General features: G+C 63.1%; 36 protein-coding genes. 17 read left to right on the top strand and 19 right to left on the bottom strand.

The genetic code is table 11. From position 1 onward, the window contains the following. Nucleotides 1-109: 109 nt before the first annotated feature. Nucleotides 110-2,479 carry a TonB-dependent receptor domain-containing protein gene (locus RT424_RS11190; protein WP_313437779.1) on the bottom strand — a complete coding sequence of 790 codons (2,370 nt, stop codon included), beginning with the start codon at nucleotides 2,477-2,479 and terminating at the stop codon, nucleotides 110-112. Between the two features lie 241 nt (nucleotides 2,480-2,720). Between RT424_RS11190 and RT424_RS11195 the strand changes: the two genes are divergently transcribed. Both RT424_RS11195 and RT424_RS11200 read left to right on the top strand, forming a co-directional pair. Then, nucleotides 2,721-3,176, top strand: a complete 456-nt coding sequence (locus tag RT424_RS11195; RefSeq protein WP_313437782.1) for a sigma-70 family RNA polymerase sigma factor — start codon at nucleotides 2,721-2,723, stop codon at nucleotides 3,174-3,176. Continuing rightward, a complete protein-coding gene (locus RT424_RS11200; protein WP_313437785.1) occupies nucleotides 3,173-4,207 on the top strand; it encodes a FecR domain-containing protein in 1,035 nt (344 codons plus the stop codon). The genes RT424_RS11195 and RT424_RS11200 overlap by 4 nt, the downstream gene beginning before the upstream one ends. Nucleotides 4,208-4,217: 10 nt before the next feature. Here RT424_RS11200 and RT424_RS11205 read toward each other — a convergent pair whose 3' ends face one another. Next, entirely contained in the window at nucleotides 4,218-6,686 is a 2,469-nt protein-coding gene (locus tag RT424_RS11205) for a TonB-dependent receptor (RefSeq protein WP_313437788.1), read from the bottom strand. A 549-nt stretch (nucleotides 6,687-7,235) separates the two neighbouring features. Further along, complete coding sequence (locus tag RT424_RS11210; RefSeq protein WP_313437791.1) at nucleotides 7,236-7,616, bottom strand: helix-turn-helix domain-containing protein; 381 nt, start codon at nucleotides 7,614-7,616, stop codon at nucleotides 7,236-7,238. A gap of 91 nt (nucleotides 7,617-7,707) precedes the next feature. Between RT424_RS11210 and RT424_RS11215 the strand changes: the two genes are divergently transcribed. The 3 genes from RT424_RS11215 (at nucleotide 7,708) to RT424_RS11225 (ending at nucleotide 10,269) form a co-directional block, all read left to right on the top strand. Continuing rightward, complete coding sequence (locus RT424_RS11215) at nucleotides 7,708-8,769, top strand: SDR family oxidoreductase (protein WP_313437793.1); 1,062 nt, start codon at nucleotides 7,708-7,710, stop codon at nucleotides 8,767-8,769. 276 nt (nucleotides 8,770-9,045) lie between these two features. Beyond that, nucleotides 9,046-9,714 (top strand): hypothetical protein, encoded by a 669-nt coding sequence (locus tag RT424_RS11220; protein WP_313437795.1) that lies wholly within the window; start codon nucleotides 9,046-9,048, stop codon nucleotides 9,712-9,714. Nucleotides 9,715-9,777: 63 nt separating this feature from the next. Continuing rightward, entirely contained in the window at nucleotides 9,778-10,269 is a 492-nt protein-coding gene (locus RT424_RS11225) for a hypothetical protein (RefSeq protein ID WP_313437797.1), read from the top strand. Nucleotides 10,270-10,388: 119 nt separating this feature from the next. Here RT424_RS11225 and RT424_RS11230 read toward each other — a convergent pair whose 3' ends face one another. Then, on the bottom strand, nucleotides 10,389-11,300 hold the full coding sequence (locus tag RT424_RS11230) for a glycoside hydrolase (RefSeq protein WP_313437800.1): 912 nt from the start codon (nucleotides 11,298-11,300) through the stop codon (nucleotides 10,389-10,391). Nucleotides 11,301-11,361: 61 nt separating this feature from the next. Next, a complete protein-coding gene (locus RT424_RS11235) occupies nucleotides 11,362-14,295 on the bottom strand; it encodes a TonB-dependent receptor domain-containing protein (protein ID WP_313437802.1) in 2,934 nt (977 codons plus the stop codon). A 375-nt stretch (nucleotides 14,296-14,670) separates the two neighbouring features. Between RT424_RS11235 and RT424_RS11240 the strand changes: the two genes are divergently transcribed. Continuing rightward, a complete protein-coding gene (locus RT424_RS11240; protein ID WP_313437805.1) occupies nucleotides 14,671-14,898 on the top strand; it encodes a hypothetical protein in 228 nt (75 codons plus the stop codon). A gap of 695 nt (nucleotides 14,899-15,593) precedes the next feature. Here RT424_RS11240 and RT424_RS11245 read toward each other — a convergent pair. The 4 genes from RT424_RS11245 to RT424_RS11260 form a co-directional block, all read right to left on the bottom strand. After that, nucleotides 15,594-17,927: a xanthine dehydrogenase family protein molybdopterin-binding subunit gene (locus RT424_RS11245; RefSeq protein WP_313437808.1), complete on the bottom strand. Its 2,334-nt coding sequence runs from the start codon at nucleotides 17,925-17,927 to the stop codon at nucleotides 15,594-15,596. Then, complete coding sequence (locus RT424_RS11250) at nucleotides 17,924-18,910, bottom strand: xanthine dehydrogenase family protein subunit M (protein WP_313437811.1); 987 nt, start codon at nucleotides 18,908-18,910, stop codon at nucleotides 17,924-17,926. Before RT424_RS11250 ends, RT424_RS11245 begins: the two co-directional genes overlap by 4 nt. After that, entirely contained in the window at nucleotides 18,907-19,428 is a 522-nt protein-coding gene (locus tag RT424_RS11255) for a 2Fe-2S iron-sulfur cluster-binding protein (protein WP_313437870.1), read from the bottom strand. The genes RT424_RS11250 and RT424_RS11255 overlap by 4 nt, the downstream gene beginning before the upstream one ends. 189 nt (nucleotides 19,429-19,617) lie before the next feature. Further along, a complete protein-coding gene (locus tag RT424_RS11260) occupies nucleotides 19,618-19,869 on the bottom strand; it encodes a hypothetical protein (protein WP_313437814.1) in 252 nt (83 codons plus the stop codon). Between the two features lie 396 nt (nucleotides 19,870-20,265). Between RT424_RS11260 and RT424_RS11265 the strand changes: the two genes are divergently transcribed. The 3 genes from RT424_RS11265 (at nucleotide 20,266) to RT424_RS11275 (ending at nucleotide 22,410) form a co-directional block, all read left to right on the top strand. Beyond that, nucleotides 20,266-20,691 (top strand): SRPBCC family protein, encoded by a 426-nt coding sequence (locus RT424_RS11265; RefSeq protein ID WP_313437817.1) that lies wholly within the window; start codon nucleotides 20,266-20,268, stop codon nucleotides 20,689-20,691. Then, entirely contained in the window at nucleotides 20,688-20,810 is a 123-nt protein-coding gene (locus tag RT424_RS11270; RefSeq protein ID WP_313437820.1) for a hypothetical protein, read from the top strand. The genes RT424_RS11265 and RT424_RS11270 overlap by 4 nt, the downstream gene beginning before the upstream one ends. Nucleotides 20,811-21,315: 505 nt before the next feature. Next, the gene (locus RT424_RS11275; RefSeq protein ID WP_313437823.1) at nucleotides 21,316-22,410 is read left to right on the top strand and encodes a TauD/TfdA family dioxygenase; all 1,095 of its coding nucleotides are present in this window, start codon (nucleotides 21,316-21,318) and stop codon (nucleotides 22,408-22,410) included. Between the two features lie 408 nt (nucleotides 22,411-22,818). Here RT424_RS11275 and RT424_RS11280 read toward each other — a convergent pair whose 3' ends face one another. Beyond that, nucleotides 22,819-23,649, bottom strand: coding sequence for an oxidoreductase (locus tag RT424_RS11280; protein ID WP_313437826.1), 831 nt, complete (start codon nucleotides 23,647-23,649; stop codon nucleotides 22,819-22,821). 214 nt (nucleotides 23,650-23,863) lie between these two features. On the opposite strand from RT424_RS11280, the gene RT424_RS11285 reads away from it, so the two are divergent. The 6 genes from RT424_RS11285 to RT424_RS11310 all read left to right on the top strand — a co-directional run bounded on the left by RT424_RS11285 (nucleotide 23,864) and on the right by RT424_RS11310 (nucleotide 31,829). Beyond that, nucleotides 23,864-24,835 (top strand): ribokinase, encoded by a 972-nt coding sequence (locus RT424_RS11285; protein ID WP_313437829.1) that lies wholly within the window; start codon nucleotides 23,864-23,866, stop codon nucleotides 24,833-24,835. A 47-nt stretch (nucleotides 24,836-24,882) separates the two neighbouring features. After that, on the top strand, nucleotides 24,883-26,007 hold the full coding sequence (locus tag RT424_RS11290) for an LLM class flavin-dependent oxidoreductase (protein ID WP_313437832.1): 1,125 nt from the start codon (nucleotides 24,883-24,885) through the stop codon (nucleotides 26,005-26,007). Next, a complete protein-coding gene (locus RT424_RS11295) occupies nucleotides 26,007-26,687 on the top strand; it encodes an isochorismatase family cysteine hydrolase (RefSeq protein ID WP_313437835.1) in 681 nt (226 codons plus the stop codon). The genes RT424_RS11290 and RT424_RS11295 overlap by 1 nt, the downstream gene beginning before the upstream one ends. A 22-nt stretch (nucleotides 26,688-26,709) precedes the next feature. After that, nucleotides 26,710-27,948 (top strand): MFS transporter, encoded by a 1,239-nt coding sequence (locus RT424_RS11300; protein ID WP_313437838.1) that lies wholly within the window; start codon nucleotides 26,710-26,712, stop codon nucleotides 27,946-27,948. 29 nt (nucleotides 27,949-27,977) lie between these two features. Next, entirely contained in the window at nucleotides 27,978-29,363 is a 1,386-nt protein-coding gene (locus tag RT424_RS11305) for a peptidase M20 (protein WP_313437873.1), read from the top strand. A gap of 123 nt (nucleotides 29,364-29,486) precedes the next feature. Beyond that, nucleotides 29,487-31,829 carry an acetamidase/formamidase family protein gene (locus RT424_RS11310; protein WP_313437841.1) on the top strand — a complete coding sequence of 781 codons (2,343 nt, stop codon included), beginning with the start codon at nucleotides 29,487-29,489 and terminating at the stop codon, nucleotides 31,827-31,829. Between the two features lie 58 nt (nucleotides 31,830-31,887). Here RT424_RS11310 and RT424_RS11315 read toward each other — a convergent pair whose 3' ends face one another. The 8 genes from RT424_RS11315 to RT424_RS11350 form a co-directional block, all read right to left on the bottom strand. After that, nucleotides 31,888-33,159, bottom strand: coding sequence for a serine hydrolase domain-containing protein (locus RT424_RS11315; protein ID WP_313437843.1), 1,272 nt, complete (start codon nucleotides 33,157-33,159; stop codon nucleotides 31,888-31,890). A gap of 16 nt (nucleotides 33,160-33,175) precedes the next feature. Next, complete coding sequence (locus RT424_RS11320) at nucleotides 33,176-33,988, bottom strand: TauD/TfdA family dioxygenase (RefSeq protein WP_313437846.1); 813 nt, start codon at nucleotides 33,986-33,988, stop codon at nucleotides 33,176-33,178. Between the two features lie 73 nt (nucleotides 33,989-34,061). Continuing rightward, nucleotides 34,062-35,174 (bottom strand): acetamidase/formamidase family protein, encoded by a 1,113-nt coding sequence (locus tag RT424_RS11325; RefSeq protein ID WP_313437849.1) that lies wholly within the window; start codon nucleotides 35,172-35,174, stop codon nucleotides 34,062-34,064. Nucleotides 35,175-35,216: 42 nt separating this feature from the next. Continuing rightward, nucleotides 35,217-35,999 carry a 4,5-DOPA dioxygenase extradiol gene (ygiD, locus tag RT424_RS11330; protein WP_313437851.1) on the bottom strand — a complete coding sequence of 261 codons (783 nt, stop codon included), beginning with the start codon at nucleotides 35,997-35,999 and terminating at the stop codon, nucleotides 35,217-35,219. A gap of 133 nt (nucleotides 36,000-36,132) precedes the next feature. Continuing rightward, a complete protein-coding gene (locus RT424_RS11335) occupies nucleotides 36,133-36,618 on the bottom strand; it encodes a VOC family protein (RefSeq protein ID WP_313437854.1) in 486 nt (161 codons plus the stop codon). Nucleotides 36,619-36,838: 220 nt separating this feature from the next. After that, on the bottom strand, nucleotides 36,839-38,041 hold the full coding sequence (locus RT424_RS11340; RefSeq protein ID WP_313437857.1) for an aromatic ring-hydroxylating dioxygenase subunit alpha: 1,203 nt from the start codon (nucleotides 38,039-38,041) through the stop codon (nucleotides 36,839-36,841). Between the two features lie 143 nt (nucleotides 38,042-38,184). Continuing rightward, entirely contained in the window at nucleotides 38,185-39,486 is a 1,302-nt protein-coding gene (locus RT424_RS11345) for a CynX/NimT family MFS transporter (protein ID WP_313437859.1), read from the bottom strand. A 217-nt stretch (nucleotides 39,487-39,703) separates the two neighbouring features. Further along, on the bottom strand, nucleotides 39,704-42,115 hold the full coding sequence (locus RT424_RS11350) for a TonB-dependent receptor (protein ID WP_313437862.1): 2,412 nt from the start codon (nucleotides 42,113-42,115) through the stop codon (nucleotides 39,704-39,706). Nucleotides 42,116-42,805: 690 nt separating this feature from the next. Between RT424_RS11350 and RT424_RS11355 the strand changes: the two genes are divergently transcribed. Next, nucleotides 42,806-43,813 (top strand): bile acid:sodium symporter family protein, encoded by a 1,008-nt coding sequence (locus RT424_RS11355; RefSeq protein WP_313437864.1) that lies wholly within the window; start codon nucleotides 42,806-42,808, stop codon nucleotides 43,811-43,813. 413 nt (nucleotides 43,814-44,226) lie between these two features. Here the strand turns inward: RT424_RS11355 and RT424_RS24530 are convergent, their stop codons facing one another. Continuing rightward, on the bottom strand, nucleotides 44,227-44,430 hold the full coding sequence (locus RT424_RS24530; protein ID WP_409521478.1) for a YsaB family lipoprotein: 204 nt from the start codon (nucleotides 44,428-44,430) through the stop codon (nucleotides 44,227-44,229). Nucleotides 44,431-44,761: 331 nt separating this feature from the next. Here RT424_RS24530 and RT424_RS11360 point away from each other — a divergent pair. After that, nucleotides 44,762-46,140 (top strand): histidine kinase (locus RT424_RS11360; RefSeq protein ID WP_313437867.1); only part of this gene is annotated, 1,379 nt, incomplete at its 3' end.

Consider the following 46,140-nt stretch of genomic DNA (forward strand, 5'->3'; position numbering starts at 1 on the left):
AGGGAAAGCAGGGCGGTACGAAGGTGGGTCTTCATCAGGCTATCCTCGTAGAAAGGGCACATCGAAAGAGTGCCTGCGCGGATCCAAGGCGATCCGCGCAGGCAAGGCATCAGCGCTTGCCGAACGACACGCGCAGTTGGGCACCGAACACGCGCGGCTCGTTGTAGACGAGAGTGGTAGAGGTGACCGAAGGCGTGACGACGCCACCGGCTGCAGCGTAAGTGACGTCGAACAGGTTGCGCACGAAGAACCCAAGGTCGATGCCGCGATTTTCGATGTTGTTGAAGTCCAGCTTCAGGTTGACGGTGTCATAGGGCTTCTGGATGCCGTTGGTGTCAAGCGGACGCTCCACGTACCAGACCTTGGTGCTGTGGAACCAGTTGGCGTTGAACACCATTTCCGCGAAGTCGCCGAGATAGGTCGCGTAACGTGCGCCGCCGCCGATCGTCCACTTGGGCGTGTACGAGAACTTGTTGTTCACCGGGTTGGTGCCCAGCAACGGGATGAAAGCGGCCGGTGCGTCGTACTCGTCGTACTTGGCGTCGGTGTAGGCGCCGAAGCCGGACAGCGTGAAACCGCTCGTCGGCGTGATCGAGAAGTCGAACTCGGTGCCCTTGATCGTCGCCTTGGCGGCATTGATGATCAGGCTGCTGGGGTCGTTGGCGGGATTGCCGTCTCCGTCGAAGTCGGCGCCGGGGAAGATCGAGCGCTGGATGTTGTTGTACTTGCTGGTGTAGGCCGCGATGTTGAACCGGCCCTTCACGCCGCCCAGTTCCCAGCTGCTCTTGATGCCGGCTTCGTAGTCGGTGACCTTTTCCGGCTGGAACGTCTCGAAACCGTCGAAGTAGGGCGACATGCCGCTCTGGTTGAAGCCAGCCGAACGGTAGCCGCGACGGTTGGTGATGTAGAGGAACAGGTCGTCGTTGACCTTGTAGTCGAAGCCCAGGGTCCAGGTCGGTGCCTTGGAGCTTTCGGAACCGGTCTTGCCGCCGCGCGTGGAGCAGGCGTCAGGGCCGATGCGATCCGCCGTGTCCAATGCCGCGACCGAGCAGCCGCTGGACTTGTCCCAGGTGTAGCGGAAGCCGCCGTTGAAGCGCAGACCTTCTGCGAAACCGCCGAAGGCATAGCCGATCTGGCCGAACAGCGCCTTGCTGGTCGATGTGTTGTAGTTCTCGTTATAAGTAAAGGTCCTGCCCGGGATCACGGCCGAATAGGTCGCGCTGCCGTTCACCCCGGTCGGGTCGCTCTTGAGGTAGAAGGCGCCGACGATCCAGTCCAGGCGATCGTTCAGCAAGGAGCCGAGGATCTGGAACTCGTCGGAAATCTGCTCGACATCGGTATTCGACACGCCATCGTAGAGGCGCAGGTACGTGCCGTCCATGTCGCGAGCCGCCGCAATCTTGCTGCGGCGATAGCCGAAGATGTTCTTGAACGTGACTTCGCCCACTTCCAGTTCGGTGGTGTTGGCGACGCCCCAGAAGGTGCGGTGCGAATAGGGATCGATGCTGGTGCTGACGTCGCGAACGCCTGCCGCCTGTTGCTCGGCTAAGGCGATGTCGATGTCGCAACCGGCAACGCCGCAGTCGAAGTAGGGACGGTTCGCAGCCGTGCGGGCAGTGCCGCCGCCACTGACGGCGGGGTTCGGGTAGACGCCGTTGAGCACGGTACCGGTGCCGTTTTCACGCGCACGATACCAGTCGAACACGGTGGTGTTCTTAAGGCCATCGATCGGCTCCAGCAGCAGCGAAGCGCGGAAGGCGTCGTTGTGGCGATCGTCGAGGTCGCCGCCCGTGCCATGGTTCTTGGTGTAGCCGTCACGGCGGGCGATCTGACCCGCGACGCGCAGTGCCACGTGGTCGGCGACGATCGGCAGGTTCACCGCTCCCTCGAACGTCGTCTCGTTGTAGGACCCGAGCGTGACCTGGCCGTAGCCTTCCAGATCGTGACTGGGCGCGACGGGGTAGAGCAGCAGCGCGCCGCCGGTGGTGTTGCGGCCGAACAGAGTGCCCTGCGGCCCCTTCAGGACCTGGATCGAGCTGATGTCGAAGGTCGGCACGATGCTGCCTTCGTTGGGCAGCGGCACATCGGCGAAGTAGGTCACGACCGACGGCGCGGAGGCGCCTGCGGTTGCGCGGCGCTGACCGCGAATGACGATGGACGGCGTATCGCGAGACGTCTGCGGCGCGACGTTGAGGCCCGGCGTAGTGTACGTCAGGTCCTGCGTGCTGACGACGGCCTTTTCGCGCAGCATCTCGGCATTGAACGCAGTGACCGAGACGGGAACGGTCTGGGCGCTTTCCTCGCGGCGGCGCGCGGTGACCACGATATCGCCGCCGGGCTGATCGAGCGATTGTGCCTGAACTGCCGACTGGGCCTGACCTTCTGACTGGGCCTGTGCTTCCGACTGGGCAGCGGCGGGAGTGGCGGTGGCGAGAACGGTGGACGCGAGAAACAGAGCCGAAAGGCTGCGACAGGTCATTTTTTGTTACCCCATGTTATGTCGACCTGTCCCTGATCGCAGGCCGATATGTGCAAGACGCAGCCGATCGTGGATCATTCGCTTCGCCGTAAAAAATATTCTGGGTGACGGCGATGGGGCGCGGCCGCTAAAGAAAGCCGGACATTCGACAAGGAAGGCCGGACTCATTTTTTCCCTGCGCAGGACATCGCCGAACAGGCAGGAGCAGGCCGGGTCACATGCTCCGGACCTGTCTTTGCATGTGCCAGCCTTGCGTCGGTACATCGCCAAGCGGACGCAGCCGGCGGACGTGGAGGATCTGGTACAGGACGTGCTGATGCGCATGCACGTACGCGGGCAGACCGATCCGATCGCCAATGTGGAAGGCTATCTGTTCCAGGTCGCCGCCAGCGTCCTGACCGACCGTGCGCGCCGCGATGCCGTGCGCCATCGCGGGGCGCATCATGAACTGATAGAAGCGTTCCACCCCATCGACGAACTGACGCCCGAGCGGGTGCTGCGCGGGCGCCAGGACGTGGACCGGCTGGCGAATGCGCTCGAGGAAATGCCCGAGATGACGCGCGATGCCTTCGTGCTCCATCGCTTCGAGGAAATGTCCTACGACGCGATCGGGGTGTATCTGGGCATCTCGACCAGCGCGGTGGGGCGTCACATCATGAAGGCGCTGCGCTTCCTGGCGGCGAGGGATCTACCATGACCAGGGCGGTGGATCCCAGGCCGTTCGACGCGCATGCGCTGGAAAGGATCGATTCCCCCGAAGCGACGGCGGCGGCCTATTTCAGCATTTTCCGATCGCCCCGCGCGACGGAGCGAGATTACGAGGACTTCGAAAGCTGGCACGCGCGCGATGAGGCGAACCGTATCGCCTGGGCCAGCGTGGAGCGGGCGTGGGAAGGCTCTGCTGCCATGCGTACCGAAGCGCGGATCCTGGAGATCCGCGAGCGCGCTTTGGCTAATCGCAAAGGCCGCAAGCCGTGGGTGCGTCCCGCGATGGCGGCCTGCATGGCGATAGCGGTGGTTGGAGGGGCGGTGGCTGTCCAGCGGCACCGCCAGGCCTCGGCTCCGGCAGCGCCGGCGATTGCCGACAGCCGCGTGATCTCTACCGGCGTGGGTCAGCAGAGCACGTTCCGCATGACGGACGGCTCGGTAATCACCGCCAATACCGCCACCGCGCTGACCGTGGCGGAAAGCGACACCCGTCGCGCCACCACACTCCGCGAAGGCGAGGCATTTTTCGAAGTCGCCCGGAATCCTCGCAAGCCTTTTACAGTGGCGGCGAGCGGTGTGACGGTGACCGCCTTGGGCACCCAGTTCGCTGTGCGTACGACCGACGGCCGCGTGAACGTGACGCTGGGCGAGGGTCACGTTCGCGTCGACATGCCCGCAGCCGATGGCCGCGCCCCGCAGTCTACAGTGCTGCAACCCGGACAGGAACTGGTCTGGAACGGGCGCAGCTATCGCACCGCCGCCGTAGAGGTGGAGCGGCGGCTTGCCTGGCGCAGCGGCGTCATCGATTTCGACCGCGTGCCGTTGGAGCAGGCCGTGGCTGAGATCAACCGCTACAGCCAGCAGGAGATCATCGTCGCCAGCCCGGCGATTGCTGGCCACCCGATCAGCGGCACGTTCCGCATCGGCGTGACGCGCGGCTTTCTGCAAAGTCTGGAACTGGCCGGGATCGCCCGCGTGGAAAACGAAAGCTCCACCCGGGCGGAGCTTGTAGCGCCCTGAAGCGCATAATTCAGTCGAACTTGTAGCGAATACGCAGTCCGATCGTACGCGGCGATCCCGGAATGATGGTCGCGGCGGTATAGGCAGGGTTCAGCGTTCCGCCGCCGCTGGCATAGAACTTGTCCGCCAGATTGCGCCCCCAAAGCTCCAGATCGATCGGAATGCCGCCGGGTCCGCGCCACAACAGGCTGGCACCGAGCAGCCCATAAGCGGACTGGCGGGCGAAGGCTTCAGTTGGCCGTTCGGTCAGTCGGACGCCGCTGACGTAGGCATAGTCTGCGTTTAACCCGAGGCTGCCGAGCGTTCCCGGCAGTACGAATTCATGCGAGAGGGCCAGCGATCCACTGAAGGTGGGCGTGTAGGTAAACCGATTATGCAGCGGGTCGCTCCCCAACAAGGCGGTCAGAGCAGCAGGCGCATCGATGCGGGTGTAACGCGCGTCTATCCAGGAGCCGGTCAGCGTCAGATGTGTCCGCGCGCCAAGATCTAGCGAAACGTCCCCATCCAACCCCATGATCCGGGCCTTGGCGCTGTTGACGTAGAATGTCAGCGGATCAGTCGTCGGATTGGCATCACCGTCGAAATCGACATCAGGGAATAGCGCACGCTGAACGTCGTCGTACAAGCCCAGATAGCCCGCCACTGCGTAGGAGCCGTTCATGCCCGCGATATCGAAGCGTCCCTTGGAACCCAGTTCGATGTCAGTCAGCGTTTCCGGCCTGAAGGTCTGGAAAGCGGCCAGAGTTCCGCCCAGCGCAGGCGTGTTGTAGCCGCCGGACCGGAAAGCGCGGCGGCTGGTCAGGTAGACGCTGTGATCGCCCAGCCTCCGCGTCAGGGCAAAAGTCCAGGTCAGTCGTGCCGACCGGGCTTGGGCGCGAGTGCCTCCTTCACCCCGGCAGCTCCGTTCGGAGAGCGGTGCGAGCGTCACGGAACGCAAGGCGCAACCGCTGCTGCGCTCGCCCGTGTAGCGCAGCCCCAGGTCGGCAGTCGTATGCTCTGCCACCGGAACAGTGATCTGTCCGAAGACAGCGGCGCTGCGAAAGGTCTGGTAGCTGACCGCGTGAGAGGTAGGATTGGCTGGCGTGGTCAGGCGGGATAGGGTCTGGACTACCGGCCCTGCCGGCGCGCTTTCCAGATAGAAGGCTCCCGCGATGTAGCGCAGTTTCCTGGCGACGCCCTGAACCTGCAGTTCCTCGGTCCACTGTCGCAATTTCGCCGAGCTGAGAGAGTCGTTGATCGGCAGCGGTGTGCCATCACCGTCGAGGGCATAGCGGACGTGAATAGTGCGAAGGCCGGCGATGTTGCGGACCAGGAAGTCGCTGTCGCCATATTCCGTCACGTTGCCGACGCCTCGAAAACGGCGCTGGAAGCGAGGGGCTATACTGGACTGTGACGTCCGTCGATCCAGAGTTTTCTGGGCATCGAGATAGTCGTCGATGTCGCAGGCTCCGGCGCCGCAATCGAAATAAGGGGCGTTCTGCGCATTGCGAACGCTGCCGCCGGCATAGACCCCGGTCAAAACCAGCGCGGCGCCCATCTCGTCGGCATTGAACAGATCGAACGTCGTCGTCGAGCGCAGCGGACCATCGGGATCGAAGCGCAGGATGGCCCGCATCGCATCGCTATGGACTGTATCGGCCCTTTCCCCGGAACTCAGCCACATATAGCCGTTTCGGCGCGCTCGCTGTCCGGAAATGCGCAGTATCAGATTTTGCGAGATGGGACGTTCGACGGCGCCTTCCAACCGGTTCAGCCCGTAGTTTCCGATCTCACTCTCTACATAGGAGGGCGCGCCGGCGCCGGGTTGTACCGACCTCAGCAGAACCGCGCCGCTGGTGGCGTTGCGGCCGAACAGCGTGCCTTGCGGGCCGCGCAGGACTTCAGCCGAGGCCATGTCGAACAAGGGTGAAAGGGCAGCCTGATTGGGCAGGGGTACCTCGTCCTGATAGACTACAAGCGGCAGGCGGTTCTCGTCGCTGATCGACCGGCGCTGGCCGCGCATCACCAGCAGCGGGGTGGCGCTGCTGGTCTGTCCGGTGGCGACGAAGCCGGGAACGATGCGCGCCAGATCGGCCAGCGTCCGCACCGCTCGTTGTTCCAAAGCCGCGCTGTCGAAGTGGTTGACCAGCAAGGGCACGTCCAGGTCCCGCTCGGGACGACGGCGCGCGGAGACGAGGATTTCAGTGGTGTCCGCGACAGGAAACACAGACGGCCGCGCCTTTTCACGTGTGCCGGACGGGGCCTTGACGATCAGGTAAACCCCGGGCGCCACGGCGCGGACGGATAGCCCCATGCCCCGGATCATCCGGGAAAGCGCGTCGCCCACAGGAAGACGGCCATGCACTGCGCGGGTACGTCGCCGTTCCTCGCCCGGTACATTGAGCAGGATTTCGACTGCGGCTTGCCGACCCAGATTGGCAACTGCGCGAGACAGGGGCTGCGCAGGAACATCCAGTTCGGGCCCTTGCGCATAAGCCACCGACGAAGTGAGAACTGCGATTGCACCAGTGGCTTTCGCTATGCAAGCACGCAATCCGCTGTTTTCCCGGCAATTAAATTATGGGCTGGCCCTGTTGGCGCGAAACTATCGGAATTGCCGCTTTGCTTCAAGGTGACCCAAAGCCGCTGGAAAATTCAACTTAGTGTTCTGAGCAGTTTGTCCGGTGGCTTTATCCATCGGCAAATGTTTCCTCGCGGTCGGTGGAGTGAGGGCTCTCGAAGAATACCGTCGTTCGCGATCACGATCACAAACGGCGGCTCCGCCCCACGACGCGGCGTTACGCTTCCGGCAGGTATCGACCTATTTTGCGTCAAATCCGAAGGACGTCCAAATGGCTTCCATTTCGAACCGAACCGACCTTGGACGGGCAACCAGCCCGCCCGGCAGCCGCTTCGGCCCGAGCTGTTCGCCATTTGGACGCCTCGATGGTGCCATTTATGAGTTTACGGCCTAGCGTCTGCTCGCGACAGAATGGCTATTCCTTCGAAATAAAAGTCGGATCGACTGAGCGTAAAATTGTCCGTTGAGCTAGGAACGCCGCGAGTTGGGGCGGGGAACTAGTTGGTCCAGTGCGTCAGCATTGTTTCGGCCCCAGCCGTATAGAAGTTCGACCGGCTCGACGAAGCGTCGGCCAAGATCCGTCAGGCGATACTCCACCATCGGCGGAATGGCGCTCTGAACATGGCGGCTGATCAACCCGCTCGCCTCCATGTCGCGTACAGTCTGCGTCAGCATTTTCTTCGAGATGCCCGGCAGGCTGCGCAGCAGCACCCCAGTACGTGCATTTCCGTCATGACGGGCGTGGAGCGTGTGCAGGACCATACTGGTCCATTTAGTGGCGAACAGTTCCAGCACACGGCGGGGCGCGCAATCTTCTCGCCAATCATCGTCTGATGTTCCGGGCTGCATCTGGTTACCTTCTGGTGCCTGGGGTCGTGAATGGTGCCGTCTAGACCCAGCACACAACAATGCCTAGCTCGGACGGGACAAGGAGATGTTCATGACGAAAACGGCATTGGTGGTAGGCGCTAGCGGCATCGTCGGCAGTGCGACCGCTCAACTCTTGGTCGAACACGGCTGGGCAGTGCATGGCCTTGCGCGGCGGCCCACCGATCTGGCAGGCGTCCAGCCGGTTGCGGCGGACCTGCAGGATGCCGCCGCTACCGCCGAGGCGCTGCGTAACATTGATCCGGATGCCGTATTTATTACGACCTGGCTCCGGCAAGACAGCGAAGCGGAGAACATCCGCGTCAATTCGGCCATGGTCCGCAACCTGCTGAATGGCCTCCCTAAGCCCAAGGGTCCGCGTCACGTCGCGCTGGTCACCGGTCTGAAACACTATCTTGGGCCATTCGAGGCTTATGGAAAGGGGACGTTGCCACAGACCCCGTTCCGTGAAGAACAGGGACGCCTTGACGTCGAGAATTTCTATTATGCCCAGGAGGACGAGGTGTTCGCCGCAGCCGCGCGCGATGGCTTCACTTGGACCGTACACCGTCCGCACACTGTGATCGGTTTAGCTGTGGGCAACGCAATGAACATGGGCACGACGCTGGCGGTCTATGCGACGCTATGCCGCGAGACGGGACGGCCCTTCACTTTCCCAGGTTCTGCAGCGCAGTGGTCGGGGCTCACCGACATGACCGACGCAAATCAACTTGCTCATCACTTGCTGTGGGCGACGGAAACCGAAGCTGCGCATAACGAGGCCTTCAATGTGGTCAATGGTGACATCTTTCGTTGGCAGTGGATGTGGACTCGCATCGCCGACTGGTTCGGCTTCGAGGCCGCGCCTTTCGATGGCACAATTCGGCCGCTCGAGCAGCAGATGGCGGGTGATGTTGCACTGTGGCGCGAGATTGCGACCCGCGAGAGACTAGTGGAATCGGAACTCGCGCGCCTGGCTTCACCCTGGCATACTGATGCCGATCTGGGCCGTCCTATTGAGGTCGTGACAGACATGTCCAAAAGCCGGCGCCTCGGTTTCTCCAGATACCAACCCACCGACGATGCGTTCTTCGCCCTGTTCAAGCGATTGCGCACTGGTAGACTGATCCCGTGAATAGCTGCGAGATCAGTCCAGAGTTTCCGACCGGCGGCGACCCTTTGCGGCCGTTTAGCCGCTAAATTTCGACACTCAGGTCCGAACCGGCAGCTACCCCGGCAGTTCGCAACCAGATATCGGCGTTTGCCCGTCAGGCGCAAACGTCCGGATGTGACACGGAGCCAACGGAGTGGCATGAAGTCACTTGGCTGCACCCGCCCGGGAGGGCACGACGGAGGATCGTCCCAGCGTAATCCACTCGACAGCCTGAGCCGCACGCGCGAAGCTAAGGGCATGGATTTCATGAAGATCATCGAGTCGCTCGATGAGGCCCTCTACAGCGTCATGAGCTGGCTGATTTTCTATCCGATGACCCTTTGGCGAACGATCGTCGAACCTCAGAGGATGATGGACTATGCCGATCGCGAAGTCTCTGATCGACCGGACGAGCAGTATGACGACGCGATCCGCCCACCTCTTTTCCTGTTCCTGACGTTGCTCATTTCGCACGGCCTCGAGATCGCGACGGTTGCGCGCAACCCGCTCCTATCTGAAACGCGCGGTTTGGCGGCCTTGGTCGACAGCGACCTAGCGCTGCTGGCGCTCAGGATGCTGCTGTTCAGCCTATTTCCATTGATGGTGGCGGTCCGCCTGTTGCGTCGCCAGCACACACGCTTGAACCAGGCCAGCCTGCGCCGTCCTTTTTACGCGCAGTGCTACACGGCGGCCCCTTTCGCCTTGGTGCTAGGGATAGGCACTTTAGCTCCAAATCTGCCGTTCGCAGGCGCAGGCATCATTTCGGCCGGAGTGATTGGTGCGGGCACGGTATGGTATTTCGCCACTCTGGCTCGCTGGTTCGCGCGAAAATTGCACGTGCCCCTTCTCGTCGGTGCCGGCGACGCGTGCGTTGCCTCTCTCTACAGCATCGTTTTGTTCGTACTCGCTGCGACCATCATCCACTAGGCGAGGAATGCCGCATCGTGAGCACTTTTGACATAAGTCAGGCAGGGAACCGGGAGAATCGCGATGCATGTGAAATTTTTAGTGGCGTCTGCATTGGCCGTATTGGTTGCGGCGCCGGCTATAGCGCAGTCCAATTCCAGCGACGCGATCAATTTGATCTGCGTAGGCCAGGGCGAAAAGCTTGGGTCCGACTATGTGAATACTCTGGAGTGGGATCGATACGATCACAAGTATCGGACACGCAGTGATGTGCAAACAGAGTTGCAGAGCTTCTCATCGGCGGTGACCCTCCAGATTTACGCCAATGACGGCCGCATTCGCTTGCCGGAGAAGTTGATTCCACCACTCAATTCGGGCGGCGATCATCAGCACTGGTGGCAACTGAATGATCTTATTGTCGGCGAAAACGAGATTCGCGCCAGCTATCGGCTGAACGGGCTAAACAAGCCGAAGCTAAGGATTGACCGCCGGACTGGAGAGATCAATATCAAGGGCACAGGGCAGGACTTTTCCGGCACTTGCGACAAGGTCGATCCCGGACAGAAGCGGTTTTGATGGTCCACGCCAAGCTTACCTGGGTCGACCCTTCTTTGCCGTTCGGCCGCCAATTTGCGCTCCTCAGCTGCGGAACGTCCGTTCGGAGGTTTGGCTCTGAGAATGCAATGCTGAACGTTTCAGCAGCCCTTCGTATTCCGCTGAGGCAATTCCAGTCGGGCTGGATGGTCATGAAAGACATCAGCGGCAATCCGGTTTTTGGATGAGTAAACTTCGGCGAGGACCTCGAAGAGCATCGGATCATAAGCCTGCAGATCTCTGTCGGAAACGACCACGCCGCCGTCGTGTCGGAACGCCTTGTTGGAATTGAACCAGAACTGCGTGCCCTCGGCCCAGTATTCCTGCACGGTGACCGAAGCATAATCGCCTTTCCACAAGCCCTGTCCCAAAGCATGGCGATAAGCCGCCTCGACGCGCCCGTAGAGGGCGGGATCGACCCTTTCGATGGCGGAAAGGATGTTGTGCGAGAACTCGTGGACGAGGATGTTCTCGCCGAAATAGCGCGTGCCCGGCACGCCCAGCAGGTTCTCGGCGGCTCCGGTAGTATAGAATCCGCCCATGCCGCGTGCCCGGTTGTTCCAGTATTCGGCATCGGTCATGGCGGCGATCTTGGCGTAGCCCGCGCGTTCGCAGGGGGTCAGGCGCGGATCGTCCGCAGCAGGTTTCTTCCAGTCCCGCTGCTCGGGAAGATCCATCGTCCCTTCGTCAATCGCCATGACACCGACCCGCGCACCGCTGCGGACCAACTCGCGCAGAATGTCGGGCCGCTCGGCAGTTTCGGCAAGCACGATATCGCGGGCGATCAGCAAGGCGCTGTCCGGGACTTTCGCGGACGATACCACCGGTATGCTGCCCGCATCGGCATACTTGGCGTAGAAAGGGTCGAGACCGAGCGCGGCGGGCGGTGCGCTTATCGTCCAGCTTTCGTAACTCCCGATCACGGCATGGGCCATGCGCGCATCCTTCCCCGGCGGATGCGTACAGGCCGCGATGAGGAGCGGCAGTACAAGGGCCAGGCGGTGCGGGTTCATCGATGTTCTCCGGTTTCGAGGATCGGCCCGGTTCGGCGATGCGGAACCGGGCCGATCATTATCAGCGGTGGAAGCGCAGGCTCAGGAAGAACGTGCGACCGATCACGTCGTAGACGCCCGACTGGTAGCTCATTTCGAAGTTGGCCCCGCCCGCCTCAGCGCCCGGTATGCGCGGCGGCTTGCGGTCGAAGGCGTTGTTGAGGCCGCCCGACAGCTCGATATTGTCGGTCAGCGCCACGAAAGCCGAGAAGTCGTTGTAGAACACGTTCGGCGTCCAGACCTTGCTGTACTTGTCCGGCGTGATCGTGGTGGCGGCCTTCATCGGCGAGAAATGACGCAAGGTCCAGGTCACGCCCATACCCTCGCGCGCATAGCTCGTGCGAACGACACCCTTCCACTTGGGCGACCCGAAGATACCGGCATATTCGGTGATCGAATTGGGATCGGTAGGATCGAGCGTATAGCGACGCTTGAGCAGGCGGGTGTAGTTGGCGTCGATCGACAGTTTGCCCGCATTGTCGGAAAGCCCCAGCCGGGACAGCGGCAGGCTATAGCCCAGCCCGAAATCGATGCCCCGCGTCAGGTATTGCGACAAGTTCAGCTTCTGCGTCATCACGGATTCGAGATTGCCGTTGGCATCGCGCTGGATGAGCGGGCAGAAGATATTATCGAGGCTGGACTGGTCGACGCACTTGTCGATCAGCATCTGGGCGCCGAAGGCGTCGATCGCATTGCGCAAGTCGATGTTGTAGTAGTCGACGGTGAACGACAGGCCCGGCACGAAACGTGGCTGGAGCACGGCGCCGAGCGTCAGGGTCTTGGCGGTTTCCGGCTTCAGGTCGAGATTGCCGCTGGAAATGATATCGCGGTAGAGCCAGTAGCTGACGGTGTCGGCGGGGTTGATCGCCGCGCAGTTGGCGGCCGTATACTGGGTGCGGGTTGCGCGGTTGGTCAGGTTGTAGGTGTTGCAGGGATCGGTGATCCACAGCCCCGAAATGCTGTCGGCCGTATAGAGCTCTCCGATGTTCGGCGCGCGGACGGCTTGGCCGTAAGTGGCGCGGAAGCGGATGTCGGGGATCGGTGCCCATTCGCCGCCCACCTTCCAGGTCGTGGTCGATCCGGCGGTGCTGTAGTCCGACAGACGCAGGGCGCCGTCGACCGAGAGCGTATCGAAGAACGGCGTGTTCTTCAGGATCGGAACGTGGACTTCGCCGTAGACTTCCTTGACCGAATATTTGCCGACGAGAGTGCCCTGCATGGTGCCGATCGTCGGATCGTAGAGCGGACTGTCCGGGTTGTATTCGGGGATTGCGCCGATATCGTTGCGCTCCTTGCGGTACTCGCCGCCGAGCACGACCTGTACCGCACCGCCCGGCAGGTTGAACAGGCCGCCCGAGACATAGCCTGAGAGCACCTGCTGCGTCAGCGTCGATTTCGACCAGTGCGAGGTATAGGTAATATAGTCGATCATCTCCGGGGTCAGCGTGACCAGCGGGTTGATCGCCACGCAGCCGTTGCCAGGATCGTCGAGCGTACTGCGGCAGATGGCTTCGCCATTGGCACCTGTCGTGCTGTCGATGCCCATGTACCAGCGATCGTAGGCGGTCGAGTTGACATCGCGCACCCGCTGGGTGGTCTTGCCGTAACTGTAGTAGGTCGAATAGTTCCAGGGCTGGGCGAAGAGCGTGAAATCGCCTTCCGCGCCGGCCACGGCCTGGAACAGCTTGCGATCGTATTCCGTGACCGGAGCCGGCAGTTCCATGAAGCGCCGCGCGAACTGGACGCCGCCGGCGGGCACCGCGCCGCCGTTGGCTGCGCGCATCTCGTCAGTGATATAGGGGCTGTCGGCGGGAACCACATCGGTGCCGAATGCGGTCATCTGAAGGAAGCCCGCCTTCGAGGTATTGTGCGCGAACGTGGCGTTGGCGAAGAGCTTCAGCGCGTCGCTTACCTCGAAGCTGGCCGAGGCGCGGGTGTTGAAGCGCTCGGACGGAACCGAAAGATACCAGCCGTCGTAGCGCCCGTTGTATTCGCCGCCGTCGGTCAGCAAGGTGCCCAGCGGGTCGGTAGATGTGCCGAGGTTGACCGGCACGACGTTGACCAGGCCGCCGGGTCCGAGGATGGGATCGCGCAAGGTGCCGCTGTCGCGGCCCACCGAATAGAGCTTGCCGCCCAGCACCACTTGCGCGGCATCGGCCGTGTTGATGTTGCGGACATGGTCCTGGATGAAATAGGGACTGGAGCTGCTGGTGCGGGCGTAGATCGGGTAGCCGTCCGCCGTCCACGGCCGATCGGAACCGCTCACCGTGCCAGGCGTGTTCTCGTAGAAGCCGTAGACCGTGACGTTGCCGCGCCCCTCGGAGAAGTTCGTGCCTGCCAGAAGGTCGAACCCGTAAGTGTCCATGTCGCCGCGCGTCGAGGCGTTGTAGCGGGTGTTCGCCTCGATACCCTGGAAGTCCTTCTTGAGGATGAAGTTGGCCACGCCCGCAACCGCATCCGCACCGTAGAGCGCCGAGGCGCCGCCGGTGATCACTTCCACGCGCTGGACCAGGCTGGAGGGAATGTTGCTGAGGTCGACCGCAGAAGTGCCGGGGATTGCCGCGACCTGGCGGCGTCCATCGACCAGCACCAGCGTGCGCTGCGTGCCCATGCCGCGCAAGTCGAGCGCATTGACGCCCGCATTGCCCGCAAGGTTGCTGGTCTGATTGGTCTGGGTGACCGCCAGCGCCGGAAGCTGGTTGACGACATCGGCGATGTTCTGGGTGCCGGTTGCCTTGATCTGGTCGGCATCGACCACGGCGATGGGCGAGGGGCTGTCCGCGGCGGCGCGGCGTATGCGCGATCCCGTGACGACGATGTCATTGGCAGGTCGTTCGGCGGCGGCATCGTCGGCGGAAACCGGGACCGTCTGCGCATAGACCCCTGTCGAAAAGCCGAGACAACTGAGCATGAGTAGCGTCCGCAGCCCGCCTGCGGAAGTTCGATGTTCGTTCATGTGGTTATCGCTCCCTGACCCGCAACAATCCGTTACGGACGAGTCGTATACGATATTTTTAATACGAATTTGTCAAGGCGCACTGGTTTGGTAAAGCCAGCCTGGCAAATCGGTGCGGCATGCCGAGAAGGGGCGTCGTGGCGCCTCGTTATGCCGAAGGATTGCGGCGCGGCTATGTCGCGCTCAATACGTCCGGAAGACAGCATATCCTCGATCGACTTTAGCGATCCGAAGGGGGGCTTCATCGTATCGGCGAGCAGTTCGAAGGCTGGGGGTCCGCGCTGGCGGCGCTCATCACACAAAGTGATACTGAGCCAGTGCTTCGTCCTCTACGCCCTGCCGGCTGGTTTCCGCTGGAACCACGTACCCCGAGTAATGCTGATCGGTGCCGCAGCAAATCTGATGTCGCCATTTTCTGGTGAGGGCGCCAATCTGGCGATGTACGACAGTGTCGACGCCGCACGATGGTCCGCTCAGAATCTGGAGAATTTCTTCGGTGACCTGCGCCGCAAGGCGTGGCGGAACAGTTTGGCCCTCATTGACGGGCAACCGCTTCGGCGCCTCAATGCATTTTCATTTGATAAAAGGATGCTCGTTTGCTGAAGCGGCCGAGCCGATTTACCTGGGCATGTGCGACCGAGCTTGACCGCGGGCTGCCGCCAAGGTGCCCGTAAAGTCGATCTGCTTCCAAAGGTGCGCGAACACCGTGCTCGAGACGTCCGCTTGTCTCACTCAAGCGCTCCAGACCGGACCGAGCAAAATGTCCCACGGCACGGCGTTCCCCTCTAGCGGAACCGACCCATTGCCGACGCTCAGATGTCAATTTTCGATCCTTAGGTACGGACGATCCGCTCATCCGTCGGCTATTGCGAGCCTTGAAGGTGAAACGCAGGCCGCATAACGGCCCCTTCATACCGAAATCGCACGACGAAGAAATCGTCGCCCTTGTTGAAGATTAGGAAATACCGGTCGCCGACTTGGATCGAATAGGGCAAAAGTGCCCGTTAGGCGATACGTTACCTCGAACCCGCCTAGGTTTTAGAACAGTCCGGTATTGCCCACATGCTTCGACGGTGGGGCAAGGGAATGTTAGCGATCGTATACTGCGCCTGCTCCACCGAGATGACGCTACTGCTGTAACTGTAGCTCCGTAAAAACCGAAGCCCTTGAGTATTCTTGGCAGCATCCGCGGCTGTAGTGATGTCGCCACTGCCCGATGATGTCATTCGCGCACCAGATCGAGAGGTTTCATAGGGTCCGCATCATCGTTGAACTTCCGTGTACCATGATCGCCAGCCTCAAAGCAGCTTGTCGAGCGTGATGGGCAGGTCGCGGACACGCTTGCCGGTCGCGTTGTAAATCGCGTTGGCGACGGCGGCGCCGGTACCTGTGATGCCGATTTCGCCGATGCCGCGCGCGCCCATTGGAGCGTGGGGGTCCGGGAGGTCGGTCCAGATCACGTCGATCTCCGGCACGTCCATTTGAACCGGCACATGGTATTCCGACAGGCTGGGGTTCATCACCCGCCCCTTGCGCTCGTCGAACTGCGCCTCCTCCATCAACGCGAGGCCCAGACCCATGATTATCCCGCCACGAAACTGGCTGGTCGCCGTCTTGGGGTTGAGGATGCGCCCGCAATCGAACGAGCCGAGGAAGCGGCTGACGCGCGGCTCGCCGGTCACCGCGTTAACACGCACTTCGCAGAACATCGCGGCGTGGCTGTGCATTGACCAGTGCATCGTCTCCAGCGGCGGCGGCCCCTCGGCCTCCACGCTGACCATGTCCTGCCCGGCACGCGCGAGGATGGAGGCGTAGCTTTCGTGCCTCGCGGGCCCGTCGGCCTCGCACAGTCCTTCCTCCCGGCTGACTACCTCGTCCGGGCCAAGCCCCGCCAGCGGGGAATCGTTGCCGGCAAGCTTGAGCAGCGCTTTCACCAGTTCACGGTGCGCGGCACCGACCGCCGCGCCGATCGCCGCGGTCTGCTGCGATCCGCCTGCAAGGACGACGCCTGGCAGGGTGGAATCGCCATAGTTGAACGTCACCCAGTCGAGCGGCAACCCGAGGCGCTCGGCCGTGACCTGCGTCTGCGCGGTCGCAGTGCCCATGCCCATCTCGTGCGCGGCAATGTCGATGATTGCTCGACCCTCGCGCGTGAGGGTGATCCGCGCGGCGCCCCCGGGCATACGGTAATAAGGATAAGTCCCGGTGGCGCAGCCCATGCCGACGAGCCATTCTCCTTCCCTCCGCATCCCCGGGCGCGGATCACGCCGGGCCCAGCCGAAGCGCTGCGCGCCATCGCGCCATGCCTTTACGATGTGGCGGGAGGAGAACGGCAGGCCCGTGGCCGGATCCTTCTCTGGCTCGTTGCGGATGCGCAGTTCGATCGGGTCGATGCCGAGCGCCTCGGCCAGTTCGTCCATCGCGCTTTCCAGCGCGAACGTGCCGACCGACTCCCCCGGCGCGCGCATGAAGGTGTTTGCCAGCATGTCCAGTTCCACTATCTGCACATCGAGCTTCAGCGTCTCCGAAGCATAGGCGCTGCGCGTCGGCAGGATGAACGGCTCGGGCATCGCGTTGGTCGCGGTCTTGATGGTTACGCCGGTATGGATCAGCGCCTTGAGCTTTCCCTCGCGATCCGCCCCGAGCGCGACTCGCTGTTCGGTCGGCGAGCGGCCCCCGACCACGCGATAGACCCCCTCGCGCGACAGCACGAGGCGCACCGGACGGCCCGTCACCTTCGCTGCCATGGCCGCGAGAACCTGATGCTGCCACAGGCATTTGCCGCCGAACCCGCCGCCCACGAAGGGCGAAGTGATGACGACCTTCTCTTCGGGCATGCCGAACATCTGCCCGATCGACCAGGCGGTATGCGCGACGAGTTGCGAGGCGTCGTGGATGCGCAGCACGTCGCTCTGCCACGCGGCGGTGACGCCGTGCAGTTCGATCGCGTTATGGTTGTGGCGCGGCGTCAGGTAAGTAGCATCGACGCGCACTTCGGCCTGCGCCAGTGCCGCTTCCGCATCGCCGCGCTCGTCGTGCAGGGGCTGACCCATGAACATCGCAGGCCGGGTGCCTCGCCCCCGTGCCTCGGCGAAGGAGGTGAGCGCAGGCGCTTCCTCGTACGTCACGCGGATCAGCGAGGCCGCATGGGTTGCCTCCTCCTGCGTCCCGGCGAGGACGACCGCTACCGGCTCGCCGTTCCAGCGGATGTCGTCGCCCTGCATGATCGGTAGGTCGTCTCCACCCGCCGCCTTGGGAGCGGACATGAACACCGGCGGCAGCGCGAGGCGCGGGGCATTGCGATGGTCCATCACTGCGACGACGCCCGGCGCGGCCTCGGCAGGCGCGGTGTCGATGGCGGCGATGCGGCCCTTGGCGATGGTGCTGAAGACCAGCGCGGCATAGACCATTCCATCCATAGGGAATTCCGCCGCAAAGCGCGCCTGCCCGGACACCTTGAGCGGGCCGTCGATCCGCGACAGCGGCTTGCCGACATGCCCGTAGCGCTCCCGGATCAGGGGATCGGGCTCGCCCCCCGGAATCCAGCTATCGGGGGCGAGCGCCACCGCCTTCGCCATGACGCCCTGAACTGCGCCCTGTATCGCCTGCTTGGCGCCGCCGATGATGCTCATGCGATCTCTCCCGCAAGTTCCTCAAGCACGGCGACCATGGTCCGGCGCGCGAGTTCGATCTTGAAGCCGTTGCCCGACAGCGACCGTGCCTCGGCAAGCTCGGTGTCGGCCGCCGTCGCGAAGGCCAGCGACGCCGCCGGACCTCCGCGCAGTACCGCCTCGGCCCGCGCTGCGCGCCACGGCTTGTGCGCCACTCCGCCAAGCGCGATCCGCACGTCGCGGACAAGCCCGGCCTCGACTTCAAGCACGGCCGCGACCGAGACCAGCGCGAAGGCGTAGCTCGAACGGTCGCGCACCTTGCGGTAGGTCGAGCGGGCGGGCGGAGACAGCGGCGGCAGTTCGATGGCGGTGATGAGTTCGCCCGGCTCCAGCATCGTCTCGATGTCTGGCCGATCGCCCGGCAGGCGGTGGAGGTCGGCCAGCGCGATTTGCCGTGCCCCTTCCTCGCCGCGCAGATGGACCACGGCATCCAACGCGGCGAGCGCCACGCACATGTCGGAAGGATGCACCGCCAAGCACAATGCCGATGCGCCGAGGATCGCATGATTGCGGTTGAAGCCATCGATCGCGTCGCAGCCCGAGCCCGGACGCCGCTTATTGCAGCGCGACCCCGCCTCGTCATAGAAGTAGGCGCAGCGGGTCCGCTGGAGGACGTTGCCGCCCACGGTCGCCATGTTGCGAATCTGCGGGCTGGCGCCTGAAACGATGGCGCGGGTGAGCGAGGGGTAGCGCTGGCGCACCAGCCGGTGCTCGGCCAGCGCGGTATTGCGCACGGCGGCGCCGATCAGCAGGCCGCCGCCGTCCAGTTCCTTGATCCCGTGCGAGAGTCCGGTGACATCGACGAGGATTTCCGGCCGCTCAATCGTCTCGCGCATCAGATCGACGAGGTTGGTGCCGCCGCCCAGATACTTCGCGCCGGCGGCGCTGCCCTGTCGGACGGCATCGGAGGTATCGGCGGTGCGCGTATAGGTGAAGGGGTTCATTCGGCCGCCTCCACAAGAGTTTCCTGCGAATAGGTTTCGGCGATGGCCGCCACGATGCCGTTGTAGGCGCCGCACCGGCAGAGATTGCCGCTCATCCTCTCGCGAAGCTCGTCGCGGCTGAGATCGATGTCACAGTCGGAAAGGTCGGCGGTGACATGGCTCGGCACGCCGCGCGCAATCTCCGCCGCCATGCCCACCGCTGAGCAAATCTGCCCTGGCGTGCAGTAGCCACACTGGAAACCGTCATGCTCGACGAACGCCTGCTGCAACGGGTGCAGGTTGCCAGGTTGCCCCAGCCCTTCGATCGTTGTCACCGATCGTCCTTCGTACTGGACGGCCAGCGACAGGCAGGACAGCACGCGCTCTCCGTCGACAAGCACGGTGCAGGCACCGCAGGCGCCCTGATCGCAGCCTTTTTTGGTCCCGGAAAGGTGCAGGTGCTCGCGCAGGAAATCCAGAAGCGAGACACGCGGGTCGCGCGGAATTTCGGCGGCCTCGCCGTTGACGGTCATGGACATGCGTGAACCTCTCGCATCAGGCATGCCCGACGTGGCGCTGCCTCGCACCTGAACAACCTTCCCGAATGCGATTGGTGCCCGGCTGGCGCTCATCGGACCAGTGCGTGCGGCGGTACGATGGCGAGCTGGACATCAGGTCGTGACGATGCGCAGTGATTTCTCGATCTCGCCGCCGCAATAGGCGTCATCTTATTTCGCGTGGCTGTCCCCGGCCGGTCGAGCCAGTCGCGGGTTTGCCTGCCTCCGCCGGGTCAGGGCGGTCACCCGAGGCGCGGTATTCACAAGACGCGCAGCGATCTCTTCGAAGCGGTCGGCCACCGTCGAGTAGCGTACGCCTGTAACGATATCTGCAACTCCCGCATCGTCGGGCCCCCGCAGGGTCCACATCTCACGCCCGCCATCCAGCGTCAGTTCGTCCAGCACGTCGTTCTTATCGTTCACGACCTTGGCGCAGCACGCACGGTCACGAATGCGAATGCGAATGCGCTCGCGTTGTCTACGAGGACCGGCGGCCCCATAAAGGGGACCGGCAGATCAGCGCGAACGAGGGCCGTGAGTTCGCCGATTTCGTCGCTGTCGTGCTCCGTCCAGCTCTTCCCGGCATAAGCGAGGATTTCGTGGATGGACTGCCCGCGAAACGGGACGGGTCAATAGTAGAGATCGAAGTCGGCCATGGCGTGCACGCTCCCGTGCAAAGTGTCACCGCACCAATAAGCCGCGCTCCCAGCTGTTTCGTATGCGCCCGGACCCGGCCCAGCACTGGCTCGCCTAGTCGGAAAGGCCGATGAGAACTCCTCGCCCGTTCGCGGGTTATCGACCGGCAGAAGGAGTTGCGCGATGACGGTTCTCGAAGCACGCCTGATCGGCATCGCCGTGGATTGCCCGATGGAAGAGGCCTACGCCTTTGCCAGCCGACCCGAAAACTTCCTGAAATGGGCTGCAGGCATGTCGACCTCGCTCCACCGCGATGGCGGCGAATGGCGGGCCGAGACCCCGCTGGGAGAGGCCACGGTCAGGTTCAGCCCTGCCAACGGTTTCGGCGTGCTCGACCACTGGGTGATGCTGCCCGGCAAGCCCGTGATCCATATCCCGTTGCGGATGGTCGAGAACGGGACGGGGACCCAGGTTGTGTTCACGCTGTTCCGACAGCCGGGCATGAGCGACGGGGATTTCGATCAGGACGCCGCGATGGTCGAGAAGGATCTCGCCACGCTCAGGCAGCTGCTGGAAAGCCGCGAGCCTGCCGGGAGCGATCAGCCGTGACTGCCAACTCCGAGGTGGATGCCGACCCCGACGAGGGCGTCGACCCGGCCGAGGCGCGAGATGTCGAGGAGCGGCGCACGGGTTCATCCAGGATCGTCCCTCAAGTCGTGCGCCTTTAGGGCGAGAGGAACTGCGGCGGCCTGCGCATGCCCTCACCTTGTCGGGCATCGCGGGGGCCTCGCGACCGCGCTGTCACTGCCTGTTCGGTGACGACGGCGAGCCGATGATCGGTTCCGACCCCTATGGCTGGAAGACCCCGCGGACGCCTCTCCGTAGCCTGCAAACGTCCGCGGGGATCGTTCAAGATTGTGTCGTTGCCGCGATCGAACCAAATCTCGCAAAGCGAACCTTAGCATTTCGGTAGGTTAGTGGCATTCTCAGTCAATGGTGATCGCCTAAGCCCTTTCCAAATCGGAGCGGCCGCCGAGGGGGCCGGAAATTCCCTATAAGCTCACGCAGCGCTGTGAGCGCTGCGGTCGGCTGAGTTGGCGAGGAAGTTCGCGGACGGAAAAGCTTTCGGACATCGCGGGACAAGTCTGCCAGTGATCTTCGGCCTAACGTTATCTGCAACCAGACAGCAGCGCCTCCGATCAAAGACCGGCGCTAAACGAAGGACCAAAAGGCATGGCAAGTTCCACAACCACCTCGCTGAAGCCTGTTCCGCCCGTGACCACGGCGGCAGCCTGGCGCGGCGATGGCTTGGCCCATACCTCCGAGTGGATTTACAGGCTCTCCGAAACGCAGGTGAAAGAGCTCGAGTCGCTGGGCGCGCGCTTTCTGTCCGAAAACCCCGACCTGCGTACCGTTTCCGCCCGTGACTATCCTTTGGTCTCTTGTCTCGATGCTGTGAAGTCTTGGGGCGAAGATGTCGATTATGGCCGCGGCTTCGTCCTCGTGCGCGGCCTGCGTACCGAGCTTTATTCAGACGCATTATCCAGCGCAATTTACTACATTCTAGGACTACACATGGGCGATCCCATTCGTCAGAACGAGATGGGCGATTTGATCGATCACGTTTACGCCACCAGCGACAAGACTATGGACGATCCGACCGCGCTTTCTTCCAAGGTGCGGGACAAGCTGGTTTATCATTCCGATAGTTCGGACATCGTCGCGCTCTTGTGTCTGCGCCCTGCCAAGGAGGGTGGCCTATCCTGCCTCGTCTCCGGTGCGGAAATCTATAACGAGATCCTGCGCCGCCGTCCGGACTTGGCGCCGCTCCTGCTTGAGCCTTTCCATTGGGATTGGCGCCGACAGGACCACAATGCGCCTGCGGACACTTATACGTCGCCGATCGTCAGCTTGGTTGACGGCGTATTCTCGATGTATGCGGGCTCGCTCTACATATTGACGGCTCAAGAGTACGCAGGCGTGCCCAAGCTCAGTTCGGAGCAGATTGAAGTGCTCGAACTCTTCGACACGATCACTTATGAAGAGGGAATGGCCATCGAAATGGATTTCCGTCCCGGTGATATCCAGTGGCTTTCCAACTATGCCGCGCTGCATGCCCGTACTACGTTCTGGGACTGGCCGGAACCACAGCGCAAGCGCCACCTTCTGCGCCTATGGTTGAGCCGGGATGCGGGCCGGCCGGTGGTCAGCGGGTTTGGTAAGAGCGGAGTTGTGCAGGTCCGCCAAGCGCCGCGTGATGGGCAAGACGAGCATCCTGACGCGCGTTTCGACGTGTTTTCGGTCTCTGTGCCCCGCCTGACGAGTTGAAGGAGTTCCCAGGGCCGCACACGATGCCGAACGATATCTTTAGAGAACCGGATCACCGTGCTCGCAGGTAATCTGCATAGGAGCCGCGTGCGTCGGCATGCCCGCGCGGATGTTTGCGACCCCGCGGGCGACGGCAGGGTCCGACACTTCGTGTTACCGGGGGGCATGGCCAATGCGTATCGTCGCTCACAGTCTGGCGTGTCCAGATCACCAGCGGCCCGCAGCGCGGCCGGCCAGCGAGGCCGATGATCCGCACAATCGCGGCGCGGGCGTTTTCGTTGGCGAAGATCTCGTCCTCGGCCGTTAAAATGGTTTGCATGTCGATCACGACGTGGGTGCGGCGTGCAAGACTGATCCAGAGACAGTGTTTTAGCCGCGCCTCCCGTCACGGGAGGCGCAGGGGATGCATCAGGCTGGTTCGAAGGCGGTAGAGAGTGACAGCGCTTCCCATTCGTCCATTTGCCTGCCAACGAAGGCGACCTGATCGCGGGCGTAGTGCAGCGCGTCCTCGCCGAGGAACAGGTGCAGCGGCGGTTCGGCCGAATCCAGCGCGGCAAGGATCGCCTTGGCTCCGCGCGCAGGATCGCCCTTTTCCGCACCCGCGCCCTCAGTCAGGCTACGGCGCGCGAAATGAGCGCCGTCCTCGTAGTCGGCGATGTCCCTTGCAGCAATCTTGAGACCCGACGCGGCGAAGCCGGTGCGGAAGCCGCCGGGGGCCACATTGGTCACACGGATGCCCAGCGGCGCCACTTCCTGCGCCAGGGTCTGCCCGACGCATTCGAGCGCATATTTAGTGGCGCCGTAGATGCCGGTGCCAGACCACGGCGCATGGCCCGAAACCGAAGTCACGTTGACGATATGTCCGGCCCGTCGTGCGCGCATGGCGGGGAGTAGGGCCTGAATCATCCGGACGGCACCGAACAGGTTGATATCGAATAGCGCCTTCGCCTCGTCGATGGAGACTTCCTCGACGGCGCCGACCAGCCCGTAACCGGCATTGTTGATCAGCCGGTCGATCCCGCCAGTCAGGTCTGCGGCTGCGGCGACGGCGGCCTGAACCGACGCCTCGTTGGTGAGGTCTACGGTCAGGACATGGGCACGGCCCGGTGCCAGCGAAGTGAAGGCGGTATCTTCCGCGCTACGGGTCGTGCCTACCACCACGTCTCCGCGCGCCAGCGCCGCTTGAGCCACGGCGCGGCCGAGGCCGCCGCCGATGCCGGTGATGAGCCAGTTCGTCATGCTTCGTTTCCCTTCGGATTGGGAGTGTGGCTTCCGGGGCCGGTTCGGTCCCCGTCAAGCATCAGACTAGGGGAAGGGCCGAGGCACGCTCTTTGCGCTGGTAACCGCAATTGTTGCGGCAGCGCGCACGCAGCCGGGTCGTGCTTGACCTCGTCGGGAGTGCCATGCAGCCCCTGAAAAACTGAGGGCGCGAAACAAATGGCGCCAAATTAGGGTGACAGCTTTGGCAGTTCACATCTTCGGTTCGATCAATCTCGATATCATCACCTCGCTGGAGCATCTCCCTCGGCCGGGCGAAACGGTGTTGGCCTCGGCTACGGCCCGGCTGCCCGGCGGCAAGGGTGCAAATCAGGCGGTAGCAGCGTCGAGAATGGGCGCTGAGACCTACATGGTCGGCGCCGTTGGCGAGGGCGATGCCGGTAGCTGGATGCTCTCGCGACTCAGAGCGGACGGGATTGATGTCGGCGGCGTCGCCGTGCTGCCTGGTGTGGACACCGGCACCGCCTATATCGCTGTGGATGCGCACGGTGAGAACCAGATCATCGTCGTGCCCGGCGCCAATGCCTTCCTGCGCGATTCCCTACCGGTCAGCGAAGGGGTGCTGCTCGCCCAGCTCGAAGTGCCGGTTGCGGCGCTGCTGCCGATCTTCACGAAGTCGAAGGCGATCCGCATTCTGAACGGCGCTCCGGCGGTAGTCGAAGGCAAGACGCTGTTCGAGCACGTCGACCTGCTGATCGTGAACCAGCACGAAATGGCGGCGTTTCTCGGCCTCGATGCGGTGCAGGGGAACGACGACATGGCCGTCATTGCGGGGGCCGCGCGCGGCCTGTTGTTCCGCGAAGGGCAGGCCGCCATCGTCACGCTCGGCGCGGCGGGCGCTCTGGCGGTGTGGGCCGATCGGCATCTTCACGTTCCTTCGCTGCCGGTGATACCCGTCGATACCATAGGCGCGGGAGACTGCTTCTGCGGCGCGCTGGCGGCTCTTCTCGACGAAGGCCGCTGCTTGGAAGACGCGTTGCCTTATGCCACGGCCGCCGCCGCGCTCTGCACGCTGGGGCAGGGGGCAGCGCCCGCGATGCCCACGCGCGAGGCGGTGGAGGATCTTGTCCGCCCTTCCTCTACGGACAGGCCCGCAACAGAATATGCGCTACCGATCAAGAAGCCCTCGGCCGCTTCCTTAAGCTGATTCATCAAGCAGTCCGGCTCCGATCTGCCCGGTCACAAGAGGACACGATGAACCAGTTTCCCATGACGCCCTTCGGATTACCCTCGGACAATGGCGGCAAGGACCTCGGTCTGTTCCTGCCGGTGGCCAACGGCGGCTGGATCCTGTCGAGGAACAAGCCCGAACTGGACGGTTCCTACGCCTACAACCGCCAGTGCGCGCTGCTGGCGGAGCAGGCGGGCCTGGACTTCATCATGTCGATGTCGAAGTTTCGCGGCTATGGCGGCGATACGAAGCACTGGGATTCCTCGCTCGATCCGCTCGTGCTGATGGCGGCGCTTAGCGAAGTGACGCGGAAGACCCGGATCGTCACCACGCTGCATACCTTGCTCCAGAACCCGGCGGTGGCGGCCAAGATGATGGCGACGCTCCAACAGGTGAGCGGCGGCCGCGCCGGCCTCAACGTGGTCACCGGTTCCTATAAGGGCGAGTTCACGCAGATGGGTGCCTGGCCCGAAGACGTGAATCACGATCAGCGCTACGATCTCGCTTACGAATGGGTTCGTGCGGTGAAGGCGCTGTGGAGCGAAGATTCGGTCACCATGAAAGGCGACTATTTCAGCCTCGACGATTGCGAATCCTGGCCCAAGCCGGAGCAGCGCCCGTTCCTGGTCTGCGCGGGGTCGTCCGATATCGGTATGCGGCTTACTTCGGAGGAGATGGACGCGATCTTCCTCTCTGGCGGCACAGGCGCGGAGCTTGCGAAGAACAGCGATCGTGCAAAGTCCATTGCCGCCGAATATGGCCGCAACATCCGGACCTATTCCATGATGACACTGGTGATCGACGAGAGCGATGCGGCAGCGAAGAGCCGCGCGGAGCTTTACGCGGCGGGTCTCGACGAAGGGGCACTGGCGGGCATGATGCGCGCCTACGGCTTCCTCGACGCCGAGATCGGCAAAGAAAATGACTTCACCCGCAAGGCGCGCAGCTCGTTCATGTCGGCGCAGATCGTCGGCAGCGCGAAGAGCGTGACCGAGCAGCTCGGCGACCTGCTGGAGGCTTCGGGCACCGACGGGCTGATGTTGATCTTCGACGATTACATCAAGAGTCTGCCAGTGTTTGGCGCAGAGATCCTACCGGTCTTGCGCGAGCGGTTCCCCGGCAAGATCGCGGCACCGGTGGCGAGCTGATGCCGCTGCGCGCAGAGGACCTTCCCCACGTCGGTCAAGCGGGGCTGGCTCCGATGATCGACCCGGCGACGACGGCACTGGTCGTCGTCGATATCCAGGTCGATTTCGCCGCGCCGCACGGGCTACTGGGTCGCTACGGCGTAGATCTTTCGCCTGCGGAGCGCGCGATCGACAATTGCGAGAAGCTGGTGGCGGCAGCGCGCGGCGCCGGAGCGACGGTAGCGTTGATGCGCGTCGTTACCAGTCCCGAAACGGATTCGCGCGCGCTGAGAACGCTGATGGCGCGGCGCGGTCATCCGGGGGGCGAGGCGATTTGCCGCGTCGAGAACGGCGGCGCGGACTACTACCGCATTTTCCCCGAGCCGGGCGATGTCGAAATCGCCAAGCTGCTCTACGACAGCTTCCACGGCACCGATTTCGACGCCCGGCTGCGGGCGAGGGGGATCGAGACGGTGGTGATCTGCGGCCTCTCTACCGATTGCTGCGTGGACCAGACCGCGCGTTCGGCCTTCCATCACGATTACAACGTGTTTCTCGTCTCCGATGCCTGCGCGGCCTACGAGCCCGGGCTTCACGAAAGCTCGCTCTCGGCGATGGAAAAAAACTGTGTGCTGCTAACCACCACCGAGGCTGTCGAAGCCGCCTGGGAGAGGGCGCAGACACCTGAATCGAGCATCTGAATCCAGTAAGGAGTTGCCGTCGATGCCCGTGAACCTGTCTCCGCGCGGATCGAAGAGCGGCGTGCTGTTCGCCTGTACGCTCGGCAATTCGGTGAGCGTGACGCCGGCCGTCCATGCCGTCTTCGGCTTGTTCCTGGTGCCACTGACCGAGGCTTTCGGCTGGAGCCGGGCGAGCGTGTCTGGCGTGCTGGGCATTCTCGCGCTGGTCGGCGCGGTGGCCTATCCGCTGATTGGGCGCCATATCGACAAGGCGGGCGCGCGCACGACGCTGCTGGTCGGCACTTCCGGCCTCGCGCTCTCGATTGCTGCACTGGCACTGACGAGCGGCAGCCTCGTGCAGTTCTATGCGACTTTCACCGTGCTTGCGGTATTCGGGGCGATGGCGGGGACCCCGATCTTCCAGAAGGTGATCGCCGACTGGTTTGACGAGAATCGCGGCACCGCGCTCGGCATCAGCGCGGGCGGCGGCTGTGGGATCGGCTCGGTAGTGCTGCCGGTGCTCTCCGCCGTGCTGGTGCAGACCTGGGGCTGGCGCGCGGGCTATCTCGGCATTGCCGGTTTCATGCTGGTGGTCGCGCTGCCGCTGCTCTTCGTGTTGCTGCGAGACCGTGCGAGCGCGGGCGGCACCGATGCCGGGACAGCGCGCGAGGGTATGACTCTGGGCGAGGCGGCGCAGACGCCGATGTTCTGGCTGATCCTGATCGCACTCGCAGCCGGAGCAGGCGGCACCACGGCGGTGTTCAGCCATGTCGTGCCGATCCTCTCCGATCGGGGCTTCTCGGTGGCTACGGGCACGGCGGTGGTCAGCGTCTTCGCGCTAGTGACGTCGGGCTGGCAGATCGCCACCGGGCGCATCATGGATCGGATACCCACGCCCCGTGTAGCCGTGCCGATGTACCTCATGGCGGTGCTGGGGCTGATTTTGCTCGAAACCGCGCAGGGCATGCCGTTCCTGGTCCTGGGCGGGGCTTTGCTGGGTGTGGGGCTGGGCGGCCAGTTCGGGGCGCTGCCCTATTTCATCGCCCGCTATTTCGGCACCCGGCATTTCGGCTCGGTGATCGGCGCCATGTATTCCGCGGTGATCGCTGCGCAGGGGACGACGCCGATCCTGCTCGACCTGGTGTTCGATGCGCGCCATTCCTATCGCCCGGCGCTGGTCGGCGTCGGGGCGGCGCTGCTGGCAGGGGCGCTGCTGCTGACGCTGCTGCCGCGTTACGGCCGCGAGGCCGAGAGCGACGCGCTCTTCGCGGTCGGCCACTGATTCTTATGGAGCCTGAGACCTTGGCCGACATGCCTGATCCTGTCCCTGCTTTCGCCGATCCCGGGAAGGCGCCCTATGCCGTCAGCGAGGATGAGCGCGACGCCATCGCCGCAGCCATCGACACCGATGAGCTGGTGGAACTGGCGCTGACTCTGGGCAACATTCCCAGCCGTTCGCGCGAGGAACTGGCTGCAGCGGAGTTTGTCCACGACTGGATGGCGAAGGAGGGCTTCAAGCCGCGCAAGGCCGGTGCCACCCCGGAAAGGCCCAATGTCATCGGCGAATATGGCGGAGGTGCGCGCGGTGCGAACCTGCTCTTCACCGCGCATCTCGACACCGAATCTCCGAGCGGCATGCCGGAGCATGATAAGTTCCGCTACCGCGATTCCACCCTGGCAGATCCCGAATGGACCCGGTGCTGGCTGGACGAGGAGGGGCGTCTGCGCGGCTATCCGGTCAGCAACGATCGCGGGCCGATGTCCTGTTTCCTGATCGCCGCCAAGGCACTGCGCAAGGCAGGCATCGGCCTTGCTGGCAAGACCTGGCTCACCGCCTGCCCCGGCGAGATCGGACCCGAACCGATCGAGGAATTCTCAGGCATCGGCTGGAACGGCAAGGATATCGGCGCGCATTACTTGTTCCACCACGGGGGCGTCGCACCGGACTATGCGATTGCCGCCGAGGGCACCGACTTCGGTCTGACCTGGCAGGGCTGCGGCTATGCGCTCTACCGCGTGCGGATCTTCGGACAGGGGGTATTCTCGCCGATCCTCGACGCGCCTGCCGATCCGCGCCGTCACCCGAATCCGATCTACCGGCTCGGCCCGGTGATCGATGCGCTTCACGCCTGGGGGCTGAAGTTCGAGCGCGATTCGATGATGGAGACCGCGAGCGGCGCGATCCATCCCAAAGTCCAGATTGCCTCGGTTCGCGGCGGCATGCCGATCGATTTCGGTGCGGGCACCGAAGTCTGCGCGCTCTATATCGACGTCTCGCTGAACCCGCGACAGAAGGCTGCCGATGCCTGGCACGGCATCATGGAGGCCATGCGCGGCGTGGACGTGGACGCCTTCGACGTGGAGCCGATGGTCGTGCGCCACGGCTTTGAGGCACGGCCCCCCGAAGTTGCGCCGCTGGTAGGTGCCGTTGATGCCGCGACCCGGCTGGCGCGCGGTGCGGCGGTGGAGCCTGCCCACCCGGTCTATTCCAGCATGTGGCGCGACCATAACGTGTTCAACATGCACCGCGTGCCCGCCGTCACCACCGGCATGCCACGCTGGCGCCCGACGGGACAGGACATGGCCTCCAGCGCACTGGTCTATGCGCTCACCATGCTGGCGGTCTGCGGTCGGGGGCCGGCGCCGACGGCAGAGACCGGAACCAGTGTGTACGGTAACGAGACGCCTTTCGAATAGGCCTCCTCCGCACCCTTGCCCGGCATCGATCTGGCCGATAGACCTTCGTTATAAAGGTCGCCAAGGTCAGAATAATTGTCGCCCGTCCGGGAAGGGTGCCACCCGTTTCAAGGTGGTCCTCGCTTGCGTATAACGACGAACGTCTATCCCAAGGAACAGCGGCGCGACGCCTGGCGTTTTGCGCTCAAGCGGTTGTCGCTGACGCTCGATGAGGCGGACGATGCCGCACTTTACGGCGAACTCATCCAGTTCCGTGCCAGCACCGGGATCGACTTCATCCGCGTCACTGGAACACCCCAATCCTGGACGATAGACTTCCGCGACCAGCCCGCCACCTACTGGCTGGCCATGGTGCTGGATGGCAGCGCCACGGTGCGCGATGCCGGGCAGGAGCTGCGCCTTTCCGACGGCGAGATGATCTGCGGGCGCGGGGACAGCCCGGTCCACCTTGCCTTCACAGGCGACAACCGCAGCCTGATCGTCCAGGTTCCGCACAGCGAACTCAGCGCCCGGCTCAAGACCCCGATCAGCGGCCCCCCGCGCAAGATCGCGACCGACAGCGGCGCGGCACGCGTGTTCTCGGGCATGTTGCGCTCGCTGGCGGACACGATCTCGGACATCACCATCGACCAGGCGCGTCCGGTGGAACTGGCGTTTCCCGAGTTTCTCGTCACAAGCCTGCTCGACAACGCCCCCGCCAAGGCCATGGGCGGCGCGGCGGGGATGCGCGCCGCACTGCTGGAAAGGATATTCCAGACCATCGAGATTCGCCTGTCGGACCCGGACCTCAGCTATCAGCAGGTCGCCGCCGAGCACGGCATCTCGCCGCGCTACCTGCAGAAGCTGTTTGAATCGATCAACGACAGTTTTGGCCACTATGTAAAAGTGCGCAGGCTCGAACGCTGCCGACTGGACCTGCGCAGTCCGCTCCACGTCCAGAAGTCGATTTCCGATATCCTGTTCGAATGGGGTTTCAACGACAGTGCCTCTTTCAGCCGCGCCTTTCGCGAGCAATACGGCATATCCCCGCGCGAGTACCGCAAGGCACCTCCGCAGGAGCAGGAAGCGGTCGAGCTGCTGCGCCGGGGCCGTCCCGCGCGCAAGGACCGCATGAAGCCCGTGGAGGCGGAGAACGAGCCGGATCTGTCAGCCGATGCCGAGGCGGCGGCAGAGCGTTCGGATCAGCCGATAGGACCGGCAGTGCTCGGTGATACCGGTATCTCGCGGCACCATCATCTTCCTGCCACCCCCGAGACGATCCACTGGGGCCACTTCAGCAAGGACCTGAAGCCTGCGCTCCATATCCGGTCGGGTGACTTCGTGACAATCGAGGCGCTGACTCATCATGCCAACGACGATCACGAGCGCATGGTCGAGGGCGACCCCGGCATCGAGAGCGTCTATCGCTGGGACGAGACCGGCAAGGCGGTTGACCGGCGCGGGGCGGGGCCAATGGATGCAAGCGCGCTGGGGCGGGGGCCGGGCGAGGGCTTCGGCGTCCACATCTGCACCGGCCCGATCCACGTCGAAGGCGCGGTGCCTGGGGATCTGATCGAAGTGCGCATCCTCGATCTCAAGCCCAGGCCAAGCGGCAATCCGCGCTTTGCGGGAAAATGCTTCGGCTCGAACGCGGCGACTTATTGGGGCTTCCACTACAACGACCTGCTGACCGAGCCGAAACAGCGCGAGGTGGTGACCATCTACGAAGTCGAAGCCGCGGGCGGGCGCCTGCCGACTGCCCATGCGGTCTATTCTTACCGATGGACGCCGCAGGTCGATCCTTCGGGCGTTACTCACGCGCGCTACGACTATCCCGGCGTGCCGGTCGATCCCGAGACCATCGAGCGCAATTACGATGTGCTGCGCAACGTCGAAATTCCGATACGTCCGCATTTCGGCGTGATCGCGGTCGCCCCCGCTCATAACGGGCTCGTCGATTCGGTGCCGCCCGCGAGCTTCGGCGGCAATCTCGACAATTGGCGTACCGGGCCAGGCGCGCGGGTGTTCCTGCCGGTGCAGGTTCCCGGTGCGCTGCTGTCGATCGGCGATCCCCATGCCTCGCAAGGCGACAGCGAGCTTTGCGGCACCGCTATCGAATGCTCGATGACCGGGCTCGTCCAGATCATCCACCACAAGGCGGCAGGACTGATGGAGCAGCTCAAGGACGTGGACTATCCGCTGATCGAGACCGAGACGGAATGGGTCGTCATGGGTTTCAGTCATCCCGACTATCTCAAGGAGCTGGGCGAGGACGCGCAGAGCGAGGTCTACAAGCAGTCCTCGATCGACGCCGCCATGCGCGACGCTTTCCGCAAGGCGCGCCGGTTCCTGATGACTGCGAAGCAGCTCACAGAGGATGAGGCGATTTCGTTGTTGTCAGTGGGCGTGGACTTCGGCGTGAGCCAAGTGGTCAACGGCAATTTCGGGGTCCACGCGGTGATCCGCAAAGCGCTGTTCACGAGCTGAGGTCGCGATCAGGTCGGGCCGCTGCGGCGATCCGCGTCCGGCTTTCCTTCGCGCATGATCAACGACGGATGACCGCCAGAGCGGCGCGATTGACGGCTTTGCGCAGACGCCAGGTGCGGACCTCGAAGGGGCCGGGCGTCAATTCATTGGTCATCACGATCGCCACCACGCGGTGCTTCGGATCGGCGAAGAAGTAAGTGTTGGCCGAGCCCGACCAACTCCCCGCGCCTTCCGGCAGGCCGCCACGCGCTTCGGTGCCGGCATCGCCGATCGCCAGACCGTAGCCGAACGGCGCGTCGAGGGCTTCGCCGCCGCCGGTGCGCAGATGCGGAGTATAGAGCGCCGCGAGCGTCTCGGCCCGGAGCAGGCGCCGACCGTGCCACGTGCCGCCCCCAGCGAGCATTTCCGCGAAGTGGCGATAGTCCTCCAGCGTTCCGGCCAAAGCGCCGCCGCCATCGCGCAGGCGTTCTGGATCGCGGTATTCGGAAGTCTCGGGACGATCCACCGCCTTCAGACCCTTGGCCGTGGCGAGGTAGCCGGTGACGAGGCGGGGCGCTTGGGTATCGCTGAGGACGAAGGTCGTGTCCTTCATTTCCAGCGGATCGAGGATGCGTTTCTGGAGGAAGACCTCAAGGCTCTGCCCGGAGGCGCGCTCGATCACGGCGCCCAGCACCGTGGTCGAGAAGCCGTAGCTGAACCGGGCGCCCGGCTGGTGAAGGAGTGGTGCCTTGCCGAGCCGTTCTACCAGTTGGCCAAGCGTGGCGGCCGGCGCGATCTGCACCTTGGTGCTGGCGACGGCGGTTGTGCGTGCTACCCCGTGCTCCCGGTACCAGCGCTGGACCGGAGTATCGCCCATGAACTCATAAGTAAGTCCCGAGCGGTGGAGCAGCAGGTCCGCGATGGTGACGGGACGCTCCGCAGACACTGTTGTCGCGGGACCGCGGGCGGTGCCGTCCCACACCCGCAGGTCGGCCATTTCGGGCAGATACCTGGCGACAGGATCGGCAAGCGAGAGCTTGCCCTGCTCTGCAAGCATGAGCACGCCGATGGAGGTGATCGGCTTCGACATCGAGTAGAGCCGGAAGATTGCGTCATCGGTGATGGGTTTGCGGGTTTCGACATCGGCGTATCCGGTGGAGATGCGGATCAGCGGCTTGCCGTTCTGTTCCACCAGTACCAGCGCCTGCGGCAATTCCCCAGCCGCCACCATGCTCTCCAGTTCGGAACGAAGCGCCTGTGCCGCCGCGCTGGCGGGCGGCACAGGCGCGGTTGCCGCCGCCGGGCTCGTGAGGGCAAGTGCCGAGGCAGCAATCAGATGGCATGGCTTCATCGAAACGACCCTGCTCTCAGTACGGTTTGTCGCCTGCCACCGTGACCCGATAGCCGGAGCGAACCTCGGGAAAGTAATCCCACACCGCGAAGTGCTGCGTGCAGCGATTGTCCCAGAACGCGACCGAGTGCTTTTCCCAGCGGAAGCGGACGTGGAAATTGGCGTCCTTCACGTGTTCGAACAGGAAATCGAGCACTGCCTTGCTCTCGGGGGCGGACAACCCGTTGATCCTGGTGGTGTAGGAGGAGTTCACGAAGAGCAGCTTGCGCCCTGTCACCGGATGGGTGCGGATGACCGGGTGCGCATTGCACGGATAGGTCTTGGTCGAATCCGGGAAGATCGCCTTGTAGACGGGATTGGCGTCGTGAACGGCGGTCAGCGGATCGAGGAAGGCTTTCATGGCCGGCGAAAGCGCGTCGTAAGCCGCGTACATGCTGGCGAACAGCGTGTCGCCACCGTCGTCGGGCAGGGTATGGAGGGTGAGGATCGAACCCATCGGCGGCTCGGCATCGGCGGAAAGATCCGAGTGCCAGTTCTCCCCCGCAACGAACTTCGAGTTTTCGTCGGCATGGATGGCCACGATCTCGGGGTGATCGGGCAGGCCAGCGACGCCGGAATGGATGGCCAGCCGCCCAAAGGCGCGGCCCAATGCCTTGTGGGCGTTGTGGTCCATGGGCTGGTCGCGGAAGAACACCACCTGGTGCTTCATCAGCGCATCGTGGATTTCCGCGAAGGCCTGATTTCCGAGTGGCTGGGTGAGGTCCACGCCGAAGATTTCCGCGCCGATGCGCTTGGTCATCGGGCGCACGTTGATCAATTCATACCCCATTTCTCGGCGGCTCCAGAGTAACGCTTCTGAGTATCGGGTGCCGGACGGATCCGCCCGACACCGAAGGTTCTTTTCAGTCTTCCAAGTTCCTACCGGCCGGATCTGCCACGCTGCCCTTGTGGGGGAAGATGCGGCGCTCGATCCGGCAGTGGATGCCTTGGGTACCGTCCACCACTTGCGTCACGCCAAAATCGGCGGCGACGCTCATCAACGAGTAGCCGTCGTTGCGGGACAGGCCCTGGTGCTCGGTCAATAAGTGCAGCATGTCCATCGACGCCGACTTCATCGCGACGTCCAGGTTTTCCCCGAAGCCGTGGACGATCCAGCAGTCCGGCGTCTCCAACAGCGGTGAGGGGAAGGAGAAATCCTTGCGCAGCACGATCTGGAACAGCACGTCCAGGGAGGCTTCGATCGCGGTTCCGCTGATCTCGCCGTCGCCTTGCGAAACGTGAGGGTCGCCGATCGAGAACAGGCCGCCCTTGACTTGCACCGGATAGTACATCGTCGCACCCGCGCCGATGCGCCAGTTGTCGATATTGCCGCCATGGAGGCCGGGGGGGATGGTGCTTACCGGGTCGTTGACGGCGGGTGCCACGCCGGCGGTGCCGAGGTGGGGACGCGCCGGGATGGTGATGCCGGGCAGCGCGGTCGAGCGATCGCATTCGGGGCAATGGGTGATGCGGCCCGGCACGACGTACTTCTCCTCCACGTCATAGGCGTAGAGCGCGGCGGCAGTGTTGGCGGTGGGATCGAGCTTGTAGATCGTCACGCGCTCGGTTTGGCCGAATTCCTCATAGAGATGGCCCCAGTTGGCCGCCAGGTTGGAGCCGTAGTTGAAGCGTGGCTTCATCTGGAAGTAGCGCACCTCCAGCATGTCGCCCGGCTCGGCGCCTTCCACGTAGATCGGCCCGGTCATGATATGGCATCCCGGCGCGCGCGTGGCCGGATCGATCTCGGTGAAGATGCGGCGGATGTCCTCGTCGAACATCAGGTCCGGATCGTCGCCCGCGTGGTGCGTCACGGCCTGCGCCATGATCAGATCGCCGCTCTTTACGGTCAGCGCTGGCTTGATCTCGGGCGAGAAATACCCCCAATGCACGGTCTCCGGCGTCGCCCGGAGCTGGTGCAGCGCGCTGGGCTGGACGGTTTCCTTCTCGAGCGCGGGCTTAAGGCTGATCAGTGCCATCGAAACTCCTGTTACGCAGGGAAAATCGGTAAAATGGCGCGTTTATTCCGCGCCGATGAGCACGCTCGTCATGCTGAGCGACTTATGCTGGATGAAGTGGGGCGCGAACTCGGCGGCCTCGTTTTCGTGGCGCGCGCCGAGCACGTAGAGCAACGGCAGGAAATGATCCTGGCTGGGCACCGAAAGACGCGCTGCCTCGCCCAGCGCTGCATAGTCGATCACGACTGAGGGATTGTCCTCGGCGATGGCCTTGCACATCGTGGAATTGAATTGCTCGGCCCAGGGGTAAGGCGTGGCGAGCGGATTGGACCAGTCCATTGCCGGCAGATTGTGGACGATGTTGCCGGTGCCCATTATCAGCACGCCTTCGTCGCGTAGCGGGCGCAGCATTCGGCCGACCAGCCAGTGTTCGGAGGCGCTTTTGCCCAGATCCATGCCGAGCTGGATCACCGGCACGTCGGCCTCGGGATAGGCGTGTACCAGGACCGACCAGGTGCCGTGGTCGAGGCCCCAGTTGGCGTCCAGCTTCACCGGCATAGGGCTCAGCAGTTCGCGTATGCGCTCTGCCAGTTCCGGGTCGCCAGGCGCGGGGTACTGCACATCGAACAGCGCCTGCGGGAATGCGCCGAAGTCGTGGATCGTGCGAGGCTGCGGCATAGCCGTCACGGCGGTGCCAGGCGTCTGCCAATGGGCCGAGATGCACAGGATCGCGCGCGGCTTGCCAATGCGGCCGGCGACCACGTTCCAACTGCGGGTCACGTCGCTTTTTTCCAGCGCCACCATCGGGCTGCCGTGACCGTAGAAGACGATCGGAAGACGGCTCATTCGCGTATTCTCCGTTGTGCTTAAGGCTTGAATCTAGGGACAGCGAGGAAGCATGGTCTTGCGGACAAGCGCACAAGAACTTGTTGCGAGCTTCGCGCAGGGCTGCCGCCGACGCGGCAGCCCGTAAGCGTCTTCATTCCTTGGTGTAGTTTTCCGGGACCACGGCATTTTCGCCAGCTTTGCCCCACAGGACGATCTCGTTGCCCCAGGGATCGGCGAATGCGTGGTTGTAGCCATTGAATTCGGCCCAGTAATGATCGCGCCAGAGCACCCGTCCGCCCAGTTTCTCCGCAGCGGAAAGGATGCGTTCGGGGCTGTCGTCGTCCGAGACCAGTACCCAGATTCGAGCTTTACGGCCGTCGTTCGCCAGTGTTCGTGGCTCAACGCCCTCGGGCTGCGGATGAGGGCGGGCATTGTTCGCGTCGAAAATGCCGAGGTGAAGGTTGCCGATCTGGCTGTCGGTGCCGTCCTTGTGCTGGAAAAAGCCTCCGGGAACCATGCGATGGTAGATCCCGTGGGGCCGGGCATCGTTTTCCCAACCGAAGACTTCGGCGTAGAACTCGCCCGCCTTGGCGGGATCGTCGGTTGCGAGGTCGACGAAGATGAGCGTGTTGGTCATTGCGCGGGGCTCCCTTGGTACCAGATGAACTTGCGCTCCAAGGCGTAGCGGTGCGTAGTTTGCATGCGCGGCACAGGGCGCACGAATCCTTGATTTCGAGCGCCGCCGCGACGTGGCCGTGCCGCGGCCGCGACGAATAAAAAAGGCGGCGCCCGACCGAAGTCGGACGCCGCAGCCGTCGGGAACGGTGGGCGGTGCAGCCGCCAAGTCAGCTGTTAAGTCAGGCGTGAAGGCGCGTGACCGGTGCGGAAGGGCCTCGGCGGCGATCCCATTCGGCGCGATAGCGATCGACCAGCCAGACATTGAGCAATCGCTGGGCGCCCTCTTGCCAGGAGTAGCGTCCGCGTGGTGCGAACCTGGAACGCAGGCCTTGCTGGACGAGTTCGTCGACGTGGAAATCCTGGCCGACGATTTCTTCGACCGCTGTGTCGTTCATCTTCATCTTCAGCTCGTAAAGGGGATCGTCCAGGGCCTCGGGCACCATCAGCGTTCCTATGGTGAGCGCGTGGCTGCCGGCGGTCCGCGGATCCATGATCAGGTAGAGCACGGTGTCGTTCAGCACGACCAGCGAAAGGCTGGGCGGCAGGTTCACGAACAGCAGGCGATTCTGCTCCTCCTCGGTCAACTTCGGAAACACCGGAAAAACCGCCTTCTGCGTGGCATTGAAGGCTGCATTCTTGTGGAGCGTGCCGTTCAGTCGATAATATCCGGCAGAGTCGGCGGGCACTTCGGGAAAGCTTGCGAGCCCGCTGGGGATGAAGTCGTGCAGCGGCCCGGCATGGAGGCGGCTGGCGTGATAGCCGTCGTTGTTGTTTTCCAGCATGACCTTCCAGTTCCAGGGGAAGATCGTGGGCTCTTCGGGACGCGGGCCGCGCAGGTCCTCAAACGCGTAGTTGGCGACGACATCTTCCACGCCGGCAAGTCGCGGGGCGAGTGGGGCGGCCTCGGCATCGAGATTGATGAAGATGAAGCCATGCCAGATCTCATGACGAATCTCGGGCAGCGCAGCGCTTTTCTTGTCGAAGTTGCAGGTGCGGCTCATGGCCGGTGCACCTACGAGCGTGCCGTCGAGGTCGTAGGTCCAGTGATGATAGGGGCAGACGAAGGCGCGCGCGTTGCCGTGGCCTTCGGCGACCAGCATGGCCCGGTGCTGGCACACCGCCGAGAGCGCCTTGATCGATCCGCCGCGCGTCCTCGAAACGATGATGGGCTCGTCGGCACGGGTGACGGTAAAGAAGTCGCCCGGCTCTTCCAGCCATTCCGCGCGCCCAACGCAGAGCCATTCATGTTCGAACAGAGCGGCTTTTTCGAACGCGTGGAATTCCTCGTCGGTATAGCAGGCGGCGGGAAGCGTTTCGGCTTCCAGCGTGTCGAGCGTGGAGCTTGCCAGGCTGTCGAAGAACTGGTCGTTGAGTATGGTCATTCCTGCCCTTCCCGTCTCATGCGAACCCAGAGAACCCTGTCGGCGTCCTCGGTCAATTCGGGCAGACTAGCGGGCGGGCGGTGCGGGCTCTTTGCACTGGACGCCGGGACTTTTGGCACTTTGCCCGAACCGCGCTGTGGGTTTCATTCGGCTGGCTGGAGCTCGCCTTCCTCGAGCGCTTCGGCAGCCACGATACCGGCAAGAGCGGGGCGGCCGTCATGGCTTTCGCCGATTGCGCGCGGCGGTGCGGCCGGCGCGCGCAGGGCGATGATGGCGGCCAACGTGGCGCCCGCCAGCAGCACTGCGAAGACCAGCATCGCCTGGGCATAGCTGCCGGTCACATCGGCAAGGCGTCCGGCGCCAATCGGGCCGAGCACGGCGACGGTGGTCGCCGTCGTCGCCATCGCGGTCATGTCTCCCGCAATAGCTGCCCCGAAATAGCGCAGCAGCAGGATGTGCGCCGAAAGCCAGGCCATGCCCCATCCGAGACCGAACACGGCGGCGGCGGCGGTGGCTACCAGCACATCGCCCGTGCTCCATAGCAGCGCCATGGCCGCGGCCTGCAAGGAGAGGCCTGCGACCAGGATGCGGCGCGGATCAATCCGTTCGCTGAGCGTGCCGGTAAAGCCTTTGGCGCCGGTTCCGGCGAAGGCCAGCAGGCTCATCGCAATTGCACCCGGCGCGGCACCCGCGCCAAGGTTGGCGATATGCGAGACGAGCGTGGAATGCGTGGTGGTGACGACCAACTGCACGACGGACATGATCGCGGCCAGGATCAGGAAAGACGGTGTGCGCAGCGCCTGGCGCACGGTCCAGGTGGAAGCCGCGGGAGCCCCGTCCTGCTGGTGGCCGGCACCCTTGACCTGTTCGATGCTCTCTACTTTCACGGCATCGCGGATGCAGAGCAGGCAGATCGCGCCCAGCCCCAGCGAGGCGGCCGCCATGACCATCCAGTGCAGGCGCCAGTCGCCGGTTAAGCCCACTATCGAGCCGACGATCAGCGGGCCGGCTATGCCGCCCGCCGCGCCGGTCATGAAGTAGAACCCGATCATGCGGGACGAAGTGCGCGGGAACCAGGTGGCCAGAAGATAAACCGCAGGAGAGGGCGCAACGAGCGAGAATCCGATGCCCATCAGCGCTGTCGCGACGAAAAACAGCGAGAGGTGCTCGATCTGAGAGGCGATGAAAAAGCCGGCTGCCAGCACGAGGCAGCCTGCGAACATCGTCATGCGGGTGCCGATAACCTTCATCAGCATCGGGGGCAGCGGGCTCGCCAGACCGCAGGCCAGGCCCAGCAGCGAGAAGCTGAGGCCGGCGGCGGCCTTGGACCAGCCGAGTTCGCCCGCCATCGAATAGAGCACGTAGCCAAGAGAGGTGAACGTGGTCGCGGTGACGAAGAAGAAGCCCAGCGAGGCGGCGAACATGACCATGACACTGCGCGGCATTGCAACTCCTGCGGGCTCGATCCGGGCAGAATCACCGGTTCCATACGCCATGCAGGCTCTCATGCTGCGACTGCACACTCTTGATGGTCGGCGCCTAGATAATTGATCGAAGCTGCCGCGCAGAGGAGAGACGCCCTTTTTTTGCGATGCAACAAGAAACGCGCTGGCCTCAAGACCGGCGCGTTTCGCGCATTACACCGGTGCGACCCGCAGGAATTTAGAACTTGTACCCCACCGAGAGGATCACTTGGCGCGGCGGAATGTAGGTGTCCATCACTTGCGCGCTGCCATAGGGGTCGGAGAAGCGCGAATTGATGCCGTCCTCGTCGAAGAGGTTGATAACGCGCAGGGTTACGTTGGTGTTCGTACCCTCGGGTTCGTACTTCAGCATCGCGTTCACCTGCGTGTACGAGGGCGTGAGGTCGACATCGCCGTTGTTGAACAGGCGGTACTGGTACTCGCCGCGGTAGATCAGTTGCGCGCGTGCCGTGAGCGTGCCTGGGCCAACTTTGCCATTCCAGGTAGCCGCGATGTTGCCTTGCCAACGCGGGAGCTTGGGGATGCGATTGCCTTTGATATCGGCGCGGGCGCCGTCGCGGGCCACCGCGGCGTCGTAGTAGTTGGTCCAGAACAGCCAATCCGGAAAACCCGCGGCATTCTGCGCGGCGGCTGCCGCGGAGGGATCGAGGGCGGCGTAGTGCGAGGTGAATTCGCCTTCCAGCCAGGACATCGAGGCATCGAACCGCAAGTGCTCGGTCGGCGCATAGATGCCTTCGAGTTCGAGGCCGTAGACGCGTGCTTTGGGAGCGTTGCTGATGCCCTCGCCGTAGAGGATCGGGTCCTCCTCCAGGAACTGCATGTTCTTGTAGTTGTACAGGAAAGCCGAGGCGTTCAGTTGCAGGGTGTCGCCCAGGAAGCGGTTCTTGGAGCCGATCTCAAAGGAATCGACCGTTTCCTGCTTGTAGGTCGGCTGGATGGCATCCGTCCAGCCGAGCGCGTAGTAGGCGCTGCTTCCCGATGAAGCTCCCGAGTTGATCCCGCCGGGCTTGAAGCCGCGCGTCCAGCTTGCATAAAGCATGTTCTGCGGCGTGAACTGGTAGTCCAATGCCACTTTGCCGGTCCAGGCATCGGCCCGGCGGCTGCCGCTTGGTGAGGTTTGGAGATAGGCGCCCGATGTCTGGTTGGACGTGCCGCCCGACATCGAATCGTACATCCCGGTGGCCTTGTCGTGGTTGTAGCGCAAGCCGGCGGTCAGCTTGAGCTGGTTAGTGAGGTTGTAGGTTCCCTGCGCGAAGAAGGCGTAGAGCTCGCGTTTGATCTGCGACAGCTCGGCGTAAGTCAGGTTGGCGACCAGCGGATCGTTCCAGGCCGTGTCCTGCGGAAGGGCGGCCTGGAGGAAGTTGTTGTCGTCGCTGCGATACTCGTTGATGTACTGGCTGTTCTTCGAGTGCAGGTAGACGCCGCCGAGCACCCACTGAAACGGACCCTCGGCTGTCGAGGTGAGATTGAGCTCCTGACTCCAACTCGTGGTGTCGGAAGCCCAGAGCGGCACGTGGTCGTAGCTAACACCGGTGAAGCTGATCGGATTGTAGGAGTTCTGGTAAAACAGTGCGGTGTCGAGGCCGTCCGCATCCCAGGCCTGCTCCGAGTGAAGCTTCTGGTAGCCAGTGATCGATTTGATCGTGGCGAATGGCGTTTCCCACTTCACCACGCCTGTGTAGAGCTGCGTCTTGACCTTCGAGCGGCCCGGGTAATCCTGCGTCAGTTCGCGCGGATCGGGGTTCGGATCGAGAATATTCTTCTGCGCGGGGCCGTTTGTGTTCGAAGTGAACTGTATCGTGTTCAGCACGATCGAGAAGTTCGACGCCGGCTGCCATTTGGCGGCAAGGCGCCAGCCGGTTTCGTCCTGATCGTCGAGATCGTAGTTGCTGATGCCGGGCACCTGGGTGGCATGGGCATAGCCGTCATGCTTGGTGTACTGGAAGGCGCCGCGGATCGCGAAAATATCCGAGATCGGTACGTTGAGCGCGCCCGAGCCTTCCATGTAGTTGTAGTTGCCGAAGCCGGCGTTGACGTTGCCGGTCGTGCGATCGGTGGTCGGTTCGATAGAGACGACGTTGATGGTGCCGCCGGTCGATCCCTGACCAAACAGCGTGCCCTGCGGCCCGCGCAGCACTTCGACTTGCGCCACGTCGATGAACGCCGCGCTCGCGGCGATCGAGTTGAAAATGTAAACGCCGTCGATGTGGTAGGATACGCCCGGCTGAGTATTGGTGTTTTCCGGCGTTTCCGAGCCGATCCCGCGGATCGTGATGATGCGCTCGCCGCCGCCGCTCTTTGCCACGACGAGGCCGGGCACGGTACCGTTGAGGCCGGTCACATCGTTGATGTTTGCCGCCCTCAGCATGTCGGCGGTGACCGCGCTTACCGAAAGCGGGGCTTGTTGCAGGCTGACGTCACGCCGCTCTGCGGTAACGACGATGTCGGTAATGCCGCCCTCGGCGGCAGCAGCATCGGCGACAGCTGCGGGCGCGACGTCCGCTTCCGCCGCCTGAACATTGGCCGAAGTGAATGCAAGCAACGAGATGCCCGATGCCAGGGCGTAGGCGAAAGTGGACTTGGTTCTCATGTCAGCTCCCCGAACAGGTCGTATGTCGATTCCCGGGCTTGCGGCTCATGCTTGCTGCTGGATCGGCCGCTTGACGATGAACTTGGCCGCAGCGCGAGGGTGCGGTCTTGTGCACTTGCGAATAAGTAGTTGATCACCACGGCAGGCGACGGCGGGGCGCAATGGCTTGAAGGTCAGCCGCGTGGGTATTTCGGAGCTGAAGCATGTGCCGACACCGGGAAGGAATGTCGTGTTGCACCGCGAAAGCCACGGGCATGGCGTGCCCGGTCAAAGTCGTCAGGTCGCCAGCGACAAGACGCGCCGGCTCTCTGCTGTCACAGGCTGGTCAGGCGTGAGCCCATATCGATGGAAGATGCACTGCTATGACCCAAGCTTATGCTATTGCACATCTTCAGCGCGATCGCGGCATACTGGGATGGCGATCAACTGTGGCAGGTCGGCATCTGTACATGGGCCATCCGGACGCGACGACCGCAGAGCGCGCGAGACGATGGCGCTGGTTCAGGCCTGCTTCGCCGCGGAGCAAAATTCATCGATATTAGCGCAACCTGAAGCCTCGGTATTGGGCTCAGGCCCTTGTCGCAATGCCTCCGATCGCAACGGCGTCATGTCTTCGCAAAGTCAGAGCTAAGCGTGACCCGAGCGCGTCGGGAAACTGCATCTTCCCTCTCCCTGCTGTCAGGACCGTCCATGCTCCGCCTCCTCCATCGCCTGAATATTGACCCCTATCTGCTGCTGCTAGTCTCGACTGTAGGGCTGGCCTCGCTAGCCCCGCCGCAAGGCGCGGCGACCGAAATCGTGGGCGGCGTGGCAGATGCCGCCATCGCGCTGTTGTTCTTCTTGCATGGTGCCAAGCTCTCGCGTGCGGCGGTCCTGGACGGGGTGCGCGCCTGGAAGCTGCACCTGACGGTTGCCTGCCTCACCTTCGTGATCTTCCCCATGCTTGGCCTTGGCGTATGGGCGATCCCCGGGGTTGAGCCCTCTCTGCGAAGTGGCTTGCTGTTCCTGACGCTGCTGCCTTCCACTGTGCAGTCCTCGATCGCCTTCACGGCAATCGCGCGGGGCAATGTGGCGGCCGCGGTATGCAGCGCCTCGTTCTCGAACCTTGCAGGCATCTTTATCACGCCATTGCTTACGGCGATGTTCATTACCGGCAATGCGCGAGGTTTCTCGGCGGATGCAATCGTCGCGATATCATTGCAACTCCTGTTGCCCTTCCTGACCGGTCACCTGCTCCGTCCGTGGATTGGCAGTTTCGTGCAGCGGCATAAGCAGGTGCTAGGCTACACCGATCGAGCCTCGATCCTGCTGGTCGTTTATTCGGCATTCGGAGCAGCCGTTCTCGAAGGTATCTGGCGCAAGGTCACGCTCGGCGAGATGGGCTTAGTTGTGGCGCTTTCGCTGACGCTGCTAGCGGCAATCATGACGATCGGCAGCATGATGAGCCGGATGTTCGGCTTCAGCGTGGAAGACAGGATCGTCGTTCTGTTCTGTGGTTCGAAGAAAAGCCTGGCGACCGGCGTTCCGCTGGCAGGAGTGCTGTTTCCGGCGGCGCAAGTCGGCGCTATCATCCTGCCGCTGATGTTTTTTCATCAGATTCAGCTGATGGTCTGTGCGGTTCTTGCTCGAAAGATCGCCAATCGCCCGGATATCGAAAGTGCCCAATATCCAGATACGATGGCCGCCTCAGCAAGGTAAGCCGCGCATCGGCTACATCTGAGTTTCCATCAGGTGAGCTTCGATCATTTTCTGCTCAGTCTGAAGCTACAGTTTTGGTCGGAACCGCTGACTAAGGGGCTTTTTGTGTGCCGCCCGGCGCTTCTATGAAGGGAATGTTCTACGAAGTGACGTTTAATTTTGGCGGCAGCCGATCAGGCACGGTCTTTCAGCGCTCACCAGGAGAGCGGCGGGGGCCGCCGTTAGCGGTTATTCGCCCGCCGATGACCGACGAGGTCAGTCAATGTCCGGTAGACCAGGATCTGCTCGTTGAAAGAAGCGGCATGAGTGGTTTGTGGACATTCTCAAACTTGTCATGGTGAAATCGTCAAATGCATCACCTCTTCGTATTATGCGAAAAGGTCACGCGAAACTGATAAGGCTTTTCCTTCAATTTAATACACACTTAGGAAGCGATTATCTTGGTCGAACCGGCAGGTGAAAAACGCCGTCCGTTTGCCCTCACGATCGTACCAGCCTTGAACCGTTGATCCATCGCGTTGGCGAATAGGAGCATTGACTGTGATCTCGCTTGGGCGGCGGTCGAAACGATTGGCCGCCTGACCGCGACAGAGTTGCGACAGTTCGTAAGGCGCCACGCTGCCCCTTGGCTGCCCGCGATCAAGATCGCGATCTTGATCCCAATCCGAACCTCGCGTTCACACGCGCTGTTTGCAACCTGGTTCCGGTGAAGCGGTGATTGAGTTATAGCGTCCCTCCTCCGCTACCATTGCCCATTTTCCGATATACTGCCTTCGGAAGGCAAAAAGCCTGTCGCCCGGCGCTCTTGGTGCCTCCCTCGTGCCGCAGAGGCGGTCCGTTCGGGAATGCGCTTAGGCAGTCTTTCATGACGGTGAAATGCGACCGCATTCTTCGATTATCGAACACCTGTATGGATTGCCGGGATCGTTCGAGCAGCGTCACCCAGGCATGACTCTGACGATGTTAGCTGACGCCTTCCGTGCGGGCATAATCTTTGCAGTAAGGCGGCGCGATACATTTGAAACTCAATTGAGTTTATGTATTTCGCAATGTTCATTCCTGAACAATAATATTTGTAGAGAATCGTTCAAGGCTACTGTATTGCGTCGGCAGATCAAAATGCCGCGAAAATACGGGGCTTTGAGAATGGCGTGTTTAGAAAACGATTGCAGTGGCGTCGTTATCAAGATGCCGTTAGTGGGAGAACTTGACTATTTTGAGGGTGCCGGCGGCCTCGTGCGGGCCTTAACGCAGTCTCTGCCTCTGGACATGTTCGTCGTTGGGCCCAAGGGCGAAGTTATCGCCGCGAAGATCTGCGACCCCGCGCTGGGCGTTCAGGATGCGGACTTTCAACATGCCGTCTTGGGGCTACCTTTTGAGCGAGTACTGGACCGACTGCCGCTGAACGATGATACGCGGGCCGATCTGCGCAGCGATGTGTTTCGCGTTATCGAAGGGTCGGCGGAAACGATATGCCGCAACTATCCATTGCATGCTTCGGTAGCGGAAGAACTCGCTGTCGAAGTTGCGAAAGTGAGCGAGCCGGTGGGCGCCGCGGTGGTGGTGCGTGGTACCCGGCGTAAGGAAGCGGATCCCCGTTCGCGCAAAGCGGAGCAGGCCCGGTTGCATCTCGCGCAGGAGGAGGAGCGTCGCCGCATCGCGCGAGAACTGCACGATGGCACCGCTCAACAGGTTGCCGTTGCGCAAGTCATGCTGGAAACGGTGCGCAAGGCCAGGACGTTCGAGGCGATCGACAAGGCTTGCCTGGAGATCGAAGCTGCGCTCAGCACGGCGCAGCATCAGATGCGCACTCTCAGCTACGTTCTCCATCCACCGGAACTCGCCTCGGGAGGCATAGTCGAGGCGCTGGGTACTTTCCTGAAGGGCTTCGCGCGCCGGACGGGGCTTAAAGTGGGCTTTCATAATTACGCGGGGCCGTTGCGGCCTTCTGCCGCGCTGGAACTGGCGCTTTATCGCGTTGCGCAGGAGGCGCTGGTGAACGTGAGCAGGCACGCGTCCGCGCGCAGTGTGGATGTGCGGCTGAGGACGGTGGCCAAGCATGTCGTGCTGGAGATCGAGGATGATGGCGTCGGGATTGCCGAGGACATCGTGGCAGGGCGGCGGCGGGAGGCGGTCGGCGTAGGGCTTTCGGGAATGCGCGAGCGGGTCGAGGCGCTAGGCGGTGTGTTCTGCCTGGAGCGCCGCAGGACCGGTACGCTGGTGGGCGCCTTTTTCCCGCAGCGGCGCAAGGGCGATGCCGCCGAGGAAGCGGTCAGGGCTCAACGATATTGTTCCGAACCGCATAGAGCACGAGTTCGGCGGTCGTC

Origin of the sequence: Novosphingobium sp. (assembly GCF_032093395.1) — a bacterium.
Classification (GTDB): domain Bacteria; phylum Pseudomonadota; class Alphaproteobacteria; order Sphingomonadales; family Sphingomonadaceae; genus Novosphingobium.

Bases quoted from the DNA above. Each gene is read 5' to 3' on its own strand.
- RT424_RS11190 (WP_313437779.1), bottom strand. From the start codon at position 2,479: ATGACCTGTCGCAGCCTTTCGGCTCTGTTTCTCGCGTCCACCGTTCTC.
- RT424_RS11200 (WP_313437785.1), top strand. From the start codon at position 3,173: ATGACCAGGGCGGTGGATCCCAGGCCGTTCGACGCGCATGCGCTGGAA.
- RT424_RS11210 (WP_313437791.1), bottom strand. From the start codon at position 7,616: ATGCAGCCCGGAACATCAGACGATGATTGGCGAGAAGATTGCGCGCCC.
- RT424_RS11215 (WP_313437793.1), top strand. From the start codon at position 7,708: ATGACGAAAACGGCATTGGTGGTAGGCGCTAGCGGCATCGTCGGCAGT.
- RT424_RS11220 (WP_313437795.1), top strand. From the start codon at position 9,046: ATGGATTTCATGAAGATCATCGAGTCGCTCGATGAGGCCCTCTACAGC.
- RT424_RS11225 (WP_313437797.1), top strand. From the start codon at position 9,778: ATGCATGTGAAATTTTTAGTGGCGTCTGCATTGGCCGTATTGGTTGCG.
- RT424_RS11230 (WP_313437800.1), bottom strand. From the start codon at position 11,300: ATGAACCCGCACCGCCTGGCCCTTGTACTGCCGCTCCTCATCGCGGCC.
- RT424_RS11235 (WP_313437802.1), bottom strand. From the start codon at position 14,295: ATGAACGAACATCGAACTTCCGCAGGCGGGCTGCGGACGCTACTCATG.
- RT424_RS11240 (WP_313437805.1), top strand. From the start codon at position 14,671: ATGCTGATCGGTGCCGCAGCAAATCTGATGTCGCCATTTTCTGGTGAG.
- RT424_RS11245 (WP_313437808.1), bottom strand. From the start codon at position 17,927: ATGAGCATCATCGGCGGCGCCAAGCAGGCGATACAGGGCGCAGTTCAG.
- RT424_RS11250 (WP_313437811.1), bottom strand. From the start codon at position 18,910: ATGAACCCCTTCACCTATACGCGCACCGCCGATACCTCCGATGCCGTC.
- RT424_RS11255 (WP_313437870.1), bottom strand. From the start codon at position 19,428: ATGTCCATGACCGTCAACGGCGAGGCCGCCGAAATTCCGCGCGACCCG.
- RT424_RS11265 (WP_313437817.1), top strand. From the start codon at position 20,266: ATGACGGTTCTCGAAGCACGCCTGATCGGCATCGCCGTGGATTGCCCG.
- RT424_RS11275 (WP_313437823.1), top strand. From the start codon at position 21,316: ATGGCAAGTTCCACAACCACCTCGCTGAAGCCTGTTCCGCCCGTGACC.
- RT424_RS11280 (WP_313437826.1), bottom strand. From the start codon at position 23,649: ATGACGAACTGGCTCATCACCGGCATCGGCGGCGGCCTCGGCCGCGCC.
- RT424_RS11290 (WP_313437832.1), top strand. From the start codon at position 24,883: ATGAACCAGTTTCCCATGACGCCCTTCGGATTACCCTCGGACAATGGC.
- RT424_RS11295 (WP_313437835.1), top strand. From the start codon at position 26,007: ATGCCGCTGCGCGCAGAGGACCTTCCCCACGTCGGTCAAGCGGGGCTG.
- RT424_RS11300 (WP_313437838.1), top strand. From the start codon at position 26,710: ATGCCCGTGAACCTGTCTCCGCGCGGATCGAAGAGCGGCGTGCTGTTC.
- RT424_RS11305 (WP_313437873.1), top strand. From the start codon at position 27,978: ATGCCTGATCCTGTCCCTGCTTTCGCCGATCCCGGGAAGGCGCCCTAT.
- RT424_RS11315 (WP_313437843.1), bottom strand. From the start codon at position 33,159: ATGAAGCCATGCCATCTGATTGCTGCCTCGGCACTTGCCCTCACGAGC.
- RT424_RS11320 (WP_313437846.1), bottom strand. From the start codon at position 33,988: ATGGGGTATGAATTGATCAACGTGCGCCCGATGACCAAGCGCATCGGC.
- RT424_RS11325 (WP_313437849.1), bottom strand. From the start codon at position 35,174: ATGGCACTGATCAGCCTTAAGCCCGCGCTCGAGAAGGAAACCGTCCAG.
- ygiD (WP_313437851.1), bottom strand. From the start codon at position 35,999: ATGAGCCGTCTTCCGATCGTCTTCTACGGTCACGGCAGCCCGATGGTG.
- RT424_RS11335 (WP_313437854.1), bottom strand. From the start codon at position 36,618: ATGACCAACACGCTCATCTTCGTCGACCTCGCAACCGACGATCCCGCC.
- RT424_RS11340 (WP_313437857.1), bottom strand. From the start codon at position 38,041: ATGACCATACTCAACGACCAGTTCTTCGACAGCCTGGCAAGCTCCACG.
- RT424_RS11345 (WP_313437859.1), bottom strand. From the start codon at position 39,486: ATGCCGCGCAGTGTCATGGTCATGTTCGCCGCCTCGCTGGGCTTCTTC.
- RT424_RS11350 (WP_313437862.1), bottom strand. From the start codon at position 42,115: ATGAGAACCAAGTCCACTTTCGCCTACGCCCTGGCATCGGGCATCTCG.
- RT424_RS11355 (WP_313437864.1), top strand. From the start codon at position 42,806: ATGCTCCGCCTCCTCCATCGCCTGAATATTGACCCCTATCTGCTGCTG.